Genomic DNA, 44,230 nt, shown 5'->3' with positions numbered 1-44,230 from the left:
CACCACACCGCCCCCCACGCACAGCACACCCCCCACCCCGCGAAACCGCGGCCGGGTTTCTCGCCCCCGCCGCCCCCACCCGTCCCATCCTGAAGGGGCGCTGCCCCTTCGACCCCGCCGCTCCCTGGGGGCCCGCGGCCCCCAGACCCCCGCTTTCGGCCCTGAACGGGCCTCGTCCTCAAACGCCGGACGGGCTGGAAGCGCGGATGCCCCCTCCGGGCGGGTGCGGGCCAGCAGTCCTACCCCCGCAGCCGCTCCCGCGCCTCCATCAACGCGAAGCCCAGCAGATTCGGCCCCCGCCACCGCTCAGGATCCCCCGCCCCCTCGTCACGCGCCGCCAGCCCGATTCCCCACACCCGGTCGACCGGACTCGCCTCGACCAGTACCCGATCTCCCGTGCCCAGCAGAAACCCGCGCAGATCCGCATGTGCCGCGAACTTGTGGACCGAGCCCTCGACGACGATCCGGAACCGCTCCCGGTCCCACACCACCTCGTCGAATCCCCGCACCAGCCGCCCGGCCTTCTTCGCCACCGACGGATGGCCGGCGTCCAGCACCCGCCGCTCCGCCTCCGCGTCGCCGAACAGCCGGGCCTTCTCGGCCATCATCCAGTGCTCGGCCGTCGCGTACTCCACCCCGTCGACCGTGAAAGGCGACGGCCACCACTGGCTGAGACAGCTCGCGCCCACCCGGCCGTCCGGCAGCGGCCGGTGGCCCCAGAAGTGCAGATACCTGACTCTCGCCCCCGCACGGACCTCCCTGATCAGGACATCCCAAGAATCGATCTTCGCCATGCCGCCGAGTCTGGCACGCACCACTGACAATCCGTCCCGCGTTTTTCCGCCTCACTCGACACCCGGTCGACAGATTCCGTCGCGTAATCAAATGGAAACAACGGAATCACTTGTTGGAGCCGCCCTGCTCTGTCAGGATCGGCACTCAAATCGAGCCTGAGCCACGCCGGCCCCACCTCGGGGACACGGAGGAGAGCGACATGCAGAACCCGGGCACCGCCACCCCGGAACGATTCCCGGCCCAGGACCGCTTCGCGGACGGCGCGCAGTACATCGCGGGCCGACCGGCGAAGGGGACCTCGGGACGTGCGCACGCCGTCGTCGACCCTGCCACCGGCGAGGAGGTGTACAGGTACGAGCTGGCCGGCGCCGACGACGTGGACGCCGCCGTCGCCGCCGCGCGCGAGGCATTCCCGGACTGGGCCGCCGCCACCCCGGGCGAGCGCTCGGACGCGCTGCACCGCTTCGCCGCCGTCCTCGCCGACCGCGCCGAGGACTTCGCCCGCGCCGAGTCCCTCCAGTGCGGGAAGCCCCTGAAGCTGACCCGCGAGTTCGACGTGCCGGGGACCATCGACAACACCGCGTTCTTCGCGGGTGCCGCCCGGCATCTTCAGGGGCAGTCCGCGGGGGAGTACTCCGGCGACCACACCTCCTACGTCCGCCGCGAACCCATCGGCGTCGTCGGGTCCGTCGCGCCCTGGAACTACCCCCTCCAGATGGCCGCCTGGAAGATCCTCCCGGCGATCGCCGCGGGCAACACGATCGTGCTCAAGCCCGCCGAGCTCACCCCGCTCACCTCACTCCTCTTCGCGCAGGCCGCCACCGACGCCGGGATCCCCGACGGTGTCGTCAACATCGTCACGGGGACCGGGAAGGACGCCGGTGAGCATCTCGTCGGGCATCCCGATGTCGCCATGACCTCCTTCACCGGCTCCACCGCCGTCGGCAAGCGCGTCGCCGAGATCGCCACCGGCACCGTGAAGCGGATCCACCTGGAGCTGGGCGGCAAGGCGCCCTTCGTCGTCTTCGACGACGCCGACCTCGAAGCGGCCGTCCACGGCGCCGTCGCGGGCGCCCTCATCAACACCGGGCAGGACTGCACGGCCGCCACGCGCGCGTACGTACAGCGACCGCTGTACGAGGAGTTCGTCGAGCGGACCGCGGCCCTGATGGAGAGCGTCCGGCTCGGTGATCCGTTCGCGCCGGGCACCGATCTCGGGCCGCTGATCTCCCGCCCGCAGCGGGACCGGGTCGCCGGGTTCGTCGACCGGGCGCGTGCCTACGCGCGCGTGGTGACCGGCGGTGCGGCGCCGAAGGGGGAGCTGGAGAACGGCGCGTACTACCTGCCCACCCTCGTCGCCGACGCGCCCCAGGACAGCGAGATCGTCCAGTCCGAGATCTTCGGGCCGGTTCTCGTCGTGCTCCCGTTCGACAGCGACGACGACGGGATCCGGCTGGCCAACGACACCCCCTACGGGCTCGCCGCCTCCGCCTGGAGCCGCGACGTCTACCGGGCGAACCGCGCCACCCGCGAGATCAAGGCGGGCTGCGTGTGGGTCAACGACCACATCCCGATCATCAGCGAGATGCCGCACGGCGGCTACAAGGCGTCCGGCTTCGGCAAGGACATGTCAGCGTACTCCTTCGATGAGTACACCCAGATCAAGCACGTCATGTTCGACAACACGGCGGTGGCCAGGAAGGACTGGCACCGCACGATCTTCGGGGACCGATAGTCAGATCAGGCGGGAGCAGCCGGCCGCCCGACCCGCGGCCGGCCTCCCCCACCTTTCCGATCTCTCCCGAAAGGGCACCACGCGCATGGAGCAGTACGAGCCCGACCGCCTGTCCCCGGCCCAAGTGGCCGCCATGCGGCGCAGCCTGCGCAACGGGCGGGCCGCCATGACCCGCCGTTCCCTGCTGCGCGCCTCCGCGGGTGGCGCGCTCGCGGCGGGCGGACTGGGCACGCTCAGTGCCTGCGGGATCCCCGCGGCCGGCAAGACCGAGGGCGGTACGTCCGCCGAGGACCACTCGGCGAAGGAGAAGGTCGTCACCTTCTCCAACTGGACCGAGTACATGGACGTCGACGAGAGCGGAAAGCGTCATCCGACGCTGGAGACGTTCACCGAGCGGACCGGGATCAAGGTCAAGTACACCGAGGACATCAACGACAACAACGAGTTCTTCGGGAAGATCAAGCCGCAGCTCGCGGCCGGCCAGGACACCGGCCGCGACATCGTCGTCCTCACGGACTGGCTGGCCGGCCGGCTCATCCGCCTCGGCTGGGTCCAGAAACTGGACGCCTCCAACCTGCCGCACGCCTTCACCAACCTGTCGCAGCAGTTCCGCAACCCCGACTGGGACCCGGGACGGGCGTACTCGTACCCCTGGCAGGGCATCTCGACGGTCATCGCCTACAACAAGAAGGCGCTCGACGGCGTCGAGGTGAAGACGGTCTCCGACCTGCTCGACAACCCCAGGCTCAAGGGCCGTGTCGGCTTCCTCACCGAGATGCGCGACACCGTCGGGATGACTCTGCTCGACATGGGCAAGGACCCGGCCAGGTTCAGCGACGACGACTACGACGCGGCGATCGCCCGCCTTCAAAAGGCCGTCGACAGGAAGCAGATCCGCCGGTTCACCGGCAACGACTACACCTCCGACCTCACCAGCGGCGACTTCGCGGCCTGCCTCGCCTGGGCCGGTGACGTCGTCCAGCTCAAGGCCGACAGCCCTGACATCGACTTCCTCATCCCGGACAGCGGCTACATGACGTCCAGCGACAACCTGCTGATCCCCAACAAGGCCCGTCACAAGACGAACGCCGAGCGGCTCATCGACTACTACTTCGAACCGAAGGCCGCCGCCGAGCTCGCCGCCTACATCAACTACGTCTGTCCCGTGGAGGGCGTGAAGGACGAGCTCGCGAAGATCGACGAGGACGCGGCGAACAACCCGCTGATCCTCCCCGACAAGGCCATGCAGGCCAAGTCCGTCGCCTTCCGCTCACTGAGCTCGAAGGAAGAGACGGCCTACGAAGAGAAGTTCGCGAAGCTGACAGGGGCGTGACCACCATGACGAACGACACCAGCGGCGACGTCCGCCTCTCCGGCATCAGCAAGACCTACGGCTCCTTCACCGCCGTACACCCGCTCGACCTGACCGTGCCGCAGGGCTCCTTCTTCGCCCTGCTCGGCGCCTCCGGCTGCGGCAAGACCACGACTCTGCGCATGATCGCGGGACTTGAGGAGCCCACCGCCGGCACCGTCCACCTCGGCGACCAGGACGTGACGGCGCTCCCGCCGTACAAGCGGCCGGTGAACACGGTCTTCCAGTCGTACGCCCTCTTCCCGCACCTGGACGTCTTCGAGAACGTCGCCTTCGGCCTGCGCCGCCGCGGCATCAAGAGCGTGAAGAAGCAGGTCGAGGAGATGCTCGACCTCGTCCAGCTCGGCGAGCAGGCGCGCAAGAAGCCGCACCAGCTGTCGGGTGGACAGCAGCAGCGGGTGGCCGTCGCCCGCGCGCTCATCAATCACCCCAAGGTGCTCCTCCTCGACGAGCCCCTCGGCGCCCTCGACCTCAAGCTGCGCCGCCAGATGCAGTTGGAGCTCAAGCGCATCCAGACCGAGGTCGGCATCACCTTCGTCCACGTCACGCACGACCAGGAGGAGGCCATGACGATGGCCGACACGGTCGCCGTGATGAACGCGGGCCGCGTCGAACAGCTCGGCTCGCCCACCGACCTCTACGAGAACCCGCGCACGACGTTCGTCGCCAACTTCCTCGGCACCTCCAACTTCATCGAGGCCGAGGTCGACTCCATGAGCGGCGACGACATCGTGCTGAAGGCGGGCGGCGGCAAGCTCGTCCTGCCCGGGGCGCGCTGCTCCGCGCCCACGACGACCGGCGGCAAGGTGCTGGCCGGCGTCCGCCCGGAGAAGATCTCCCTCAGCCACGCCGACGACGCGGGGGAGATACCGGAGGGCCGCAACCGCATCACCGGCAAGATCGCCGCCACGTCGTTCATCGGCGTCTCCACGCAGTACGTCGTCGACAGCGCCGTCTGCCCGGACTTCGAGGTCTACGTCCAGAACGTCGACCGCGACACCCGCCTGGTCCCGGGCGCCGACGTCGTCCTGCACTGGAGCCCGGCGCACACCTTCGGACTCGACGCGACGCAGTCCCTGCTCGCTGGGACAGCGGGCTCCGCCGGCGTCGATGAAGGAGCGGCCGCCTGATGCCGACGCTCACCGAGGCGCCCCCGCCTCTCACCCCGACCGCCCCGGCGAAGAAGCCGCCCCGCCGACGCGGCCGCCTGGTGCCGTACTGGCTCCTGCTGCCCGGCGTCCTGTGGCTGCTGGTCTTCTTCGCGCTGCCGATGATCTACCAGGCCTCCACGTCCGTGCAGACGGGCTCCCTGGAGGAGGGCTACAAGGTCACCTGGCACTTCGCCACCTACTGGGACGCCCTGTCCGCGTACTACCCGCAGTTCCTGCGCTCGGTGCTCTACGCCGGCTCGGCGACCGTCCTGTGCCTGATCCTCGGCTACCCGCTCGCCTACCTCATCGCCTTCCGCGCGGGCCGCTGGCGGAACCTGATCATGATCCTGGTGATCGCGCCGTTCTTCACCAGCTTCCTGATCCGCACCCTGGCCTGGAAGACGATCCTCGCGGACGGCGGCCCGGTCGTCGGCGCCCTCAACACCCTGCACGTCCTGGACGTCACCAGCTGGCTCGGCATGACCTCCGGCGACCGCGTGCTGGCCACGCCGCTCGCGGTGGTGTGCGGTCTGACGTACAACTTCCTGCCGTTCATGATCCTGCCGCTCTACACCTCGCTGGAGCGCATCGACCCACGGCTGCACGAGGCGGCGCACGACCTGTACGCCAAGCCCATCACCACCTTCCGCAAGGTCACCTTCCCGCTGTCGATGCCGGGTGTCGTCTCCGGCACGCTGCTGACCTTCATCCCGGCGGCCGGCGACTACGTCAACGCCGATCTGCTCGGCTCCACCGACACCCGCATGGTCGGCAACGTCATCCAGACGCAGTTCCTGCGGATTCTGGACTATCCGACGGCCGCTGCCCTCTCCTTCATCCTGATGGCCGCCATCCTCGTCATGGTGACCGTCTACATCCGCAGGTCCGGCACGGAGGATCTGGTTTAAATGACCTTCGTCAACTGGCTCAAGCGCAATCTCGTCGTCATCGCGGGACTGCTGACGCTCGCTTATCTCCTCCTGCCGAACATCGTCGTGACGGTCTTCTCCTTCAACCGGCCGAAGGGGCGCTTCAATTACGAGTGGCAGGAGTTCTCCACGGCCGCCTGGCAGGACCCCTGCGGCGTATCCGACCTGTGCGGCTCGCTGTCGGTCAGCCTCCAGATCGCGTTCTGGGCGACGCTCGGCGCCACGCTTCTCGGCACGCTGATCGCGTTCGCGCTGGTGCGCTACCGCTTCCGCGCGCGGGGCGCCGTGAACTCGCTGATCTTCCTGCCGATGGCGATGCCCGAGGTCGTCATGGCGGCCTCGCTGCTCACCCTGTTCCTCAACATGGGCGCCCAGCTCGGCTTCTGGACGATCCTGATCTCCCACATCATGTTCTGCCTCAGCTTCGTGGTGGTCGCCGTCAAGGCGCGCGTGATGTCGATGGACCCGAGGCTGGAACAGGCCGCGCAGGACCTGTACGCCGGACCGTTCCAGACGTTCGTCCGCGTCACCCTGCCGATCGCCGCACCCGGAATCGCGGCCGGCGCGCTGCTCGCCTTCGCGCTCTCCTTCGACGATTTCATCATCACCAATTTCAACGCGGGCTCGACCGTCACCTTCCCGATGTTCGTCTGGGGCTCGGCCCAGCGCGGAACTCCCGTTCAGATCAATGTCATCGGTACGGCCATGTTCATCGTCGCCGTACTGCTCGTCCTGGCCTCCATGGTCATCAGCAATCGCCGCACCAAGCAAAAGGCATAAAACCTTTGTAGGGAGTTGAAATCATGGCCCCAGGCGCCATGAGTCGTGGCAACAACTGGACGAAATCCCTTTCCGAAGCCCAGCCGGTCCCGTACTGGCTGGACGACCCCGGCAGGCCCCACCCCGAACCCGCCCTGACCACTTTCGAGACCTGCGACCTGCTGGTCGTCGGCGGCGGCTACAGCGGACTGTGGACCGCGCTCCTCGCCAAGGAGCGCGATCCGCAGCGGGACGTGGTGCTGCTCGAAGGCCGCGAGGTGGGCTGGGCCGCCTCGGGCCGCAACGGCGGCTTCTGCGCCGCCTCCCTCACCCACGGTCTGCCCAACGGGCTCACCCGCTGGCCGGACGAGATCCACAAGCTCCAGGAGCTGGGCGCCCGCAACCTCGACGAGATCGAGGAGACGGTCGCCCGCTACTCCCTCGACTGCGACTTCGAGCGCACCGGCGGGATCGATGTCGCCACGGAGACGTACCAGGCGTGGGAACTGCGCGACTGGTACGAGGAGATGGAGCGCCGGGGCCTCGCCGGCGGCGTGGAGTTCCTGGACGCCGAAGCGGTGCGGGAACAAGTCGACTCACCGACGTTCCAGGCGGGCCTCTTCGACCGCCGGGGCGTGGCCATGCTCAACCCCGCCAAGCTGGTCTGGGGCCTGAAGCGGGCCTGCCTGGACCTCGGCGTCCGCGTCTACGAGCACACCCCCGCCCTCACCCTGAAGCCGTACGGCGCCGGCATGGCCGTACGCACCCCCTACGGCCGGGTCCGCGCCCGCGAGGTCGCGCTCGGCACGAACATCTTCCCCAGCCTGATCAAGCGCGTCCGCGCCTACACGGTCCCGGTCTACGACTACGCCCTGATGACCGAGCCGCTGAGCGCGGAGCAACTGGCGTCGATCGGCTGGAAGAACAGACAGGGACTCGGGGACAGTGCCAACCAGTTCCACTACTTCCGCCTCTCCGCCGACAACCGCATCCTCTGGGGCGGCTACGACGCGATCTACCCGTACGGCGGCCGGGTGCGCGCCGAGTACGACGACCGCCCGGAGACGTACGCCAAGCTCGCCGGGCACTTCTTCACCTGCTTCCCGCAGCTGGAGGGCATCCGCTTCACGCACGCCTGGGGCGGCGCGATCGACACCTGCTCGCGTTTCTCGGCGTTCTTCGGGACGGCCCACCAGGGCAAGGTGGCGTACGCGGCGGGCTTCACGGGCCTCGGTGTCGGCGCGACCCGGTTCGGCGCGGACGTGATGCTGGACCTGCTGGCGGGGGAGCGCACGGAACGCACCCAGCTCGAAATGGTCCGCAAGAAGCCGCTCCCCTTCCCGCCGGAGCCCTTCGCGTGGACCGGCATCGCGCTCACCAAGTGGTCGCTGGCCCGCGCCGACGCGCACGGCGGGCGCCGGAACCTGTGGCTGAAGGCGATGGACCGACTGGGTCTCGGCTTCGACAGCTAGCGGCCGTACGGCCGCGAGACCTTGCTCGACGCCGTTCAGGTGACGACGCGCATCAACTGTGCGTCGTCACCATGATCACGGCCACCATCGCCGCCTGCATCTCCTTGACCGCGGTACGGACACTCTCACCGGCCCACTGCCCCTGCGCGATCTCCTTCATCCGCGCGGAGACCTCCTTGCGGGGCAGGCCGGGGAAGGCCAGGCCATGCAGACGCGCCCCGTGCAGCAGGGCCACCAGGCCGGCCGTGCGGTCGTCGGGCTCGGCACCCCGCAGGACGAGGGCCGCGAGCCGTGCGCGCAACTCGCGCTCAGGAGCGTCGTCCACCTGCGGGAACCGGCGGACGGGCACCACGCCCAGAACTCTGCGCTGCTCCTCGCTCACGAGGCCGCGCGCGCGGAGACTGGCCACGGTGGCGGCCACAGCCTTGTCGTGGTCCTTGGTCAGCCACTCCGTCACCTTGGGCGGCCTCCTCCTGCGCGCCGTCCACGACGCGATGAGCGGCAGCCGCTCGTCCAGCAGCGGGACTCCGGTCGGTGCTGTGTCGGCCACGGTCATCCGCCCCCCGTCCACGGACAGCCGGCCCGCCATGACGAGTTCGAGAACCACACCGCCGGCCACTGCCCATCCGACGGCCTGCCGTTCCTTCACCGCCCCGGACTCGTCATCCAGCGAGAGCAGCATGACTTCCTCGGCCAGGGTCACCGGCATGCCCGTACCTCCTTTGTTCGGCCAACCCGACAAGACGCGTGGAACGGCACGTCGAGTTCCCGACCCGGGGAAGCCGTACGGCCCAGGGCCGGCCACTGCCAAATCCAGTGTGATCCAACTCACTTGGAACTGTGGGAGAGAACCCGCGTAATGGCCGCCGGGTGACCTCCCTCTCCCTCGTGACGCGATCGGCGTCCACCACAGAAAGGGAGATCACCGTCATGACAGGGGCGAAGACAGCGGTGGAGTGGCTGGTATCCGCCGCTCCGGATCCCGATGCCTGCCGCTGGGAGTGGGAACGCAACCCCCTCGGGGTCGCCCTGCTGCCGGCCGGCAAGGCCTGGGACGTACTCATCCTGCCGGCCGAGCTCGGCTATCCCACGCTCGACGTCCTCACCCGCGTCCTCGACCAACTGGGCCCGGTGCTGGTCGACTTCGGCGACTCGCGCATGGGCTTCTTCGTGCCGCCGGGCACGGCCGCCCGCTGGCTCGGCACCGGGATCCGTACGGCCGGAGCCGGCACCTGGATCGTCGTCCCGTACCCGGGCCGCTCCACGGGCGGCGTGCGCTGGCTGGTCCCGCCGGACGGCACCGGCACCCTCACCGACCCGGCACTCCTCGAACTGGCCATGCACGAGGCGGCGGCGGGACTGGCGGCGGAGGGGGAGGGGTAGCCTGCGCGAACCCTTGACAGGCAGATTGGTCTGGACCAAGTTGTGGGCGGCTCCACCCTCCCATTCCCCCACACCCGGAGGCACTTGTGGATCGCTCCAGACCCCTCGCCTTCCTCACCGCCGCGGCCTTGGTCCTGCCCGGCGTCACCGCGCTCTCGTCGGCCGCCCGTGCGGCCGACGCGGACCTCGTCCGCAACGGCGGTTTCGAGTCCGGCCTCGACGGCTGGACCTGCACGACCGGTACGACCGTGAACTCACCGGTGCGCAGCGGCGGTTCCGCGCTCCAGGCGACCCCGGCCGGCGCCGACAACGCCCGGTGCGCCCAGACGGTGACCGTGAAGCCGGACTCCCGGTACACGCTGTCCGGATACGTCCGCGGCTCCTACGTCCACCTCGGCGCGAGCGGCACCGGCACCACCGACGTCTCCGCCTGGACGCAGTCGGGCCCCGTCTGGAACCAGCTCACGACGACCTTCCGCACCGGCCCCGCCACGACCCGGGTCACCGTCTACACCCACGGCTGGTACGGGACGGGCGCCTACCACGCCGACGACATCTCGCTCGTCGGACCGGGCGGGGAGGCCGGACAGCCGCCCGCAGCCCCGACCGGCCTGAAGACCGGCGCGGTCACCTCCTCCAGTGTCGCCCTGTCCTGGACGCCGGTGCCGGGCGCGACGAGCTACGCCGTCCACCGCGACGGCGCCAAGGTCCAGACGGTGAGCGGCCCTGCGGCGACGATCGGCGGACTCTCGCCCTCGACGGCGTACGGCTTCCAGGTCACCGCCGTGAACGAGGCGGGTGAGTCCGCACGGTCGGCCACGGTGACCGCCACGACCACCGCCCGGCCGGGCGGCGGGGGCGCGGACCTCCCGGCCCATGCCCTGGTCGGCTACCTCCACGCGAGCTTCGCCAACGGCTCCGGCTACACCCGCCTGGCCGACGTCCCCGACAGCTGGGACGTCATCGACCTGGCCTTCGGCGAACCGACCTCGGTCACCTCGGGCGACATCCGCTTCGCGCGCTGCCCCGCCACCGAGTGCCCGAACGTCGAGAGCGACGCCGACTTCAAGGCCGCGATCCGGGCCAAGCAGGCGGCCGGCAAGAAGGTGCTGATCTCCATCGGCGGCCAGAACGGCCAGGTGCGGCTGACGACCACGGAGGCGCGGGACACCTTCGTGACCTCCGTCTCGAAGATCATCGATGAGTACGGCCTCGACGGCCTCGACATCGACTTCGAGGGCCACTCGCTCTCCCTGAACGCCGACGACACCGACTTCAAGAACCCGAAGACACCGGTGATCGTCAACCTCATCTCGGCCCTGAAGACCCTGAAGGCGAGGTACGGCGACGACTTCGTCCTGACGACGGCGCCGGAGACGTTCTTCGTCCAACTCGGCTACCAGTACTACGGCACCGGCGAGTGGGGCGGCCAGGACCCGAGGGCCGGGGCGTACCTCCCGGTCATCCACGCCCTGCGCGAGGACCTGACACTCCTGCACGTCCAGGACTACAACTCGGGCCCGATCATGGGCCTGGACAACCAGTACCACTCGATGGGCGGTGCCGACTTCCACATCGCCATGACCGACATGCTGCTCACCGGCTTCCCGGTGGCGGGCGACCCGGAGAACGTCTTCCCGCCCCTGCGCCCCGACCAGGTGGCGATCGGCATGCCCGCCTCGACCGACGCGGGCAACGGCCACGTCCCCCCGGCCGAGGTCACCAAGACCCTCGACTGCCTGACGAAGAGGACGAACTGCGGCTCGTACACCACGCACGGCACCTGGCCGGCGCTGCGCGGTCTGATGACGTGGTCGATCAACTGGGACCGGTACGGCGGCTGGGAGTTCCGGCGGACGTTCGACGGCTACTTCCGCTGAGGACGGCCTCTTCGGCCGAGGAACAGCCACAGCGAGGTGAGCAGCACCGTGCACAGGCACCAACTGGCCACGACGTCCAGCGGCCAGTGGTAGCCACGCCGGACCAGGCCGAAGCCGACGCCGAGATTGAGGCCGGCGCAGACGACGAGCAGGGCGCGGCGGGCCGGGGCGGAGCGCAGGCACGGGAGGAGCAGCAGGGCCGCGGCGCCATAGGCGACGGCGGCCGTGGCCGTGTGGCCGGAGGGGTAGTAGCCGGTGGCGGGCGGTACGGCCGGGGTGCCGGGACGGTCGGTCAGCAGCTTGACGGGGACCACCAGCGCCGGGACCACCGCCATGAGCAGGGCCGCGGAGGAGGCCGGGCGCCACCAGAGGTGTGTACCAGTGCGGCGATGCCGCCAGGTGACGTACGCCAGCGCGACGGCCAGGACCGGGACCGCGACCTGCACGTTGCCCAGATCGGCGAGGAGTTCGGAGAAGCGGTCCGGATGCACCAAGGCCCGGCTGACCGCCGCGTCGACGTCCAGCAGTGGGCCGTCGGCCACGACCTGCCAGGTGATGAGCGCGAAGAGGAGGGCGGGAAGCCCGAGAAGGAGGAAGAGGGAGGTCGGCCGCCCCGGAACAGGGGGGGTGGTTCCGAGGCGGCCGTCCGGATCGGATGGTCGCGCGCCCCGGGGGGTTTGGGGCGGGCGACTGTCCGATCGGTGAGGAGATCCGGAGCCGGAGGCCCCGGTTGTGTGCGCGAGGGCACGACCAGGTCGAAGCTGGGGAGGCCTCGGCCCGATGTCACCCAGAGTCCCCTCCGGGCGGGGTGTATCTCTCATCTGGTTAGAACCTACGACAGCGGGAGGGCGTTAGACAGACGGAATCGCATCCTGCCATCCACCTCGCACACCTTCTTCACACGCTCTGACGACAGCCGCCCCAGCCCCGGAACCGCGGACGGTTCCAGAGCTGGGGCGGATGAGGCCACCGGGACGGGCTCGCGCCGCTCACCAGTGGTTTCGCTGGGGCCTCAGATGCGGGCGAAGGTCTGCTCGATGATGTCGAGGCCCTCGTTCAGCAGGTCCTCACCGATGACCAGCGGAGGCAGGAAGCGCAGCACGTTGCCGTAGGTGCCACAGGTCAGGACCAGCAGGCCCTCGGCGTGGCAGGCCTTGGCGAGCGCGCCCGTCGCCTCCGGGTTCGGCTCCTTGGTCGCGCGGTCCTTGACCAGCTCGATGGCGATCATCGCGCCACGGCCGCGGACGTCGCCGATGATGTCGAACTTCTCGGCCATGGCCCCGAGGCGGGCCTTCATGATCGCCTCGATGTGCTTCGCCCTGGCGTTGAGGTCCAGCTCCTTCATCGTCTCGATCGAGCCCAGGGCGCCGGCACACGCGACCGGGTTGCCGCCGTAGGTGCCGCCCAGGCCGCCCGCGTGCGCGGCGTCCATGATCTCGGCGCGGCCGGTCACGGCGGCGAGCGGCAGACCGCCCGCGATGCCCTTGGCGGTCGTGATCAGGTCCGGGACGATGCCCTCGTCCTCGCACGCGAACCACTGACCCGTACGGCAGAACCCGGACTGGATCTCGTCGGCGACGAAGACGATGCCGTTGTCGGCGGCGAACTGCCGGATCGCCGGGAGGAAGCCCTTGGCCGGCTCGATGAAGCCGCCCTCGCCGAGGACCGGCTCGATGATGATCGCGGCGACGTTGTCCGGGCCGACCTGCTTGGTGATCTGGTCGATGGCCTGCGCGGCGGCCTCCGGGCCGGCGTTCTCCGGACCGGTCGGCCAGCGGTAGCCGTACGCCACCGGCACCCGGTAGACCTCGGGCGCGAACGGGCCGAAGCCGTGCTTGTACGGCATGTTCTTCGCGGTCAGCGCCATCGTGAGGTTGGTGCGGCCGTGGTAGCCGTGGTCGAAGACGACGACCGCCTGGCGCTTGGTGTACGCACGGGCGATCTTGACGGCGTTCTCGACGGCCTCGGCGCCGGAGTTGAACAGCGCCGACTTCTTGGCGTGGTCACCGGGGGTCAGCTCGGCCAGCGCCTCGGCGACGGCGACGTACCCCTCGTAGGGCGTGACCATGAAACAGGTGTGGGTGAAGTCGGCGAGCTGCGCGGTCGCCTTGCGTACGACGGCCTCGGCGGACGCGCCGACGGACGTCACCGCGATGCCCGAGCCGAAGTCGATGAGCCGGTTGCCGTCGACGTCCTCGATGATGCCGCCGCCGGCGCGCGCGGTGAACACGGGCAGCACGGAGCCCACGCCCTGCGCGACCGCGGCGGTGCGGCGGGCCTGCAGCTCCTGCGACTTCGGGCCGGGGATGGCGGTGACGACGCGGCGCTCCTGCGGAAGTGCGCTCATGAGGGGCTCCTGGGGTCTTGCGGACGCTTGTCTTGTCTTTTCTCGCAGGCTAGGGCGGCACGTGGGGGGTGGGCATGCTCCATGTGGGCGTTGTCGGCCGGACGGGTTGTCCGTAGTGGACATGGCGTTCGTGAGGACGCCCGGCCGCGTAAGCGGTGAACTCCCCAGGCGAGGGCGTTAGATTGGCTCGCTGATGGTGGATGGAACGGCTGGTCAGGGGGCAAGGGCGATGGACAGCGACGGGACGCAGGACGCGCGGGGCACGCACGCGACGCCTGTGCCGCGCCCGGCGGTGCCGCCGGAGGTCCCCGCGGTGCCGCCGCGGCCGACGCATGCACCGGGTGCGTCCGTGGCCGACTGGCTCAACGAGACCCGGGCCGACGCCGGACCCGGCATCTGGCGCTTCGGATACCGGGCGCCGAAGGCCGCGCTCGCGGAGCGGGTCAATCCGATGACCGTCGCCGGCATGCTGATCCCGCTTGCTCTGGCGCTCGTGGTGTGGTCTTTCTGGCGGCGCGGCGCGATCCCGTACCAGTTCGTGATCCTGCGGATCTTCACCCCGGACGACTGGTGGTGGGGCGGCACGCTGGCTTCCCCCAAGCGGTTGGAGGGCCAGGCCCTTGAGTATCCGGGGGTGGAGGCCCTGGAGGTGTACAGCGGGATCTTCTTCGCCGTGCTCGTGTACGCGGTGGGCCGGCTGGGGAGCTGGCCCGCTGTCGTCCGCCATGTCGTCGGCGGCAGACCTCAGCCGGCTCGTGCGCTGCTGGCCGCCCTGGGCGCCCTCGTCACCCTCAGCTTCGTCTTCCCGGACGCCTTCCCCCTCGTCGGATGGGACGCGCTGCCGGTGGTGAACCCGTTGTTCTCCCTCATCGCGCTGATCAGCGGCGGGTACGGGGTCTACACCTCGCCATGGGCCACGGACGCCCTCTACGCGCTCATCACCGCCCTCGTCCTGTGGCCCTTCGCCCGGATCGGCGGCTGGTGGCCCCTGGCCCGGACCCTGCTCGCCGCACGCGGCCGTGCCGCGCGGGACCAGGCCCCGGCGCCCGTCGACGAACAGACCCGGGCCCGCTGGCCCGAGCTGCGGGAGGCCGGTCAGCACCAGGCCGCGGACCTGCTCACCGCCGAAGTGCTCGCGGGACGGATGAACGACGTGGACTGCGCCCGCGTCGAGCACGGCTGGGGCCGGGCCCGGAGCCAGGGGCGGGTGGCCGGCTTCACGGACGTGGTGCTGCGTCAGGGTGCCGCCGCGTTCGCCCATCCCTCCGGCGCCCGGGACCTGCCCGGCCGCGCCGCCCGGCACGACCTGCTCACGGGGCAGGTGCGCATCGGACAGTGGGCTCCCGCCGAGCGCACCCCACCGGCATACGGCGGCGCGGGCGCGGCCCTCGATCGGGACACGCTCGCCACGTCGCTGCTGGTCGTCGGGCCGTCGGGCGCCGGCAAGACCCGGCACGTGATCGCCCCGGTGGTGGAGTCCCTCGCGCTCCAGGCACTCACCGGCCGCTGCGCGGTCGTCGTGGTGTGCGCCGCGGGCGCGGCGGTCGGGGCGGACTCGTCGTACGACGTCGTGGTGCGCATCGGCGACCCCACGTCCGTGTACGACCTCGACCCCTACGCGGATGCCGAGGACCCCGACGAGGCGGCCGGGTTCCTCGCCGAGGCGCTGGCCGGGGACCTCGACACCGTCGGGGCCGAGCGCGCCACCACCACCCTCGCCCAGCTTCTGGGCCCCTACCGGGCGGCGCACGGCCGCTTCCCCGCCCTGCCCGTCCTGCGGGAGCTGCTGGAAGGGGGCCGAGCGCCCCTGTCCGAGCTGCGCGAGCGGCTGGCCGACGACCGGCACACCGCGATGCGCCGTGAACTGGAGGCCCGCGTCCGGCAGGCCGGCACCCCCGGCGACCTCGGACCGGTGCTCGCCGACCGGCTCGCCCTGCTGGACCGGCCCGCCTTCGCCGAGTTCTTCGGCTCGGGCGGCGAGACGAACCGCCCGTTCTCGCTGCGCGCTGTCGCCCACCACCCCCTGCGGGTCCGCATCGACCTGCCCGAGCGCGGTCACGAGGAGGTCTCCCGCCTGATCGCCCGGCTGGTGCTGGCCCAGTTCGCCGGGGTCGTGCGCGAAGGAGCACGCGACCACTTCGTCAGCCTGGTCCTCGACGACGCCACCGGTACGGTCACTCCCGAGTCGGTACGCCGGATCCAGCGGCTGCGCTCGCAGAACGCCGGTGTCGTGCTCGCGTTGCGCACGGTCTCCGACGTGCCCGAGGTCCTCCACGGACCGTTGTACGGGGCGGTCGGCTGCCGGATGGCCCTGTCCGGGGTGACGACCTGGGACGGCAGCCGCTTCGCCGACGCCTGGGGCACCGAGTGGGTGGAGACCAAGGACGTCGCCCAGCACACGGTGTTCGCCGATCAGCCGATGACCCGGGCGATGCACGCCCTGCGCAAGCTGGTGACCGGCAAGGCGGTGACCACGGAAGCCGTCACCGTCCGCCAGGTCGAGCGGGAGCGGTGGTCCGCTTCCGAACTGGCACACGCGCTACCACCGGGGCACGCGGTGCTCTCACTGACCACCGTGAAGGGCGAACACGCGGCGCCCATGCTGGTGGATCTGAGGGGCTAGGTGCCGGACTTCCGGGCACTTCTCGACCGTACGGTGAGGCAGAATCGTCACAGGTCGTTCATACATGGCGGCCAAAAGATCAAGACGATCACGACGACCACACAGACGGACCCGATCTGAAGGCCTCATGCCACCCACGCTCGCCTCGCTCGTCCACCACTCCGCGCTCAAGCTGACCGTGCGTGCGGGCGGGGACCGCCTGGACGTGCCCGTGCGCTGGGCGCACGTCAGCGAGCTCGCCGACCCCGTCCCCTACATGGAGGGCGGGGAGCTGCTGCTCGTCACCGCGCTCAAGCTGGACGCGGAGAACCCCGAGGCGATGCGCCGCTATGTGCGGCGGCTGGTGGGCGCGGGCGTGGTCGGGCTCGGCTTCGCGATCGGCGTCAACTACGAGGAGATTCCCAAGGCGCTGGTCGACGCGGCGGAGGAGGAGGGGCTGCCGCTGCTGGAGGTGCCGCGCCGTACGCCCTTCCTCGCCATCAGCAAGGCGGTGTCGGCGGCGATCGCGGCGGACCAGTACCGGGCGGTCACGGCGGGGTTCGCGGCACAGCGGGAGCTGACCAAGCAGGCGCTGACCGCGGGGCCGGAAGGGCTGCTGGCGGCACTGGCGTCGCAGGTGAACGGCTGGGCGGCGCTGTACGACGCCTCCGGTGCCGTGGTCGCGACGGCGCCGGAGTGGGCCGGGCGGCGGGCGGCACGGCTCACGGCGGACGTGGAGCGGCTGCGGGAGCGGCCCGCGCCGGCGTCGTCCGTGGTGGGCGGGCCGGAGCACGAGGACCGGGTCGAGCTGCACACCCTGGGCACGGGGCGCCGGCCGCGCGCGGCGCTCGCCGTGGGCACGGCGGCGGCACCGGGCACGGCGGAGCGGTACGCCGTCCACTCGGCGATCGCGCTGCTGACGCTGACGACGGAGCGGTCCCGGTCGCTGCACGCGGCCGAGCAGCGGGTCGGGGCGGCGGTGCTGCGCATGCTGCTCGCCGGGGAGCCGGACCACGCGCGGGCCGTCGCGGGAGATCTGTACGGAGACCTCCTGGACGCGCCGTTCCGGGTGATCGTCGCCGAGGCGGCGTCGGTGTCGGCGGCGCGGGTGGTGGACTCCGGGGCGCGGGTGACGCTCGGCCGGCCGTCGGCCGCGGCGCTGGCCGTCGTCTCCGAGGGTGCGAACGGTGATCCGCTCGGTGCCCTCACCGAGATCGTGGAGTCCGCGGCCGCCCGGGCCGGGGAGGCGGTGCTCGTGGTGCCGGAAGGAGAAGGGGAGACGGCGCGGCTGGTGATGCTCGCCGTGGACGGGGGTGCCGCGGTGGCGGCGTGCGCGGAGCACGCGGCGGCGCTGGAGGCGGCACGCGCGGGGGCCGTACCGGAGGGGCACGCCGACGAGGACGAGCTGGTCGTGGGGCTCTCGGCGCCGGCCGGGCCCATCGCCGCGGCGGCGGCCTACAAGCAGGCCGAGCAGGCCGTGTCGGTGGCCCGGCGGCGAGGGCGGGTGTGCGTGGAGCACGAGCAACTGGCCGCGGGGTCGGTGCTGCCGCTGCTCGCCGACGACGCGGTGAAGGCGTTCGCGGACGGGTTGCTGCGGGCGCTGCACGAGCACGACGCGACGGGGCGCGGGGATCTGGTCGCCTCGCTGCGGGCGTGGCTGTCGCGGCACGGTCAGTGGGACGCGGCGGCCGCGGATCTGGGCGTGCATCGGCATACGTTGCGCTACCGGATGCGGCGGGTGGAGGAGATCCTGGGGCGGTCGCTGGACGACGCGGATGTGCGGATGGAACTGTGGCTGGCGCTGAAGGCGACGTCGGCCGAGTAGACGGTTTTCGCCCCCGCCCGGCGGGGGCGAGATCTCCCGGCTCGCACCCCCCACCCCGCCAAACCGGCGCACCCCCCACCCCCACCACTCCACCCCGGACAAACGCCCCTCCGCCCCCGCCCCCCTACCGTGGACCCCGACACACCAGGACACCCCCAACGCGGAAGGGCCGGGAAATCACATGACTTCCACTTACGCCTTCTGGCTCGCCGGCCGCCAGGTCGGCGGCGAGGACAGCTTCGATGTGACCTCCCCGTGGGACGGGCGGACCGTCGGCAAGGTGAGCGTGCCGACGGACGCGCAGATCGAGGAGGCCGTGGCCGCCGCGTACGCCGTCCGCGAGGACTTCGCCGCGACGCCGGCCCATGTGCGTGCCGCCGCCCTCGACCACGTCAGCAAGCGGCTCGTCGAGCGGACCGAGGAGATCGCCCGGCTCATCTCCGCCGAGAACGGCAAGCCCATGAAGTGGGCCCGCGGCGAGGTCGGCCGTGCCGTGTCCGTGTTCCGGTTCGCGGCCGAGGAGGCCCGGCGGTTCAACGGCGGTGAGGCCCAGCGGCTGGACACCGACCCCGGCGGCCAGGGGCGTCTCGCCCTCACCCGCCGCTTCCCGAAGGGTGTCGTGCTCGGGATCGCGCCGTTCAACTTCCCGCTCAACCTCTGCGCCCACAAGGTCGCCCCGGCCATCGCCGCCGGCGCGCCGATCATCCTCAAGCCCGCGCCGGCCACCCCGCTGTCCGGGCTCGTCATCGGTGAGCTGCTGGCCGAGACCGACCTGCCGGCGGGCGCCTGGAGCATCCTCCCGGTCCCCAACGACCGTATGCCCGCGCTAGTCCAGGACCCGCGCCTGCCCGTGATCTCCTTCACCGGCTCGGAGAAGGTCGGCTACGCGATCATGGACTCGGTGCCCCGCAAGCACTGCACCCTGGAGCTGGGCGGCAACGGCGCGGCGGTCGTGCTCGCCGACTACGCCTCCGACGCGGACCTGGACCGGGCCGCCGGCCGCATCGCCACCTTCTCCAACTACCAGGGCGGCCAGTCCTGCATCTCCGTGCAGCGGGTGATCGCGGACGCCTCCGTGTACGACCGCCTGCTGCCGCGCATCGTCGCCGCCGTCGAGGCCCAGGTCACCGGCGACCCCAGCGACGACGCGACCGATGTCGGGCCGCTGGTCAGCGAGGAGGCCGCCCAGCGTGTCGAGGCGTGGGTCGACGAGGCCGTCGACGCCGGGGCGAAGCTCCTCACCGGTGGCAAGCGCGACGGCGCCTCCTACGCGCCGACCGTCCTCACCGACGTACCGGCCGGCGCCACCCTCGCCTGCGAGGAGGTCTTCGGTCCCGTCCTCACCGTGCAGAAGGTCGACGGGGAGGCCGCCGCCTTCGCCGCCGTCAACGACTCCAAGTACGGCCTCCAGGCGGGCGTGTTCACCCACGACCTGCAGGCCGCCTTCCGCGCCCACCGGGCACTGGAGGTCGGTGGCGTGGTCGTCGGCGACGTCCCCTCCTACCGCGCCGACCAGATGCCGTACGGCGGTGCCAAGCAGTCCGGTGTGGGTCGTGAGGGCGTGCGGTTCGCGATGGACGACTACACCTACGAGCGGGTGCTGGTCCTGACCGGGCTCGCTCTGTGAGCACCCCGTGAACGGACGGCCGGAGCCCGCTGTGCGGGGGCTCCGGCCGTCGGTCTTTCTCGCCGGGTTTCCCGAGGATCCGGAATTCCCTGGCTAATGGGAACCATTTTCATGTATGGTCGTGGCTGACGCGAGATCGCCGTCCCGAAGGGGCCCGGCACCGATGCCTTCCGGTGCCGGGCCCCTTCTCATGGCCGGCCTCTTCCGGACCCTCAACCGGAGAAGCCGACGTGCGCGAGCCGCAGCGTGCCGCGCAGCCTGAGGTGGACGTCGTGGACGCCCTCGGCGATGATCCCGGCGCTCAGCGACGCGTAGGCGTACGGGCCCGCCTCCGACGCGTCCGACGTCAGTACGGCGAGCACCGGGCCGCCGTCCAGCGACACCTCGACCGCGCCGTCTCCGGACACGGTCGCCGTCACCTCCGTGACGCCGTCCCCGAAGTCGCAGTCCCGGTAGACCAGTTCTCCCGCCTCGCCCCGCAGCGGCGTCACCGCGTCGCCCGAGGTCTTCGTACGGTCGACGATCGCGATGCCGCTGTGCGTGTCGAAGTCGGCCGCCTCCAGGCCGCGTTGCCGAACGGGACGCGGCGCGGCGGCCTCACCGTCCAGGATCAGCGTCGTGCGCAGCCGGATGTCCTCGCTGGAGGCGCCGGCCAGCACCTCGTACGGGCCGGGCTCGCGGCGCCATCCGCTCCGCGCGACGTCCCAGAAGTCGAAGGCGGACAAGGGGACTTCGAAGGTGAGCGTCGCCTTCCCGCCGGGCTCCAGCCGCACCCTGCTGTGCGCCACCAGTTCCCGCCGCGGGCGCGGCACCGTCGGCTCCACGGCGCGCGTGTAGAGCTGGGCGACCTCGTCGGCCGTCACGTCGCCGGTGTTGGTGACCGTGAAGGAGACGTGCAGCGCGTCGTCCGCCACCCGGGTGTCCAGGTCGCCGTAGGCGAAGGTCGCGTACGACAGGCCGTGCCCGAACGGGAACAGCGGGGTCCCCTCGAAGTACAGGTACGTCTGCCGGCCGCCGATCACGTCGTAGTCGAGGAGGTCGGGCAGGTCGGCGTCGTCGGCGTACCAGGTCTGCGGGAGGCGGCCCGCGGGGGAGACGTCGCCGGCCAGGATCCGGGCCAGGGCGGTGCCGGCCGCCTGGCCGCCGTGCGCCGTCCACAGCATCGCCGGCACCTCCGCGTGGTCGACCGCGTACGGGTACGCCGACACCAGCGCCAGCACCGTGTTGGGGTTGGCCGCGCGGGCGGCGCGCAGCAGGCGCTCCTGGTGGGCGGGGAGGGCGAGGGTCGTGCGGTCCTCGGTCTCACGGCCGTTGATGTGCGGATCGTTGCCGGCGACCACCAGGACCACGTCCGCCTGTGAGGTGACCCTGGCCACCGCGTCCTCGCCGCGTTCGACGACGATGAGCTCGAAGATCTCCCCGTCCGCTTCGGCAACCTTGACGCCGTCGGCGGCGACAGAGACGTGGAGACCCGTACCGATGTGCCGAAGGAGGTGTCCGTTCTCGTGCGGTTCCAGGCGGAACGTCTCCTGGACGACCCAGCCTCCGGGCTGGTCGGCGGAGGCGCGGACACAGCCGTCCTCGGCGACGGACAGATAGCGGCCGTCGGGGGCGCGCAGGGTCAGCACACCCTCGCCCCAGTCGACGAGGGCGAGTTCGGTGCCGGTCGGCGCGGCGGTGAGCGGGGGCAGGTCCGTACGGCCGGCGAGCAGGGCCGGGTCGAGGGCGCCCTCCGCGCCGCGCACCGCGTCGGCGGCGTCGGCCTCGGGGACGTGCAGGAAGGTTCCGGCCGAGGTCTTCAGCAGGACGCGGTCCACGCCCTCGGCGAACTCCACGCGGTCCGCGCCGAACCGCTCGTACAGGCCCTCCAGCGGGGTGGAGCGGTGGATGAGCGTGCCGCTGTACCAGTCGAGCTTGCACTCGTCGGCGAGCAGGCCGACCACCGCGAGCCGGGTGTCCTGGGCGAGCGGGAGCAGGTCGCCGCTGTTCTTCAGCAGTACGACGGCCTGCTCGGCGGCCTCCTGGGCGAGGGCGCGGTGCGCCGGGGTGTCGAAGTCCTTGGTGAGCGCGTGCGGGTCGTACTCCGGGTCGAACTCGCCGAGCCGGAAGCGGACCGAGAGCTGGCGGCGGATCGCCGTGTCGAGGTCCGACTCGGTCAGCAGCCCCCGCTCCAGGGCGCCCCGCACGCGTGCCGTGATCTCCGAGCTGTCCGTGCCGTGGTCGGTGAAGCTGTCGACGCCGGCCAGCAGCGAGGCGGCCGTCGCCTCCTCGTGGGTGTCGAAGTAGTGCTCGGAGTCGACCAGGTTGGAGGGCGCGCCCGCGTCCGAGCAGACCAGCAGGTCCTCGTCGGTCCAGGCGCGCAGGTGCTCGCGCAGATACGGCGAGACGTGGTTGGGGCGGCCGTTGACCAGGTTGTACGCCGGCATGACTCCGGCCGTCGCGCCCGCCTCGACCGTCTCGCGGAAGGCGCGCAGGTCGTACTCGTGCAGGACGCGCGGGCGGACCGAGCTCGACGAGGTGGACCGGTCGGTCTCGTTGTTGTGGGCCAGCCAGTGCTTGAGGACGGGCGCGGTGCGCCAGTAGGTCGGGTGGTCGCCGCGCAGGCCGCGGGTGTAGGCGGTGGCGATGGCCGAGGTGAGCTTCGGGTCCTCCGAGTAGCCCTCCTCGTTGCGGCCCCACAGGGGGTGGCGCAGGAGGTTGACGGTGGGGGACCAGACGTTCAGTCCCACGCGGTCGTCGCGGGCGCGCATCGCGCGGGTCTCCTTGGAGACGGCCTCGCCGACCCGTCGTACGAGATCGGTGTTCCAGGTCGCGCCGAGGCCCACCGCCTGCGGGAAGACGGTGGCCGGACCCATCCACGCCACGCCGTGCAGGGCTTCCTGACCGGTGCGGAACGCGTCGACGCCCAGCCGCTCGACCGCGGGCGCGAACTGGTGCAGGAACCCGATCTTCTCGTCGAGGGTGAGCCGCGACAGAAGGTCGTCGATGCGCTTCGCGAACGGCAGTCGCTGATCGCGGAAAGGCGGCGTAGGCGTCGTGTGTGCGGTCACTTGGGGATCCCCTTGCGATGGTGCGGCGAGGCGCTTTCGAAGCGCTTCGATGCTCATTCGACCGAGGGGCGGGTGTCAAGACACCCCGGCGCAACAACTCCGACTCCTGACCGTTATTTCAAGCGTCGTAAGAGTGCGGTCGGATCCTCCACACCTCGGAGGAATCTTGGAATCGACCCTTGTGCGCCCCCATGCCTTCACTTAACCTCGCAGCAACATCGAAGCGCTTCGACTACGCCGACAACGAGGCTCGCCCGCTTCCGGGACGGGTGCTCCTCGGCAGTGGTCGCAGGACCGCTTCAGCTCAGCCAGTTCCACTTACGACACCGCAGCCGACGGCCCACCGCCGGGTGTCCAGGTGCGCCATGAAGGGTTGACGCAATGACGCCGAACGCCGCCTCCGCCTCCTCCGGACCCAGCCGGAGAAGCTTCCTCGCCTCCACGGCGGTCGCCACCGCAGCGGTGGCCGGTGGAATGCCGCTGCTCGCCGCCTGCGGCGGTGGGCAAGAGGGCCGGAAGGAGGGCGCCACGTCGGGCAAGGACGCCGCGAAGATCCTCCCGGCCTTCGTCGCATCGAACGTCGTGACCCCGGACATCCCCTCGAAGAACGGCTCGCCGGCCGGCTTCACCAAGGCGATCCCGGCGGCCGAGCTGAAGACCTCGGTGCCGCAGAAGCTGGGCAGCGGGGGCAAGCTGAAGATCATGGCCCCGTTCTGGGGCACCCCGCCGAAGGGCGACAACCCGTACTACACGGCCATGAACAAGGCCATCGGCGTGGACATCACCTGGCAGAACCAGGACGGCGTCACCTACGACCAGAAGCTCGGCGCCGTCCTCGCCTCCAGCGAGATCCCCGACGTCGTGGTGGTGCCCGACTGGAACCTCACGGGCCGCATACCCACCGCCATCAACGCCAAGTTCGCCGACCTCGGCCCGTACCTGTCCGGTGACAAGGCCAAGGAGTACCCGAACCTCGCGGCCGTGCCCAGCGACGCCTGGCAGCGGGGCATCTTCGGCGGCCAGCTCCGCGCGATCCCGATGCCGAACTCCTACGTCACCGGCATGGCGGCCCTGTACCGCAAGGACCTCTTCGAGAAGGAGGGCTACACCGTCCCCAAGAGCCCCGACGAGTTCCTGTCCTGGGCCAAGGAGGCGACCAGGGCCAAGTCGAAGGTCTGGGCCTGCGACGACATGAAGTGGACGGCCCTCCAGGTCTTCGGTGTCCAGCCGGGCGGCGACAAGGCGCTGTGGTGGAACCTCGAAGGCGGCAAGCTCGTCAACCGCATCGAGACCGAGCAGTACCTGGAAGCCCTGGAGTGGACGCGCAAGCTCTACGCGGCGGGGGTGGTCCACCCGGACGCGGTCTCGGGCAAGGCGGGCGGCAGCGCGGGCAACCGCTTCACCGCGGGGCAGGTGTTGGTCTACAACAACAACATCTCCGACTGGTGGGGCAAGATGGCCGAACAGCGGACCCAGAACCCCGAGTTCGACATGGGCGCGATCGACGTCTTCGGCCCCGACGGCGGCGACCCCACGCTGTGGGCGGGTCAGCCGGGCGGCATGTTCACCTTCATCAGCAAGAAGGCGAGCAAGCAGCAGATCAAGGACTTCCTCGCGCTCTGCAACTTCTGCGCCGCCCCCTACGGCACCAAGGAGTTCATGCTCACCGCCTACGGCGTCGAGGGCACCGACTACACGGTGAAGGACGGCCTGCCGGTCAAGACGCAGCAGGGCATCAACGAGGTCAACAGCACCTACGACCTCACGGGCAACCCGGCACCGTACGTCGCCTACCCCGACTTCCCCGACATCACCCGGGGCATCGTCGAGTGGCAGCAGCGCATGGGCGCCTTCACCAAGAAGTCCTCCTTCTACGGGCTGACCGTCACCGAGCCCACCCGCTGGGCCAACCTCGCCGACGACTTCGAGCAGTTGGAGGACGACGTCGTGCGGGGACGCAAGAAGATCAGTGACGTGCAGCGGGCCGTGTCCGACTGGAAGAAGAAGGGCGGCGACGACCTGCGCGACTGGTACAAGAAGCTGCTCGACGACAACGGCTCGGCGAACTGACCGGCGGCCCAGGCAAGGAGAAGGCCGTGTCCCACAGCACGGTGCCTCGGACCAGGACCGAGGCGAAGACCCCTGCCAGGACTCCGGCGGCATCCGGTGGCGACACCGGACGCCGGACCCGTGGCGGGAAGGACTCGGGCAAGCTGAGCCTGAGGATCAGATTCAGGCGTGACCGCGTGCTGATCCTCATGACGGTGCCGGCGGTCCTGCTGATCCTGGTCTTCAACTACATACCGATCCTCGGCAACGTGGTCGCCTTCCAGGACTACGACCCGTACCTCAGCGAAAACGGCTTCGTCGCCATGTTCCAGAGCCCCTGGATCGGCTTCGAGCAGTTCGAGCGGATCTTCGCCGACTCGGCCTTCTGGCACGCGGTGCAGAACACCCTGGTCCTGTTCTTCCTCCAGCTGGTGCTCTACTTCCCGATCCCGATCCTGCTCGCGCTGCTCATCAACAGCGTGGTCAGGCCCCGGGTGCGGGCGGTCGCCCAGGCGGTCATGTATCTGCCGCACTTCTTCTCCTGGGTCCTCGTCGTCACCGTGTTCATGCAGATCTTCGGCGGCGCCGGCATCATCGCGCAGACCCTCCGCCAGCACGGCTACGAGGGCTTCGACCTGATGACCGACCCGGAGGTCTTCAAGTACCTGGTCACGGCCCAGAGCGTCTGGAAGGACGCGGGCTGGGGCATCATCGTCTTCCTCGCCGCGCTCTCCTCGGTCTCGAACGACCTGTACGAGGCCGCCGCCATGGACGGCGCCGGACGCTGGCGGCGCATGTGGCACATCACGCTGCCCGCCCTGCGACCGGTCATCGCCCTCCTGCTGGTGCTGCGCGTCGGCGACGCCCTCACCGTCGGATTCGAGCAACTGCTCCTCCAACGACAAGCCGTGGGTGTCCACGCCTCCGAGGTCCTCGACACCTACGTGTGGTGGAACGGCATCCGCAACCAGGACTTCAGCTATGCCGCCGCCGCCGGGCTCGTCAAGGGCGTGGTCGGACTGGCGCTCGTACTGGTCGCCAACAAGGTCGCACACCTCATGGGTGAGCAGGGGGTGTACAAGAAATGACCGCAGTCCTCGACACTCCGCCCGACGACGTGCCGCGCGTGAGGAAACCGAGCCGCTGGGCGGCCCCGCCCCGCCCGGTCTGGGAGGAGCCGCCCTCCAAGGCGGGAGTCGCGGGCAAGGGGATCGCCCTGTCCCTGGCCTGCCTGTCCATCCTCTTCCCGCTGTGGATCGTCATCGTCACCAGCCTCCAGTCGAAGAAGACCATCGACGAGGCGGGCGGCCTGGTGGTGATCCCCAAAGGCATCACCTTCATCGCCTACCAGGAACTGCTCAGCGGCGGCCAGGTCCAGAAGGCCGCCCTGGTCAGCATCGGCGTGACCGTGGTCGGCACCCTGTTCAGCATGACGGTGTCGGTCCTGTGCGCGTACGGCCTGTCGCGCAGCGGTTCGCTGGGCCACCGCTGGATCCTGGTGACGCTGCTGGCGACGATGTTCTTCGGCGTCGGCCTCATCCCCACCTACCTGCTGGTGCAGGCCCTCGGCCTGACGGACACCTATCTGGCGCTGATCCTGCCCAGCGCCGTGAGCGTCTTCAACATCCTGGTGCTGCGGGCGTTCTTCATGAACATCTCCCAGGAGCTGGTCGACAGCGCCCGCATCGACGGCGCCGGTGACTGGCGGATCCTGTGGAAGATCGTGATGCCGCTGTCCCGGGCGGTCCTCGCGGTGATCGCCCTCTTCTACGCCGTGGGCTACTGGAGCGCCTGGTTCAACGCGTCGATCTACCTGACCGACCAGGACATGATGCCGCTGCAGAACGTGATGATCCAGCTCGTGCAGATGCAGCAGCGCCCGGTGGGCCTCCAGGCACAGATCAACACCGGTCAGCTCTCGCCGCTCGCGATCCAGATGGCGGTGATGGTGATGGCCCTGCTGCCGGTGGCCGTCCTCTCCCCCTTCGTCCAGAAGCACTTCAAGAAGGGCATGCTCACCGGGGCCGTCAAGGGCTGATCGGCGCCCGCGAGCATCGGCGTGACCGTGGTCGGCCCATCGAAGCCGCTCCGCGCCCCTTCGGGGCGCTTCCCCCCCTTCCTTTTCAGAACGACGAGGTATGTGTCATGCACGCGTCCCGCCTTAGCAGACGTGCCGTTCTCGCCGGTACCGCGGCCGCCGCCGCGCTCACCACCGCTCCGCTCCTGACGGGACGCGCCCACGCCGCCGCGCCGGCGGCCGCCGCCGCGGGGACCGCCTACCGCTGGCGCAACGCCGTCATGGGCGGCACCGGATTCATCACCGGGGTTCTCTTCCACCCCTCCGTGCGCGGCCTCGCCTACGCCCGGACCGACATCGGCGGTGCCTACCGCTGGGACGACCGGACCGACCGGTGGATCCCGCTGACCGACCACATCGGCTGGGACGACTGGAACCTGCTCGGCGCCGAGGCCATGGCCGTCGACCCGGCCCACCCGAACCGGCTGTACCTGGCCCTCGGCACCTACGCGCAGTCCTGGGCCGGCAACGGGGCCGTGCTGCGGTCCGAGGACCGTGGGGCGACCTGGAAGCGCACCGACCTCACCGTGAAGCTCGGCGCCAACGAGGACGGGCGCGGATGCGGTGAGCGGCTGCTCGTCGACCCGCGGGACAGCGACACCCTGTGGCTCGGCACCCGGCACGACGGACTGCTCAAGTCGACCGACCGGGGCGCCACTTGGCGGGCAGCGAGCTTCCCGGCCACGCCCGGCGCCACCGGCCAGGGCATCACCCTCCTCGTCGCCGCCGGCCGCACCGTCTACGCCGGCTGGGGTGACTCCGACGGCACGGCCGGCAAGCCCAACCTGTACCGCACGTCCGACGGAACGACCTGGGAGCCCGTCCCCGGGCAGCCCACCGGCACCGCCGCCAAGGTGCCGATCCGCGCCGCGTACGACAGGCACACGCGCGAGCTGTACGTGACGTACGCCAACGCGCCCGGACCCAACGGCCAGTCGAACGGCAGCGTGCACAAGCTGCGCACCACCAACGGGAAGTGGAGCGACGTCACCCCCGTGAAGCCCGGCGGCACCACGGCCGACGGGTCCGCCGACAACTTCGGCTACGGCGGCGTCGCCGTCGACGCCCGCCGCCCCGGCACGCTCGTCGTCTCCACGAACAACCGCTGGGCCGACATCGACACCGTCTTCCGCTCCACGAACGGCGGCCGCACCTGGACCTCCCTGAAGGACACGGCCGTCTTCGACGTCTCCGAGACCCCCTACCTCAAGTGGGGCGGCGACAAGCCCAAGTTCGGCTGGTGGATCCAGGCCGTCGCGCTCGACCCGTACGACTCCGAGCACGTCGTCTACGGCACCGGCGCGACCCTCTACGGCACCCGCGACCTCAAGCACTGGGCCCCGCAGATCCGCGGCCTGGAGGAGGCGTCCGTCGTCCAGCTGCTCTCGCCGCCGGCCGGCGAGGCGCACCTGATCAGCGGCTCCCGGGACATCGGCGTGCTGTACCACGAACGGCTCACCGCGTCCCCGTCGCGCGGCATGGCCACGAACCCCGTGTTCGGATCGGCCACCGGTCTCGCGCAGGCCGCCGCCAAGCCGTCGTACGTCGTGCGCACCGGCTGGGGCGACCACGGCAACGGCGCCTACTCGAACGACGGCGGGAAGACCTGGGCGCCCTTCAAGGCGCAGCCCGCCCTCGCCAAGGACGCGCCCGGACCGATCGTCACCAACGCCGACGGCAGCGTGCTGCTGTGGTCCTTCGCGCACTGGGACGGCACCCTGTACCCGGCCTACCGCTCGGCGGACAACGGCGCCACCTGGTCCGAGGTCACCGCCCTGCCGAAGGGCGCCGTCCTGGTCGCGGACCCGGTCGACCCGAAGCGGTTCTACGCCTTCGACACCGCCACGGGCACGCTGCACGCCAGCACCGACGGCGGCCTGACCTTCGCCGCCCGGGCCACCGGACTGAAGTCGGGCGACAAGGAGTTCCAGCTCACCGCAGCCCCGGGCCGCTCCGGCGACCTGTGGCTGAGCACCAAGTGGAACGGGCTGTACCGCTCGACCGACGGCGGCGCGACCTTCACCAAGGTCCCCAGTTGCTGGGCGTCGTACACGCTCGGCTTCGGCAAGGCCGCCGAGGGCGCCTCCTACCCGGCGATCTACATGGTCGGCTCCACCGAGGCCATCACCGCCGTGTACCGCTCGGACGACGAGGCCAGGACCTGGGTGCGGATCAACGACGACCAGCACCAGTGGGGCTGGATCGGCGCGGCCGTCACCGGTGACCCGCGCGTGTACGGCCGGGTCTACATCGCCACCAACGGGCGCGGCGTGCAGTACGGGGAGCCCGCCTGATGCCGGAACGAAAAGGGCCTGACCTGAGCGACGCCACCCGGGGCCGTCTCCTCTTCGGCGGCGACTACAACCCGGAGCAGTGGCCGCAGGAGACCTGGCACGAGGACGTCCGGCTGATGAAGGCGGCCGGCGTCAACTCGGTCACCCTCGGTGTCTTCTCCTGGTCGAAGCTGGAACCGGAGCCGGGCGCCCGGGAGTTCGGCTGGCTGGACACGCTGATGGACCTGATGCGGGACAACGGCATCGGCGTCGTCCTCGCCACCCCCACCTCCGCACCCCCGCCCTGGATGGGCCGGCTGCACCCCGACACCCTGCCCGTCACCGAGGAGGGCCGCACCGAGTGGTGGGGCGGCCGGCAGCACTTCTCGCACTCCAGCGCCACCTACCGGCGCTACGCCGCCGCCATCACCGAGGACCTGGCCGCACGCTACGGCGGCCACCCGGCCCTGACGATGTGGCACATCAACAACGAGTACTGCACCTTCGACTACGGCGACGAGGCCGCGGCCGCCTTCCGCCGCTGGCTGCACGAGAAGTACGGCACGCTCGACGCGCTCAACACCGCCTGGGGCACCGCCTTCTGGAGCCAGGGCTACGACACCTGGGACGGCATCCTGCCGCCCCGCCTGCCGCACTACATGCGCAACCCCACCCAGGTCCTGGACTTCCGGCGCTTCACCTCCGACATGCTCCTGGAGTGCTACGTCGCCGAGCGGGACATCGTCCGGCGGCACACCCCGCACCTGCCGGTCACCAGCAACTTCATGCCGCTGTGGTTCGGACAGGACGCGTGGCGCTGGGCCGCGGAGGAGGACGTCGTCTCCGTCGACCTCTACCCGGACCCGCGCGACCCGCTCGGCGCCCAGAACGGCGCGCTCGTCCAGGACATGACCCGCTCCCAGGCACGCGGGCCGTGGATGCTCATGGAGCAGGCGGCCGGACCGGTCAACTGGCGGGGCGTCAACCACCCCAAACCCCGGGGCCTCAACCGGCTGTGGTCCCTCCAGGCCGTGGCCCGGGGCGCCGACGCCGTCTGCTACTTCCAGTGGCGGCAGTCCCGGCAGGGCGCGGAGAAGTTCCACTCCGGCATGGTCAGCCACGCGGGGGCGGAGGGCCGTACGTACCAGGAGGTCAAGCAGCTCGGCGCGGACCTCGCCCGGATCGCCCCGGAGGTGTCCGGCCGGCACGGCACCGCCGACGTCGCCGTCCTGCACGACTGGCACTCCTGGTGGGCCGGCGCCCAGGACGGCCGCCTGTCCCACCAGGTCGACTACGCCGACGTGCTCCGGGCGTGGCACCGGGCTCTGTGGCAGGCCCACCTCACCACCGACTTCGCCCACCCCGAGCACGACCTGTCCGGCTACCGGCTCGTCGTCGTACCCCAGCTCTACCTGCTCACAGACGCGGCCGTCGAGAACCTCCTCGCCCACGTCCGCCGGGGCGGCACCCTCGTCTGCGGCTTCCAGACCGGCGTCGCCGACGAGGACGACCGCGTGCGCCCCGGCGGTATGGACGCCCGGCTGCGCGAGCTGTTCGGCATCCGCACGCTGCACGAGTGGTGGCCGCTGGACGCGGGGGAGAGCGTCTCCTGCGAGGGCTTCCAGGGGTCCTTGTGGTCCGAGGAGCTGGAGGCCGACGGCACCGCCGCCGAGACCGTGCCGTACAAGGGCGGCGAGCTCGACGGACTGCCCGCCGTGCTGCGCAAGGGCCGGGCCTGGTACGTCTCCACGCTCCCGGAGCCCGAGGCGCTGCGGGAGCTGCTGGCCCGGATCGCCGACGGCGCGGGCGTCCGGCCGGTGCTCGACGGCCTGCCGGAGCAGGTCGAGGCCGTACGCCGGGGCGAGGCGCTGTTCGTGCTCAACCACGGCCGTGAGCCGGTGACCGTCGAGGTGCCCGGCATCCACCACGACCTGCTGACGGGGACGTCCGTCACCGACCGGGTCACCCTCGGCCGCTACGGCGCGGCGGTGCTCCGGCCATGACCGCGATCACCGGTCCCGTCCACGGCACCTGGGAGCCGCACCCGGCCGCCCGCTGGGAGGACGCCTTCCTGAGCGGCAACGGCCATCACGGCGCCCTTGTGTTCGGCGACCCGAACGACGAGCGGGTCGTCGTCACGCATCACACCCTGGTACGGCCGAGCGGTGACGCCCCCGAGCACCGCCGGCCGCCCCGGCTCGCCGCCGATCTGCCCGCACTCCAGGACCGCCTCCTGGCAGGCGACCGCACCGCCGCGGAGAGCTTCACCGACGGCCGTCCGCACCAGTCGGTGCAGCCCTTCCACCCCGCCTTCCAGGTCCGGCTGGTCCGGCCCGCCGACGACTGCCACGACTACCGCCGCGACGTCGACTTCACGACGGGCGTCGTGCGCGCGACCTGCGCCGGCTGGACCGGCCGGGTCTTCGTCTCCCGCGCCGACGACGTGATCGTCCAGCAGATCACGTCCCCCGGTCTCACCCTCGACGTCTCCCTGGACCACCGTCTCCCCGGCGCCCCGGCTGCACTGGGCGTCGGTCACGGTGCCGTCGTCACCCCCGAGGGCGCCCTGCTCAGCCTGCGCGCCCGCTATCCGGAGAGCGACCGCGCCTTCACCGGCGTCACCCTGGTCGCCGTCACCGGCGGCACGACGACCCTCGCCCCGCCGTGCGCGCACGTCGAGGGAGCCCGGTCCGTGCTGCTCCTCACCCGGGTCCGGCGGCACACCGGCGAACTCGACGTGATCGCGGAGGGCCGCGCCCTGCGCGACCTGCCCATGGACTACGACGAGCTCCTCGAACGCCACGTCGCCCGCCACCGCACCGCCTACGCGCGCGTCACCCTCGATCTCGCCGCCGCCCCGGCCGAACGCGCCCTGTCCGGCTCGGAGCTGCTGAAGCGGCCACGTGCCGCCGCCCTGCTGGAGCGGCTGTTCGCGGCCGGCCGCTACCACCTGCTGTCCTCCGGCGGCCTCTTCCCGCCCCGCCTGACCGGCCTGTGGACCGGCGACTGGAACACGGCCTGGTCGGGGGCGTTCACCAACGACGCCAACCTCAACCTCCAGACCGCCTGCGCCGCGGCCGCCGCCCTCCCCGAGGTCACCGAGGCCCACGCCGCGCTGATCCACCGCCAGCTGCCCGACTGGCGCGACAACGCCCGCGCGATCTTCGGCACCCGGGGCGTGGTCGCGCCCGCCCACACCGACGGCGAGTCGGGCCACGCGTACCACTTCCGCCGCGAGTACCCCCTGCACCTGTGGACCGCGGGGGCCGACTGGCTGCTCAAGCCGCTCGTCGACCACGACGACACCCACGGCACGCGTGACCCGCGCACCGCGGCCGCCCTCGCCGAAGTCGCCCTGTTCTACGAGGACTTCCTCACCCGCACCGACGACGACGGCCACCTCGTCGTCGTCCCCTCCTACTCACCGGAGAACCGCCCCGCGAACGCGAGCTGGGGCACGATCAACGCCGCCATGGACCTCTCGGCGGCCCGCCACGCCCTGCGCACGGCGGCCGACTACCACCCGGACACCCCGGACGCCGACCGCTGGCACGCCCTGGCCGACCGGCTCCCGCCGCACCGGATCAACGAGGACGGGGCGCTGGCGGAATGGGCCTGGCCGGGCCTGGCGGACTCCTACGACCACCGCCACCTCAGCCACCTCTACGGCGTCTGGCCGCTCGACGAGATCACCGCCTACGACACCCCCGAACTCGCGGCCGCCGCCCACCGCGCCCTCGAACTGCGCGGCGCCGAGAACGACTCCGCGCACGGCCACCTCCACCACGCGCTCGTCGCGGCCCGGCTCAGGGACGGCGAACGCCTCGCCCACGCCCTCGGCCAGGTCCTGGACGGCGACTTCTTCCACGCCTCCCTGATGAGCGCCCACTACCCGAACCGCGACGTCTACAACGCCGACGCCGCGCACACCCTGCCCGCCGTACTGATCGAGATGCTCGTGCAGTCGACACCGGACCGGCTGGTCCTGCTGCCCGCGCTGCCGACGGCGTACCCGAGCGGCGAACTGCGCGGTGTGCGCACCCGGTTCGGTGCCCGGATCGACCTCACCTGGACGCGGGACGGCGTCACCGCCGTCATCCGACCGAGCCGCACCCACCGCGTCGAACTCCGCACTTCATCCGGCACGCGATCCCTCCACCTGGTCGCCGGAGAAGACCACGTCCTCACCTTGAGGGCGTGGTAGTTCCCCCATCCCCCCACCCCATGGAAGGGACACCATGGCATCACGCACGCTGAGCAGACTCACCAAGGCCCTGCTGGCCCCCGCCCTGGCGCTCGGCGCCACCATCGGCCTCGCCTCCGCCCCCGCCTCCGCCGCCGTCTGGAACTCCTGCGCCCAGTGGGGCAACACCAGCCTGAACGGCTACCAGCTCTACAACAACATCTGGGGCAAGGGCGCCGGCAGCCAGTGCATCTGGGCCAACTCCGGCACCAACTGGGGAGTCTGGGCCGACCACCCCAACACCGGCGGCATCAAGTCCTACCCGAACGCCAAGAAGGTGGTGAACAAGCGCATCACCTCGCTCGGCTCGCTCAACAGCAGCTACAACGTCACCGTCCCGTCCTCGGGTGCGTACAACACGTCGTACGACATCTGGGACTCGGACCACGACTACGAGGTCATGCTGTGGATGAACTACAACGGCGACGTCGGCGCGCTCGGCAGCTACCAGGGCAACGCCACGCTCGGCGGTCACAACTGGAACGTCTACAAGGGCCGGATCACCCGCGAGGACGGCACCTACTGGGACGTCTTCTCGTTCCTGCGCACCTCGGACTCCACCTCCGGCAACGTGCAGATCCTGCCGATCCTGAAGTGGATCAAGGACACCAAGCGCTGGTGGGGCGACGAGGTCATCGGTGACGTCCAGTTCGGCTTCGAGGTCACCTCGTCCGCGGGCGGGCTGAACTTCCAGACCAACAGCATGTCGATCACCAGCAGCTGATCCCGTGCCAGGGCCGGGGCCGGTCCGTGCCGTCAGGCGCGGTCGACCTCGGCCCGCAGCGCGTTGTAGTCCGCGAAGGCGGACTCCACGTCGGCGCGGCTCAGCCCGTAGCGGGCCAGGTCATAGGTGTGCCGCCGGGTGCCCTTCGGGCGGGCCACGACCCCGGGGAGTCGGGCGGCGTCGGACCCGGTCCAGCGGGCGCCGACGGCGTCGTACAGCTTGGGGGCGCCCGTCGCCGGATCGGAGCCGAGCCAGGAGTACGGCACGTCCACCAGGTGCCGCGCGGGGATGGCGGCGCGGGCCGCGAGGCCGCGCGTCATGGCACGGCTCAGCAGTTCGAGCCAGGTGGTGCCGATGCCGGGCAGGTCGAGGGGGCGGGAGCTGACCATCATGCCGTGCTCGATCAGGCTGCAGAAGGACGCGACGGCGGTGACCGGATCCCGGTGGCACCACACGATCGTGGCGTCCGGGAACACGGTGCGCAGGGCGTCCAGGTTCTCCAGGTGCATCGGGGACTTCAGCATCCAGCGGCGGCGCGGGCGGCCGTACTGGAGCACCTGGTAGACCTGCTTGAGGTACCGGTAGTCGGGGACGAAGTCCCGCTCGCAGTGCCAGTCCCGGTACTCGGGGATGCGGGCCTGGGAGAACGGCATCAGGGCGTGCGGGAGCGCGAACGTGCACTCCTCCGGGCCCTCGGCCACCATCGCGTGGATGTCGCGGAAGCGCGGCGTGAAGAGGTTGGTGCCCTGGACCAGCCGGCGCCCGGTCGTGATCGCCTGCCGCCGCTGCCGGGGCGGCAACTCAAGGTCCGGCGTGAGCAGTTCCCACAGCCGCGGGCAGCGGTGCTCGGCCGAGAGGGACAGGACGGCGTGCGTGACGGTGGTCGCGGTGCGCGGCAGTCCCACGACGAACACCGGGTTCTCGATCGGCTCCCGCTCGATCTGCGGATGCTCGGCGATCAGCCGTCGGACACGGGCCCGGTTGGTGAGATGCCGGCGCACATGCGCCTGCGCCGACTGCCAGCCGACCGGGGTGATCCGGTCGGCCTTCGCCCACCAGCGCAGCAGGGACCGGAAGTCGTCGACGAACTGCCGGTCACCGGGCGCCTGCCCGGCTGCCGCGGCGATCCGGTCGAAGACCCGGTCGGGATCGCGACGGGAGCCGAAGCCGGGACGCAGCAGCAGGTCGGCGAGCGCGAGGGCGAGCTGAGACGAGGACACGCAGGGAACCTACCTTCCCGAACTGATCGGCGCCGTACCGAAGTTGGCCGAAGATGCGAGGGGTGGCCGGAAGACCTCCACCGTCCGGCCACCCCTCAGACGCGGCTACTCCGCTACAGGCAGCCGCGCCCCGTCCCGCAGGAACAGCGGGATGCGGTCCAGCGGGGCGTCGACCGTCACGGTCGCACCGCCCCGGTACGTCTCACCGGTCCACGCGTCCGTCCAGCTCGCGCCCGCCGGGAGATACGTCGTGCGGGCCGTGGCGCCCGCCGTCAGCACCGGCGCGACCAGCAGGTCCCGGCCGAAGAGGTAGGCGTCGTCGACCGACCAGGCCGCCTGGTCCCGCGGGAACTCCAGGAACAGCGGCCGCATCACCGGCAGCCCCTCCTCGTGCGCCTCCCGCATGACCTTCAGGACGTACGGCTTCAGGCGCTCCCGCAGCCGCAGGTACTTCTCCAGGATCACGCCGGCCTCCTCGCCGTACGACCACACCTCGTTCGGGCCGCCGGTCATGTCCGGGCCGAGCGGCATGCCGGGGTCGCGGAAGCCGTGCAGACGCATCAGCGGGGACAGCGCGCCGAACTGGAACCAGCGGACCATCACCTCGCGGTACGCCGGGTCGTCCGGGTCGCCGCCGTGGAAGCCGCCGATGTCGGTGTTCCACCACGGGATGCCGGACAGCGCCGTGTTGAGGCCGGCCGCGATCTGGCGGCGCAGCGTCGGGAAGTCGGTGCCGATGTCGCCGGACCACAGGGCGGCGCCGTAGCGCTGACTGCCCGCCCAGGCCGAGCGGTTGAGGGTGATGACCTCGTCCTCGCCGGAGTCGAGGAGTCCCTCGTAGAAGGTGCGGGCGTTCTCGGCCGGATAGGCGTTGCCGACCTCCAGGCCCGGACCCGCCCAGTACCGCAGGTTCTCCTGGAAGCCCGGCTTCAGCTCCGGTTCGCAGGCGTCCAGCCAGAAGGCGGTGATGCCGTACGGGTCGAGGTAGTTCTCCTTGACCTTCGACCACACGAACTCCCGGGCCTCGGGGTTCGTGGCGTCGTAGAAGGCCACCTGGACCGTCGAGGCCACCTCCTTGTCGGGCCAGTCGGCGTGCGCCATCGGGCCGTACTGGGTGCCGATGAAGTAGCCGCGCTGCTCCATGACCGGGTGGTTCTCGGAGAGGGGGGACACGGACGGCCAGACGCTGACCACCAGCTTGATGCCGAGCTCGTCCAGCTCGCGCACCATCGCCGCCGGGTCCGGCCACTCCTTCGGGTCGAACTTCCACTCGCCGAGATGGGTCCAGTGGAAGAAGTCGCAGACGATCGCGGAGATGGGCAGGCCGCGCCGCTTGTACTCCCGGGCCACCGCGAGCAGTTCGTCCTGGGTGCGGTAGCGCAGCTTGCACTGCCAGAAGCCCGCCGCCCACTTGGGCAGCATCGGCGTACGGCCCGTCACCGCGCTGTAGCGGCGCTGGCCGTCGGCCGGGGTGCCCGCGGTGATCCAGTAGTCGATCTGGCGGGCCGAGTCGGCGACCCACCGGGTGCCGTTGTGCGCGAGCTCCACGCGGCCGATCGCCGGGTTGTTCCACAGCAGCGTGTAGCCGCGGCTGGAGGCGAGGACCGGGATGCCGACCTCGGCGTTGCGCTGGACCAGGTCGAGGACCAGGCCCTTCTGGTCGAGCCGGCCGTGCTGGTGCTGGCCGAGGCCGTACAGCTTCTCGTCGTCGTAGGCGGCGAAGCGCTGCTCCAGGCGGTGGTGGCCGTTGCCGACGGCGGTGTAGAGGCGTGAGCCCGGCCACCAGAAGTGGGCGCGCTCCTCGGCGAGGATCTCGCCGCCGTCCTCGGTGCGCAGGAAGCGGATCAGGCCCTCGGCGGTGACCTCGACGGTCAGCGCGCCGACGGTCAGCGTGCCCTGCCCGTTCTCGGTCTTGACCGTGCTCTCGGTGGCCGGGGCGTCCTCCAGGAGCGCGCCCGGCAGCCCGTCGAGCACCGGGCCGCCGAGCCGCGCCCGGACCCGGACCGCGTCCGGCCCCCACGGTTCGATCCGTACGGTCTCCTGGCGGCCGCTCCACTCCAGCGCGCCGTCCCGCTCACGGAACGTGCCGATGGTGGGGGAGGACTGCGCGAGGCTGACAGCGCCTTGCTGCGGCTGGTTTTCGGCAGGCTGAGTCACGTGAGGTGCTCCTGAAGGGAGTGCAGACAAGGGGGTGCCCCAGGGGGGCGACACGTGGCGGAAGGGCTCGTCAGGACGTGGCCGGCGCCGGGCCCGTGCTCGCCCGGACCGTCAACTCGGGGGCGATCAGCACCACTTCGTCGCTCCCGCGCCCGCCGAGCTTGGCGACCAGCTGTTCCACTGCGTGCCGGCCCATCTCCTGCGCGGGGATGGACACGGACGTCAGCCGCACCGAGGCTTGCGTGGCGACCTGGTCGGGGCAGATGGCGACCACCGACACGTCCTCGGGCACGGCACGGCCCTGCTGGCGCAGCAGGGCGAGCAGCGGTTCGACCGCCGACTCGTTCTGCACGACGAACCCCGTGGTGCTCGGGCGCTCGTCGAAGATCCGGGCGAGGGTGACGGCCATCGCGTCGTACCCGCCCTCGCACGGCCGGTGCAGCAGCCGCATCCCCAACTCCTGGGCGCGCAGTCTGAGTCCGTCGAGCGTGCGCTCGGCGAAACCGGTGTGCCGCTCGTAGACGGCCGGGGCCTCTCCTATGACAGCGATGTCGCGGTGCCCGAGCATCGCCAGGTGCTCCACGCACAGCGTGCCGGTCGCCTTGAAGTCCAGGTCGACGCAGGTCAGCCCGGTCGTGTCGGCGGGCAGTCCGATCAGCACGGACGGCTGGTGGGTGCCGCGCAGCAGCGGCAGCCGCTCGTCGTCCAACTGGACGTCCATCAGGATCATCGCGTCGGCGAGCCCGCTGCCGGTGACCCGGCGCACCGCGTCGGGACCCTCCTCGCCGGTCAGCAGCAGGACGTCGTAGCCGTGCGTACGGGCGGTGGTCGCCACCGCGATGGCGATCTCCATCATCACCGGCACGTACATGTCGGTGCGCAGCGGGATCATCAGCGCGATGATGTTCGACCTGCTGCTGGCCAGGGCGCGGGCACCCGCGTTCGGGTGGTAGCCCAGTTCACGGATGCTCTGCTCGACCCGCTGCCGGGTGGTCGCGGAGATGGACCGCTTGCCGCTGAGGACATAGCTCACCGTGCTCGCCGAGACTCCGGCGTGCTGGGCGACCTCGGCGAGGGTGACCATCCAGCTCTCCAAGCTTTGTGAAGCGCTTCGACAGTGCGCGGTTTGAATAGGGGCGGGTGTGAGGGTGGTTCGACAGTAGCTCCACCGGGAGTGGGTGTCCATAGGTTGTCGAAGCGCTTCGACTCCGAGTTGCCCGGAGGTGCCGGACCGGCACCTCGCCAGTGTCGCGCCGGTCCCTGCCTACCGTCCCCGCCGACCCGGCGGCAACCTTCCGGCGCCGGGGCGCGCGGGGGTGTGAGCCGCCTGGACACCGGGGCGCACTTCGTCGACATCGGCTGAACGGCCGCACCTGGGGTGGTGGGCCCGCCCGGAATCGGGTACATACGATCGGGTAGCACCCGTCGGTAACCAAACGGCCCAAGCTCCCGATTCGCGACGAGGTGAGCCTCATGTCCGCAGCACCCACGTCCTCCTCCGGACGCCCTACCGTCACCGAACGTGAGGCACGCCAGGTGGCGGAGGAGGCCCGGCTCCAGGAGTGGCGCAAGCCCAGCTTCGCCAAGGAACTGTTCCTCGGCCGCTTCCGCCTCGACCTCATCCACCCCCACCCGATGCCGACCGACATGGCCGCCCAGCGCGGCGAGGAGTTCCTCGCCAAACTGCGCGACTTCGTCGAGACGAAGGTCGACGGCGCCCTGATCGAGCGCGAGGCCCGGATCCCCGACGAGGTGATCGACGGGCTCAAGGAACTCGGCGCCTTCGGCATGAAGATCGACACCAAGTACGGCGGGCTCGGCCTCGGCCAGGTCTACTACAACAAGGCCCTCGCCCTGGCCGGCTCGGCGTCCCCCGCGATCGGCGTCCTGCTCTCGGCCCACCAGTCGATCGGCGTACCCCAGCCGCTCAAGCTGTTCGGCACCCCGGAGCAGAAGGAGCGGTTCCTGCCGCGCTGCGCCCGCACCGACATCAGCGCCTTCCTGCTGACCGAGCCCGACGTGGGCTCCGACCCGGCCCGCCTGGCCACCTCCGCCGTACCGGACGGGGACGACTACGTCCTCGACGGCGTCAAGCTGTGGACGACCAACGGCGTCGTCGCCGACCTGCTCGTCGTCATGGCCCGCGTGCCCAGGTCCGAAGGCCACAAGGGCGGCATCACGGCCTTCGTCGTGGAGACCAACTCGCCCGGCATCACGGTCGAGAACCGCAACGCCTTCATGGGCCTGCGCGGCATCGAGAACGGCGTCACCCGCTTCCACCAGGTCCGCGTCCCCGCCGCCAACCGCATCGGCCCCGAGGGCGCCGGCCTGAAGATCGCGCTCACCACGCTCAACACCGGGCGGCTGTCCCTGCCCGCGTCCTGCGTCGCGGCGGGCAAGTGGTGCCTGAAGATCGCCCGCGAGTGGTCCGCGGCGCGGGAGCAGTGGGGCAAGCCGATCGCCCACCACGAGGCCGTCGGCTCCAAGATCTCCTTCATCGCGGCCACCACCTTCGCCCTGGAGGCCGTGACCGACCTCGCCTCCCAGATGGCCGACGAGGACCGCAACGACATCCGCATCGAGGGCGCCCTCGCCAAGCTCTACGCCTCCGAGATGGCCTGGAAGATCGCCGACGAACTCGTCCAGATCCGCGGCGGCCGCGGCTTCGAGACGGCCGACTCGCTCCGGGCGCGCGGCGAGCGGGGCGTCCCCGCCGAGCAGGTCCTGCGCGATCTGCGCATCAACCGCATCTTCGAGGGCTCGACGGAGATCATGCACCTCCTGATCGCCCGCGAGGCCGTCGACGCCCACCTGTCCGTCGCCGGCGACCTCATCGACCCCGACAAGTCCCTCCAGGACAAGGCGAAGGCGGGCGCGGGCGCCGGCGTCTTCTACGCCAAGTGGCTGCCGAAGCTGGTCGCGGGCCAAGGCCAACTGCCGTACACGTACGGCGAGTTCAAACACCAGGTCGACCTCTCCCCGCATCTGCGCTACGTCGAACGCACCTCCCGCAAGCTCGCCCGCTCCACCTTCTACGGCATGTCCCGCTGGCAGGGCCGCATGGAGACCAAGCAGGGCTTCCTGGGCCGCGTCGTCGACATCGGCGCCGAGCTGTTCGCCATGAGCGCGGTCTGCGTCCGCGCCGAGCACCTGCGCGGTCAGGGCGAGCACGGCCGCGAGGCCTACCAGCTCGCCGACATCTTCTGCCGCCAGGCCCGCCTGCGGGTCGAGGAACTCTTCGGCCGCCTGTGGTCCAACACCGACGACCTCGACCGCAAGGTCGTCAAGGGCGTGATGTCCGGCACCTACGAGTGGCTGGAGCAGGGCATCGTCGACCCGTCGGACGACGGCGGCGTGTGGATCGCGGACGCGACGCCGGGTCCGAGCGAGCGGGAGAACGTGCATCGCCCGATCAGGTGACGACGCCAGGAGAGGTCACTGCTCGCAGTGACCTCTCACCATCCTGTAACCCACCGAGAGGGACACCCTGTCCTCCCCGACAGCCGTTCCGGCCACAATAGGGGGATGAGCGACAGTCCAACCCCCCTCGCCGACCCGCATCTCGTCTACGACCCCGTGGCGGGCGACGGCCCCAAGGACGTGGTGATCCTCGGCTCCACCGGTTCCATCGGCACCCAGGCCATCGACCTCGTGCTGCGCAACCCCGACCGGTTCCGGGTCACCGCCCTGTCCGCCAACGGCGGCCGGGTCGCCCTCCTCGCCGAGCAGGCGTACCGGCTGAAGGCGCGGACCGTCGCCGTCGCCCGCGAGGACGTCGTACCGGCGCTGCGGGAAGCTCTGAGGGCCCAGTACGGCACGGGGGAGCCGCTCCCCGAGATCCTGGCCGGCCCCGACGCCGCCACCCGGATCGCGGCCTCCGACTGCCACACCGTCCTGAACGGCATCACCGGCTCCATCGGCCTCGCCCCGACCCTCGCCGCCCTGGAGGCGGGCCGCACCCTCGCGCTCGCCAACAAGGAGTCGCTCATCGTCGGCGGCCCGCTGGTCAAGGCCCTCGCCAAGCCCGGGCAGATCATCCCGGTGGACTCCGAGCACGCCGCCCTGTTCCAGGCGCTGGCGTCCGGCACGCGCGCGGACGTACGCAAACTCGTCGTCACCGCCTCCGGCGGCCCCTTCCGCGGCCGTACCAAGGAGGAGCTGGCGAACGTCACCGTCGAGGACGCCCTCGCCCACCCCACCTGGGCCATGGGTCCGGTCATCACGATCAACTCCGCCACCCTCGTCAACAAGGGGCTGGAGGTCATCGAGGCACACCTGCTCTACGACATTTCCTTCGACCGCATTGAGGTGGTCGTGCATCCCCAGTCGTATGTTCACTCGATGGTTGAGTTCACCGACGGATCCACGATCGCCCAGGCGACGCCCCCCGACATGCGCGGCCCGATCGCCATCGGCCTCGGCTGGCCGGAGCGCGTCCCCGACGCCGCGCCCACCTTCGACTGGAGCAAGGCGTCGACGTGGGAGTTCTTCCCGCTCGACAACGACGCGTTCCCCTCGGTGAACCTCGCACGCCACGTCGGCGAGCTCGCGGGCACGGCACCGGCGGTGTTCAATGCGGCCAACGAGGAGTGCGTGGAGGCCTTCCGGGCCGGCGCACTGCCGTTCAACGGGATCATGGAGACCGTGACGCGGGTGGTGGAGGAACACGGCACGCCGCGTACGGGAACTTCGCTGACCGTCGCGGACGTCCTCGAAGCGGAGACCTGGGCCCGCAGGCGGGCCCAGGAACTGGCGGTACACACGGCGGAGGCCCGTGCATGACGACCCTGATGTTCATCCTCGGCATAGCGCTGTTCGCGGTCGGGCTGCTGTTCTCGATCGCCTGGCACGAGCTGGGCCACCTGTCCACGGCCAAGCTGTTCGGCATCCGCGTGCCGCAGTACATGGTCGGCTTCGGCCCGACCCTGTGGTCGCGGAAGAAGGGCGAGACCGAGTACGGCATCAAGGCCATCCCGTTCGGCGGCTACATCCGCATGATCGGCATGTTCCCGCCCGGCCCTGACGGCAGGCTGGAGGCCCGCTCCACCTCGCCCTGGCGCGGCATGATCGAGGACGCCCGCTCGGCCGCCTTCGAGGAGCTCAAGCCGGGCGACGAGACCCGCCTCTTCTACACGCGCAAGCCGTGGAAGCGCGTCATCGTGATGTTCGCGGGCCCCTTCATGAACCTCGTCCTCGCGGTGGCCCTGTTCCTCACCGTGCTGATGGGCTTCGGCATCCAGCAGCAGACCACCACCGTCAGCTCGGTCTCCCCGTGCGTCATCGCCCAGACCGAGAACCGCGACGAGTGCAAGGCGTCCGACCCGAAGTCCCCGGCCGAGGCCGCGGGCATGAAGGCCGGCGACAAGATCGTCTCCTTCGCCGGGGTACGGACCGAGGACTGGAACACCCTCTCCGACCTCATCCGCGACAGCGCCGGCAAACAGGTGCCGATCGTCGTCGACCGGGGGGGCCGGGAAGTGACCCTGGAGGCGAAGATCGCCACCAACCGGGTCGTGAAGAAGGACGCCGGCGGCGCCTACGTCGAGGGCGAGTACGTCAAGGCCGGCTTCCTCGGCTTCAGCGCGGCCACCGGCGTCGTCAAACAGGACTTCGGCGACTCGGTGACCTGGATGACCGACCGGGTCGGCGAGGCCGTCGACTCCCTCGTGGCCCTGCCCTCCAAGATCCCCGCGCTGTGGGACGCGGCCTTCGGGGACGGCCCGCGCGAACCGGACTCCCCGATGGGCATCGTCGGCGCGGCACGGGTCAGCGGCGAGATCGCCACCCTCGACATCCCGGCCTCGCAACAGCTGGCCACCTTCGTCTTCCTCCTGGCCGGCTTCAACCTCTCCCTGTTCCTGTTCAACATGCTCCCGCTGCTGCCGCTCGACGGCGGCCATATCGCGGGCGCCCTGTGGGAGTCGCTGCGCCGCAACACGGCGAAGGTGCTGCGCCGCCCGGACCCCGGTCCGTTCGACGTGGCGAAGCTGATGCCGGTGGCGTACGTGGTCGCCGGGGTGTTCATCTGCTTCACGCTGCTGGTGCTGGTCGCGGACGTCGTCAACCCCGTCAGAATCTCCTAGTCATACGGCGTTCGAGGCGGCCCGGGATCCTATGTCCCGGGTCGCCTTCCATTGAGTGGGTTTACGGACCGTGATGTGCTGGGGCCCGCGCCTGTGCCGTAATCTCGAAGCCTGGAGCCCGCTGCTGACGGGACCGGACCTTGATCCACGACTTGGGGTTGCACAGCAGATGACTGCGATTTCTCTCGGCATGCCGTCCGTTCCGACCAAGCTCGCCGAGCGCCGGAAGAGCAGGCAGATCCAGGTCGGCTCCGTGGCGGTCGGCGGGGACGCGCCGGTCTCGGTCCAGTCGATGACGACGACCCGTACGTCGGACATCGGCGCCACCCTCCAGCAGATCGCCGAGCTCACGGCCTCCGGCTGCCAGATCGTCCGGGTCGCCTGCCCCACGCAGGACGACGCCGACGCCCTCTCGACCATCGCCCGCAAGTCCCAGATCCCGGTGATCGCGGACATCCACTTCCAGCCGAAGTACGT

General features: G+C 70.8%; 29 protein-coding genes and 1 pseudogene. 22 read left to right on the top strand and 8 right to left on the bottom strand.

What is annotated here, in order from left to right; translation table 11 throughout:
- Positions 1-239 precede the first annotated feature (239 nt).
- Positions 240-824 carry an NADAR family protein gene (locus ABZ078_RS36715; RefSeq protein ID WP_356582681.1) on the bottom strand — a complete coding sequence of 195 codons (585 nt, stop codon included), beginning with the start codon at positions 822-824 and terminating at the stop codon, positions 240-242.
- A gap of 170 nt (positions 825-994) precedes the next feature.
- Between ABZ078_RS36715 and ABZ078_RS36710 the strand changes: the two genes are divergently transcribed.
- The 6 genes from ABZ078_RS36710 (at position 995) to ABZ078_RS36685 (ending at position 8,213) form a co-directional block, all read left to right on the top strand.
- Positions 995-2,530 carry a gamma-aminobutyraldehyde dehydrogenase gene (locus tag ABZ078_RS36710; RefSeq protein ID WP_356582680.1) on the top strand — a complete coding sequence of 512 codons (1,536 nt, stop codon included), beginning with the start codon at positions 995-997 and terminating at the stop codon, positions 2,528-2,530.
- A gap of 85 nt (positions 2,531-2,615) precedes the next feature.
- Positions 2,616-3,863 (top strand): spermidine/putrescine ABC transporter substrate-binding protein, encoded by a 1,248-nt coding sequence (locus ABZ078_RS36705; protein ID WP_356582678.1) that lies wholly within the window; start codon positions 2,616-2,618, stop codon positions 3,861-3,863.
- Positions 3,864-3,868: 5 nt separating this feature from the next.
- Positions 3,869-5,032, top strand: a complete 1,164-nt coding sequence (locus ABZ078_RS36700; protein ID WP_356582676.1) for an ABC transporter ATP-binding protein — start codon at positions 3,869-3,871, stop codon at positions 5,030-5,032.
- Positions 5,032-5,961 carry an ABC transporter permease gene (locus tag ABZ078_RS36695; protein ID WP_356582674.1) on the top strand — a complete coding sequence of 310 codons (930 nt, stop codon included), beginning with the start codon at positions 5,032-5,034 and terminating at the stop codon, positions 5,959-5,961. Before ABZ078_RS36700 ends, ABZ078_RS36695 begins: the two co-directional genes overlap by 1 nt.
- A complete protein-coding gene (locus ABZ078_RS36690) occupies positions 5,962-6,762 on the top strand; it encodes an ABC transporter permease (RefSeq protein ID WP_356582672.1) in 801 nt (266 codons plus the stop codon).
- A gap of 23 nt (positions 6,763-6,785) precedes the next feature.
- Positions 6,786-8,213 (top strand): FAD-dependent oxidoreductase, encoded by a 1,428-nt coding sequence (locus ABZ078_RS36685; protein WP_356582670.1) that lies wholly within the window; start codon positions 6,786-6,788, stop codon positions 8,211-8,213.
- Positions 8,214-8,265: 52 nt separating this feature from the next.
- On the opposite strand, the gene ABZ078_RS36680 is transcribed toward ABZ078_RS36685, so the two are convergent.
- Complete coding sequence (locus ABZ078_RS36680; protein ID WP_356582668.1) at positions 8,266-8,922, bottom strand: GPP34 family phosphoprotein; 657 nt, start codon at positions 8,920-8,922, stop codon at positions 8,266-8,268.
- A gap of 221 nt (positions 8,923-9,143) precedes the next feature.
- Between ABZ078_RS36680 and ABZ078_RS36675 the strand changes: the two genes are divergently transcribed.
- Both ABZ078_RS36675 and ABZ078_RS36670 read left to right on the top strand, forming a co-directional pair.
- The gene (locus tag ABZ078_RS36675) at positions 9,144-9,596 is read left to right on the top strand and encodes a hypothetical protein (RefSeq protein ID WP_356582666.1); all 453 of its coding nucleotides are present in this window, start codon (positions 9,144-9,146) and stop codon (positions 9,594-9,596) included.
- Positions 9,597-9,682: 86 nt separating this feature from the next.
- Positions 9,683-11,476 carry a glycosyl hydrolase family 18 protein gene (locus ABZ078_RS36670; protein ID WP_356582664.1) on the top strand — a complete coding sequence of 598 codons (1,794 nt, stop codon included), beginning with the start codon at positions 9,683-9,685 and terminating at the stop codon, positions 11,474-11,476.
- A gap of 26 nt (positions 11,477-11,502) precedes the next feature.
- Here the strand turns inward: ABZ078_RS36670 and ABZ078_RS36665 are convergent.
- Together ABZ078_RS36665 and gabT are read right to left on the bottom strand one after the other, a co-directional pair.
- Positions 11,503-12,267: pseudogene (locus ABZ078_RS36665) on the bottom strand (phosphatase PAP2 family protein); the annotation flags it as partial.
- 221 nt (positions 12,268-12,488) lie between these two features.
- Positions 12,489-13,823, bottom strand: coding sequence for a 4-aminobutyrate--2-oxoglutarate transaminase (gabT, locus tag ABZ078_RS36660; RefSeq protein WP_356582663.1), 1,335 nt, complete (start codon positions 13,821-13,823; stop codon positions 12,489-12,491).
- A gap of 229 nt (positions 13,824-14,052) precedes the next feature.
- On the opposite strand from gabT, the gene ABZ078_RS36655 reads away from it, so the two are divergent.
- From ABZ078_RS36655 to ABZ078_RS36645, 3 genes are all read left to right on the top strand, one after another.
- Entirely contained in the window at positions 14,053-16,446 is a 2,394-nt protein-coding gene (locus ABZ078_RS36655) for an ATP/GTP-binding protein (protein ID WP_356582661.1), read from the top strand.
- Positions 16,447-16,573: 127 nt separating this feature from the next.
- Complete coding sequence (locus tag ABZ078_RS36650; protein ID WP_356582659.1) at positions 16,574-18,250, top strand: PucR family transcriptional regulator; 1,677 nt, start codon at positions 16,574-16,576, stop codon at positions 18,248-18,250.
- Between the two features lie 181 nt (positions 18,251-18,431).
- The gene (locus ABZ078_RS36645; RefSeq protein WP_356582657.1) at positions 18,432-19,877 is read left to right on the top strand and encodes an aldehyde dehydrogenase family protein; all 1,446 of its coding nucleotides are present in this window, start codon (positions 18,432-18,434) and stop codon (positions 19,875-19,877) included.
- A 212-nt stretch (positions 19,878-20,089) separates the two neighbouring features.
- Here ABZ078_RS36645 and ABZ078_RS36640 read toward each other — a convergent pair whose 3' ends face one another.
- Complete coding sequence (locus ABZ078_RS36640) at positions 20,090-22,927, bottom strand: glycoside hydrolase family 3 C-terminal domain-containing protein (protein ID WP_356582655.1); 2,838 nt, start codon at positions 22,925-22,927, stop codon at positions 20,090-20,092.
- Between the two features lie 381 nt (positions 22,928-23,308).
- Here ABZ078_RS36640 and ABZ078_RS36635 point away from each other — a divergent pair, with 381 nt between their 5' ends.
- The 7 genes from ABZ078_RS36635 (at position 23,309) to ABZ078_RS36605 (ending at position 34,293) form a co-directional block, all read left to right on the top strand.
- The gene (locus ABZ078_RS36635) at positions 23,309-24,997 is read left to right on the top strand and encodes an extracellular solute-binding protein (protein ID WP_356582653.1); all 1,689 of its coding nucleotides are present in this window, start codon (positions 23,309-23,311) and stop codon (positions 24,995-24,997) included.
- Between the two features lie 26 nt (positions 24,998-25,023).
- The gene (locus ABZ078_RS36630; protein ID WP_356582651.1) at positions 25,024-26,064 is read left to right on the top strand and encodes an ABC transporter permease subunit; all 1,041 of its coding nucleotides are present in this window, start codon (positions 25,024-25,026) and stop codon (positions 26,062-26,064) included.
- Positions 26,061-27,014, top strand: coding sequence for a carbohydrate ABC transporter permease (locus tag ABZ078_RS36625; RefSeq protein WP_356582649.1), 954 nt, complete (start codon positions 26,061-26,063; stop codon positions 27,012-27,014). Before ABZ078_RS36630 ends, ABZ078_RS36625 begins: the two co-directional genes overlap by 4 nt.
- A 107-nt stretch (positions 27,015-27,121) precedes the next feature.
- Positions 27,122-29,347: a 1,4-beta-glucanase gene (locus tag ABZ078_RS36620; protein WP_356582647.1), complete on the top strand. Its 2,226-nt coding sequence runs from the start codon at positions 27,122-27,124 to the stop codon at positions 29,345-29,347.
- Positions 29,347-31,329, top strand: a complete 1,983-nt coding sequence (locus ABZ078_RS36615; RefSeq protein ID WP_356582645.1) for a beta-galactosidase — start codon at positions 29,347-29,349, stop codon at positions 31,327-31,329. The genes ABZ078_RS36620 and ABZ078_RS36615 overlap by 1 nt, the downstream gene beginning before the upstream one ends.
- Positions 31,326-33,530: a glycoside hydrolase N-terminal domain-containing protein gene (locus ABZ078_RS36610; protein WP_356582643.1), complete on the top strand. Its 2,205-nt coding sequence runs from the start codon at positions 31,326-31,328 to the stop codon at positions 33,528-33,530. The genes ABZ078_RS36615 and ABZ078_RS36610 overlap by 4 nt, the downstream gene beginning before the upstream one ends.
- A gap of 34 nt (positions 33,531-33,564) precedes the next feature.
- Positions 33,565-34,293: a hypothetical protein gene (locus ABZ078_RS36605; RefSeq protein WP_356582641.1), complete on the top strand. Its 729-nt coding sequence runs from the start codon at positions 33,565-33,567 to the stop codon at positions 34,291-34,293.
- Between the two features lie 32 nt (positions 34,294-34,325).
- Here ABZ078_RS36605 and ABZ078_RS36600 read toward each other — a convergent pair whose 3' ends face one another.
- The 3 genes from ABZ078_RS36600 to ABZ078_RS36590 form a co-directional block, all read right to left on the bottom strand.
- Positions 34,326-35,513: a sulfotransferase gene (locus ABZ078_RS36600; RefSeq protein ID WP_356582639.1), complete on the bottom strand. Its 1,188-nt coding sequence runs from the start codon at positions 35,511-35,513 to the stop codon at positions 34,326-34,328.
- A 105-nt stretch (positions 35,514-35,618) separates the two neighbouring features.
- Complete coding sequence (locus tag ABZ078_RS36595; protein WP_356582637.1) at positions 35,619-37,670, bottom strand: glycoside hydrolase family 31 protein; 2,052 nt, start codon at positions 37,668-37,670, stop codon at positions 35,619-35,621.
- Positions 37,671-37,740: 70 nt separating this feature from the next.
- The gene (locus tag ABZ078_RS36590; protein WP_356582635.1) at positions 37,741-38,754 is read right to left on the bottom strand and encodes a LacI family DNA-binding transcriptional regulator; all 1,014 of its coding nucleotides are present in this window, start codon (positions 38,752-38,754) and stop codon (positions 37,741-37,743) included.
- Between the two features lie 389 nt (positions 38,755-39,143).
- On the opposite strand from ABZ078_RS36590, the gene ABZ078_RS36585 reads away from it, so the two are divergent.
- The 4 genes from ABZ078_RS36585 to ABZ078_RS36570 form a co-directional block, all read left to right on the top strand.
- Entirely contained in the window at positions 39,144-41,090 is a 1,947-nt protein-coding gene (locus ABZ078_RS36585; protein ID WP_356582633.1) for an acyl-CoA dehydrogenase family protein, read from the top strand.
- 105 nt (positions 41,091-41,195) lie between these two features.
- Positions 41,196-42,452 (top strand): 1-deoxy-D-xylulose-5-phosphate reductoisomerase, encoded by a 1,257-nt coding sequence (dxr, locus tag ABZ078_RS36580; RefSeq protein ID WP_356582631.1) that lies wholly within the window; start codon positions 41,196-41,198, stop codon positions 42,450-42,452.
- Between the two features lie 8 nt (positions 42,453-42,460).
- Complete coding sequence (locus ABZ078_RS36575; RefSeq protein WP_356582683.1) at positions 42,461-43,753, top strand: site-2 protease family protein; 1,293 nt, start codon at positions 42,461-42,463, stop codon at positions 43,751-43,753.
- Between the two features lie 169 nt (positions 43,754-43,922).
- Positions 43,923-44,230 (top strand): flavodoxin-dependent (E)-4-hydroxy-3-methylbut-2-enyl-diphosphate synthase (locus ABZ078_RS36570; protein ID WP_356582629.1); only part of this gene is annotated, 308 nt, incomplete at its 3' end.

The sequence above is a fragment of the Streptomyces sp. NPDC006385 genome, from assembly GCF_040612485.1.
In the GTDB taxonomy this organism is placed as follows: Bacteria; Actinomycetota; Actinomycetes; order Streptomycetales; family Streptomycetaceae; genus Streptomyces.
Note: the sequence above shows the minus strand (reverse complement) of the source record. Positions and strands in the feature narration are given on the sequence as shown.

Coding starts and splice junctions, on each gene's coding strand:
- ABZ078_RS36710 (WP_356582680.1), top strand. CDS start 995: ATGCAGAACCCGGGCACCGCCACCCCGGAACGATTCCCGGCCCAGGAC.
- ABZ078_RS36675 (WP_356582666.1), top strand. CDS start 9,144: ATGACAGGGGCGAAGACAGCGGTGGAGTGGCTGGTATCCGCCGCTCCG.
- ABZ078_RS36690 (WP_356582672.1), top strand. CDS start 5,962: ATGACCTTCGTCAACTGGCTCAAGCGCAATCTCGTCGTCATCGCGGGA.
- dxr (WP_356582631.1), top strand. CDS start 41,196: ATGAGCGACAGTCCAACCCCCCTCGCCGACCCGCATCTCGTCTACGAC.
- ABZ078_RS36650 (WP_356582659.1), top strand. CDS start 16,574: ATGCCACCCACGCTCGCCTCGCTCGTCCACCACTCCGCGCTCAAGCTG.
- ABZ078_RS36655 (WP_356582661.1), top strand. CDS start 14,053: ATGGACAGCGACGGGACGCAGGACGCGCGGGGCACGCACGCGACGCCT.
- gabT (WP_356582663.1), bottom strand. CDS start 13,823: ATGAGCGCACTTCCGCAGGAGCGCCGCGTCGTCACCGCCATCCCCGGC.
- ABZ078_RS36635 (WP_356582653.1), top strand. CDS start 23,309: ATGACGCCGAACGCCGCCTCCGCCTCCTCCGGACCCAGCCGGAGAAGC.
- ABZ078_RS36685 (WP_356582670.1), top strand. CDS start 6,786: ATGGCCCCAGGCGCCATGAGTCGTGGCAACAACTGGACGAAATCCCTT.
- ABZ078_RS36590 (WP_356582635.1), bottom strand. CDS start 38,754: ATGGTCACCCTCGCCGAGGTCGCCCAGCACGCCGGAGTCTCGGCGAGC.
- ABZ078_RS36620 (WP_356582647.1), top strand. CDS start 27,122: ATGCACGCGTCCCGCCTTAGCAGACGTGCCGTTCTCGCCGGTACCGCG.
- ABZ078_RS36645 (WP_356582657.1), top strand. CDS start 18,432: ATGACTTCCACTTACGCCTTCTGGCTCGCCGGCCGCCAGGTCGGCGGC.
- ABZ078_RS36615 (WP_356582645.1), top strand. CDS start 29,347: ATGCCGGAACGAAAAGGGCCTGACCTGAGCGACGCCACCCGGGGCCGT.
- ABZ078_RS36610 (WP_356582643.1), top strand. CDS start 31,326: ATGACCGCGATCACCGGTCCCGTCCACGGCACCTGGGAGCCGCACCCG.
- ABZ078_RS36680 (WP_356582668.1), bottom strand. CDS start 8,922: ATGCCGGTGACCCTGGCCGAGGAAGTCATGCTGCTCTCGCTGGATGAC.
- ABZ078_RS36695 (WP_356582674.1), top strand. CDS start 5,032: ATGCCGACGCTCACCGAGGCGCCCCCGCCTCTCACCCCGACCGCCCCG.
- ABZ078_RS36625 (WP_356582649.1), top strand. CDS start 26,061: ATGACCGCAGTCCTCGACACTCCGCCCGACGACGTGCCGCGCGTGAGG.
- ABZ078_RS36605 (WP_356582641.1), top strand. CDS start 33,565: ATGGCATCACGCACGCTGAGCAGACTCACCAAGGCCCTGCTGGCCCCC.
- ABZ078_RS36700 (WP_356582676.1), top strand. CDS start 3,869: ATGACGAACGACACCAGCGGCGACGTCCGCCTCTCCGGCATCAGCAAG.
- ABZ078_RS36705 (WP_356582678.1), top strand. CDS start 2,616: ATGGAGCAGTACGAGCCCGACCGCCTGTCCCCGGCCCAAGTGGCCGCC.
- ABZ078_RS36575 (WP_356582683.1), top strand. CDS start 42,461: ATGTTCATCCTCGGCATAGCGCTGTTCGCGGTCGGGCTGCTGTTCTCG.
- ABZ078_RS36585 (WP_356582633.1), top strand. CDS start 39,144: ATGTCCGCAGCACCCACGTCCTCCTCCGGACGCCCTACCGTCACCGAA.